Source organism: Streptococcus sp. ELY_125 (assembly GCF_058314535.1).
Genome location: NZ_JBZFUM010000013.1, coordinates 1 through 57,671, shown reverse-complemented (window position 1 = coordinate 57,671; position 57,671 = coordinate 1). Strand labels below are relative to the sequence as shown.

The following is a 57,671-nucleotide window of genomic DNA, read 5'->3' as shown; positions in this document are numbered from 1 at the left end:
AGCTTAAGCCTATGGTGCAGGAACAGCTTATCCCCTTGCTCAATAAAGATCACCAGCAGCTTTTTTCGCGTGTACTCCGATTTTTTGGTATTGGAGAGAGTCAACTGGTTACAGTCCTTGATGATTTCATCAAAAATCAAACGGACCCTACCCTAGCTCCCTATGCTAAAACAGGTGAAGTTACACTTCGTCTGTCTACCAAAGCTAAAACACAATCTGAAGCTGATCAAAAGCTAGAAGCTCTCGAAAGCCAGCTGTTGAAGGCAACCTCTTTGGAAAATCGCTCCCTTTCCAGCTACTTTTACGGCTATGGAGATGATAATTCACTCCCTGAAGTCGTTTTTGAATTGCTCAGGTCTAAGGGGAAGACAATTACAGCGGCTGAAAGCCTGACCGCGGGTCTCTTCCAATCGACCTTAGCAGAATTTTCGGGGGTCTCTAGTGTTTTCAATGGTGGTTTTATCACCTATAGTATAGAAGAAAAGGCTAGAATGTTGGACTTATCCTTATCTGAATTGCGAACCCATGGTGTTGTCAGCGCCTTTACGGCTGAGCAGATGGCACAGGGAGCTCGTCGGCAAACAGGTGCAGATATTGCTGTTTCTTTGACTGGGGTCGCAGGTCCTGACAGCCTAGAAGGCCATCCAGCGGGTACTGTTTTTATCGGCTTATCTACTCAACAAGGAATTATATCGCGTCAGTTAAAAATCAGCGGTCGCTCTCGCTCAGATGTCCGCGAGATCGCAGTTTTACACGCTTTTAATCTTGTACGAAACGCTTTATTAAATGATGGAAATTTAGTATAATAACTAATGCTAACTAGAAAAATAGGAGAAAAGAATTGGCGAAAAAAACAAAGAAATCAGAAGAAGTTACTAAAAAATTCGGTGATGAGCGCAAAAAGGCCTTAGACGATGCCTTAAAAAATATTGAAAAAGATTTTGGTAAAGGCGCGATTATGAAGCTAGGTGAGCGAGCAGAGCAAAAGGTTCAAGTAATGAGTTCTGGCAGCCTAGCCTTGGATATTGCCCTAGGAGCGGGCGGTTATCCTAAAGGCCGTATCATTGAAATCTATGGTCCTGAATCCTCAGGTAAGACAACCGTAGCTCTTCATGCTGTGGCTCAGGCTCAAAAAGAAGGTGGAATTGCCGCTTTTATCGATGCTGAGCATGCCCTTGATCCCAGCTATGCCGCGGCTCTGGGAGTTAATATCGATGAGTTGCTCTTATCCCAGCCCGATTCTGGCGAACAAGGTTTAGAGATTGCAGGTAAGCTGATTGATTCTGGGGCCGTTGATTTGGTTGTAGTAGACTCTGTCGCAGCCTTGGTACCGCGTGCAGAAATTGATGGTGATATCGGTGACAGCCACGTTGGTCTGCAAGCTCGTATGATGAGTCAGGCTATGCGCAAGCTATCGGCTTCTATCAATAAGACTAAAACCATTGCCATCTTTATCAACCAACTCCGTGAGAAAGTCGGTGTCATGTTTGGTAATCCAGAAACCACACCAGGTGGCCGTGCCCTCAAATTCTACTCTTCTGTCCGTTTAGATGTTCGCGGTAATACACAAATTAAAGGAACAGGTGAACAAAAGGACAGCAGTATTGGTAAAGAAACGAAGATTAAGGTAGTTAAAAATAAGGTTGCCCCACCATTCAAAGTTGCGGAAGTTGAAATTATGTATGGCGAAGGGATTTCTCGAACCGGCGAGTTAGTTAAGATTGCTACGGATATGGATATCATCCAGAAATCTGGCGCTTGGTACTCTTATAATGGTGAAAAGATTGGCCAAGGTTCAGAAAATGCTAAAAAATATCTGGCAGATAATCCAGAAATTTTTGAGGAAATTGACCGCCAGGTCCGCATTAAATATGGTCTGATCGATACTGACGAAGCAGAAACTGCCGCCTCCCCTCAACAGGAAGAGGCTAAAGATCAGTCAGAGGACCTATCCTTAGATCTAGATACGATTGAAATCGAAGAATAATGTTTAAGAATTAAGTAATTGGAACAAGAAGCTGGCTTTTATTGGTCAGCTTCTTTTATGTGCTATTATATCTTGAAATATGACGAACGCCTTAACAAATGCTTAAAATATTAAAAAATGAAGTTTTTTAGTTGACAATTTGAAAATAGGTCGCAAGACCTATGTTCAGTTTAGGATATCTGTGCTAGAATGTAACTATCATGTGATAGAAAGAGAGAAGTGACATGATTAAGATTTATACAATTTCTAGCTGTACTAGCTGTAAAAAAGCAAAAACTTGGTTAAATAACCACCAATTACCATACAAGGAACAAAATCTCGGAAAAGAGGGATTAACAAAAGAGGAAATTCTCAATATCTTGTCCAAGACGGAAGATGGAGTTGAGAGTATTGTCTCATCTAAAAATCGCTATGCTAGAGCGCTCGATTTTGATATCGATGAGCTAAGCCTTAGTCAGGTGGTTGATTTGATTCAAGAAAATCCACGTATTTTGAAAAGTCCGATTTTAATTGACGATAAGCGTTTGCAAGTTGGTTACAAGGAGGATGATATACGCGCCTTCTTGCCGCGTGCTATTCGTGAGGTTGAAAATAATCAGGCGCGCATGCGGGCTGTCTTGTAATAAAATATCGAAAAGGAGGGCAATCGCCCTTCTTTTTTGCCTTAAAGTACGCTATAATACTAATGTTAGTGCTTTAGATAAGGAGAAAAAATGAAAAGAAAAATTTATATGACATTAACAGCCCTAGTTTTGGTTTTAAGCTTGGCGGCCTGCTCAAACAGTCTTACTGAGAAATCATCTTCGAACTCTGATACAATTGGTAAGACAGCTAAAAAGAGCTCAGCTTCTCAGAAGGTAAAAAAAGTTTCTGGAACCAAGGCTATGCAGTTTAAAGTGTCAGATAGTGATGGACAACTAACAGTTACTGAAACTGTTGATTATGATGGGGATGAGTATAAAGCTATCAAGATCACTGTTTTACAACCTATGCCTGAAGACATCAAGCAAGCGGCTCAAGGAAGGGATATGAATGAGGTCAAGGGTGCTGTGCTTCCTGAATGGGAGAAAACTAGCACGATCCAAGAGTTAAAAAATACCAAAGGTGTAACAGTAAACTTGGATATTACAAATAATTATGAGCTAAAAGCTAATATTAATATCGATATGAAAAGTATTGATAGTGACTCTCTCGACGATGTGGGCTTCTTTCTTGATGTAACAAAAGAGAATACACCATTGGAGTACATCTTGTATTTAGCCCAGCGCGGTGCTACCAAGGTAGACCCTGCTTAAAGAGTGACTTTTCATTGAAAAGATAAGGAAAATAAGGTATAATAACAGGAAGTTGTTGGCATTCAGAAAGAAGGTGCAAGTATGGGATTTACAGATGAAACCGTTCGTTTCAATTTAGATGATGGAAATAAGCAGGAAATTAGTGATACCTTGACCGCTGTCTATCGCTCACTTAATGATAAAGGATACAATCCGATTAACCAAATCGTTGGCTACGTATTAAGTGGGGATCCTGCCTATGTGCCTCGTTATAATGACGCTCGTAATAAGATTCGCAAATATGAACGTGATGAAATTGTCGAGGAGCTCGTTCGCTTTTATCTTAAAGGAAATGGAATCGACGTTTAATGAGGATAATGGGACTAGATGTAGGCTCGAAAACGGTTGGTGTCGCGATTAGTGATCCACTTGGTTTTACAGCCCAAGGCCTTGAGATTATTCAGATAAACGAAGAGAGAGAAGAATTTGGCTTTGAACGTTTAGGTGAGTTGATTAAGGAATATAGGGTCGAGAAATTTGTTGTCGGCTTGCCTAAAAATATGAACAATACTAGCGGCCCACGTGTGGAAGCTAGCCGAAATTATGGGGAAAAAATCTCCGAGCTCTTTCAGTTGCCTGTTGATTATCAGGACGAACGACTGACGACTGTCCAAGCTGAGCGTATGTTGGTAGAGCAGGCTGATGTTAGCCGCGGTAAGCGTAAGAAAGTTATTGATAAGTTAGCCGCTCAGCTGATTTTGCAAAATTATTTAGATCGTTTATTTTAGCAAGTTATCTCTGAAGTTAAGCCATTTCAATACAAGTTCTGATTTGGGAATAGCTGGACTTTTGGAGTTATATAAAGAGGAGAGAAGAATTATGGCACACGAACACAACCATGATCATGAAGTGATTACCCTTGTTGATGAGCAAGGAAACGAGACCTTATTTGAAATTCTTTTGACTATTGACGGTCGTGAAGAATTTGGCAAAAACTATGTATTGCTGGTGCCAGCTGGCGCTCAGGAAGACGATAACGGAGAAATCGAAATTCAGGCTTACTCGTTCACGGAGAATGAGGATGGTACAGAAGGAGATTTACAGCCAATACCGGAAGACTCTAATGCTGAGTGGGACATGATAGAAGAAGTCTTTAACAGCTTTTTAGATGAAGAATAGAATGTAGAGGAGCAGGTTTCATCATTCCAGCTCTTTTTATTTGGGTCTTGCTAAACTAAACTCTAATGTAGCCTAATAAGAGATATCTTTGACTTTTTCGAATAAATAGATAGAGGATTCTATTTATGAAGAAAGAAAATTTATCACCCGAAGAACAGGAATTTTTAGAGAGCTACCTAAGACGTTCCCATCACCGCTTCAAGGAGATTCTGACCTATAGCATAATCCTTAGAAAATTGACTAAAGACTAAATTCTGATATACTAGAGAGGATAATGTAAACAGAAAAATCTAACAAACCAAGCGTATCAGCTTTATCATTTTAATGAGGAGAACGGATGGCAGATTATAGACAAGATGAAGAACTTCCAACATACAGCCGCAGGAAGAGTGAGTCCGAGGGAGTTGAGGAAAAAACACCGCATGAAGAATCATCCTTTCATAAAGTTGAGGTAGACGGCTCACACAGATTTTATATTCTTCTGTTTAGTTTGGTTTTAGCTCTGACCTCGGTGGCCAACCCTCTACTGACAGACTTTGGGAATGCTGCCCAAACCACTAACCTATATACAGGACAGATCATGAGCCAAGGACATGTTCCTTATCAAGATATTTTTGCGACAGGTGGTTTCCTTTTTTACGGAATTATTGCGCTCAGCTATCTTTTAGGATCTAGCCTGTGGTTGATGTTGGTAGAATTTTTGGCTTTTTATATGTCAGGAATTTACCTCTATAAAATTATTAGTTTCTTGACTGATAAGTCTGGGATGGGTATGACCTTTACCCTTGTCTTTTATCTACTCAATCTCGGATTCGGTTTTGGCAATCTTTACCCTATCCAATGGGCCTTCCCTTTCATCTTGAATGCTTTATGGTTTTTGACTAAGTATTTTACAGGCTATATCAATGATGAGGCCTTTGTGATTTATGGATTTTTTGGGACCCTCGCTGCCTTGTTGGAACCCCGTAGTCTCATCTTCTGGATCCTGTCTTTCGTAGCTATCGGTCTCTATAATTTTAGCCAACGTCACTTTGCCAGAGGCTTTTATCAGCTTTTGTGCATGATTTTTGGTGCTATTGTGGTTTATTATACGGTTGGCTACTTTGTCTTTAATATGGGAAATTTAGAGGATTATATCAATCAGGCCCTCACCTATAATTTTACTGTCTTTGCTATTGCTAAGGAATCCTTGCTCATTACCCTTCCCTACCAAATTTTAATAGCAGCAGCTTCTGGTCTACTCTTGGGACTGTTTGGTTTCTTTGGGCACCGCAGCCAGGAAACAAAATTCAAAATACCTAAATGGCTTATTTTTCTTACCCTAGTTTTAACTCTATTAATGGGAGTTTTTTCACAAAGTTATTACCTTTATCAACTTCTGTTACCTCTACCCTTTGGACTGATTTTGACAGCCTTGGTAATTAACGATGGTATGGAAAATGGGAAAAAAGAGGGGCGGGCTAGCCATGCTGCCCACCGGCGTAAACGCAGCCGTGAGGTCAAGGATAATTACTGGGCGGTCTTCGCTCGGAAGCATTTTCAGCTCCCCATCTTAGTCATAGTGGTAGGGATAGGTATACCAATCTTCTTAGGAATCGCCTCCCTGGGACTCAATCGCGAACGCAGTAGCATTGCTAATTATCTTAGGGAAAATACAAGTGAGGACTCTCAGATCTATGTCTGGGATCACTCGTCAAAAATTTATTTGGGGACAGCTCGCCAGTCGGTTTCACAATTTCCGCTACCGTCTGTTAATATAGCTAATGCTGCCAACAGCCAAAAACTGAGCGATGACCTGATTCAAGACAGCGCTGAGTATATTATTGTTAACAATGATGAAAAGTTACCGTCAGAAGTGTTACATAATCTTAAGGGGGCTTACGATAAGAAATCCTTAGATGATGCCAGTCATTTCACGATTTATCAAAAAAAATAATTTCAGCTATCAAAATCAATATGTTGTGGTTTAATAAAAAACTCACCACAACATATTGATTTTTTTTGGCCTTGTGCTATAATGGAGACCGAGGTGGAAAAATGATCACATTAGAAAAAAACTTCGTTATCACAAATCCAGAAATTACAGTTATCAAACGCGATGGCCGTCGAACAAAGTTTGACAGTGATAAAATTTATCAGGCCTTACTACGGGCAAGTCAAGAAGTTTCAGAGCTGTCTCCCTTGATGGAAACGAAATTAAAGGGTATTACTGATCGTATCGTAGCAGAAATCGCCGATCGTTTTACAGCCGATGTCAAAATTTATGAGATCCAAAGTATCGTTGAACATGAATTGCTCAATGCTAATGAATATGCTATTGCGCAGGAATATATTAATTACCGTACTAAACGAGATTTCGCCCGTTCACAAGCGACAGACATCAACTTCACCATTGATCGCTTGCTTAACAAAGATCAAACTGTGGTCAATGAAAATGCTAATAAAGACAGTGACGTTTTTAATACTCAGCGTGATTTGACCGCCGGTATTGTGGGGAAATCGATTGGCTTGAAAATGCTGCCACCTCATGTTGCTAACGCTCACCAAAAGGGAGATATCCATTTCCACGATTTGGATTATAGCCCCTACACGCCTATGACGAACTGCTGTCTGATTGACTTTAAGGGGATGCTGGCTAACGGCTTTAAAATTGGTAATGCTGATGTTGAAAGTCCCAAATCAATTCAGACAGCAACTGCCCAGATCTCCCAAATTATTGCCAATGTGACTTCCAGTCAATATGGCGGTTGTACAGCTGATCGGATTGATGAATTTTTAGCCCCTTACGCTGAACTTAATTATCAAAAGCACTTGGCTGATGCTAAAAAGTGGGTTGCTGAGGATAAGTGGGAAGATTATGCGCGTGCCAAAACAAAAAAGGACATCTATGATGCCATGCAGTCTTTGGAGTATGAGATTAACACACTCTTTACCTCGAATGGACAGACTCCTTTTACCTCTTTGGGTTTTGGTTTGGGAACATCGTGGTTTGAACGGGAAATTCAAAAGGCCATCTTAGAGATCCGAATTAAGGGTTTAGGAAGTGAACACCGAACAGCCATTTTCCCTAAATTAATTTTTACGCTCAAGCGTGGACTTAATTTAGAGCCTAATACTCCAAATTACGATATAAAACAGTTAGCCTTAGAATGTGCAACCAAGCGTATGTACCCAGATGTTTTATCCTATGATAAGATTATTGATTTGACGGGTTCCTTTAAAGCACCAATGGGATGTCGCTCTTTCCTTCAGGGATGGAGAAATGAAAATGGTCAGGAAGTAAACTCTGGACGGATGAATCTTGGGGTGGTAACAGTTAATTTACCACGTATCGCTATGGAATCCGATGGTGATAAGGAGAAGTTTTGGTCACTTTTTGCTGAACGCATGCAAATTGCTAAGGATGCCCTAGTCTATCGCGTTGAACGCGTAAAGGAAGCTAGTCCCGCTAATGCTCCTATCCTCTATCAATATGGGGCTTTTGGTAAGCGTCTGCCAAAAACAGGCAATGTTGATACGCTCTTTAGACATCGTCGGGCAACAGTTTCTCTAGGCTATATTGGTCTTTACGAAGTTGCTACTGTCTTCTATGGCGGTGAATGGGAAAACAATCCAGAGGCTAAGGGATTTACAAAAGATATCATCCGCCAGATGAAGAAAATGGTTGAAGCTTGGTCAGATGAATATGACTACCATTTTTCTATCTATTCAACACCATCTGAGAGCCTAACTGACCGATTCTGTCGTTTAGATACGGAGAAGTTTGGCAAGGTTAAGGACATTACGGACAAGGAGTACTACACCAACTCCTTCCACTATGATGTGCGTAAGAATCCGACACCATTTGAAAAATTAGATTTTGAAAAGGATTACCCTGAACTAGGGGCTAGTGGTGGATTTATCCACTATTGTGAATATCCTGTCTTGCAACAAAATCCTAAGGCCCTTGAGGCTGTGTGGGACTACGCATATGATAAGGTCGGTTATCTAGGAACTAATACTCCGATTGACAAATGTTATGAATGCGGATTTGAGGGAGATTTTACGCCGACTGAACGTGGCTTTATGTGTCCCAACTGTGGAAATACAGACCCTAAAACGGTTGATGTTGTCAAACGGACTTGTGGTTATCTTGGCAACCCTCAAGCACGTCCTATGGTTAATGGGCGCCATAAGGAAATTTCAGCCCGTGTTAAGCATATGAATGGTTCAACTATAAAAAATCCTGGGAAAGAATGAGATAAAATTTAGCGGAAGGAGAAAGGATGTCAGAAGAGAAAAATTTTGTGGGTGATACAGTTCTCTTTAACTTAGATGAGGACTCTAATGAGTTGGTCAATGATTTAATAACAGTATCTCAGTCTTTAAGTGAGATTGGTTATGATCCTGTTAACCAGATTGTCGGTTATATTCTCAGCGGAGACCCAGCCTATGTTCCTCGTCACAATAATGCTCGCAACCACATTCGCCGACATCATCCTGACGAAATTGTTGATGAATTGGTTCGATATTATTTGCATGAGAAGGGATTGGCTGCAAATAGTCAATAACGATTAATACAATATATTGGTTAGATAAGAGGTAGTAGGATGGGAAAGTATCAATTGGATGATAAGGGAAAGGCACAAGTTAACCGCTATCACGAAAAGCAGTCAATGTATATTCAAAATGATCAAAAAGCGCGTGTTCGAGAGCTCTTAAAACAAACTAGGATTGGAAAGAATAGATAATATAAAAAGGAGAGAGGGACTCAATCAGTAAATCGTGATAAAATCACAATTCTGATTTTCTTCACTCTCCCATTTTAAGGCTCAGATCTCTGCTTCTTTCTTGTTTAAGGGGCACTTAAAAACTAGAAATGTCCAGTTACAGAAAGCCAATCACTGCGTAAATCTAGAACAATACTAAAGAGTCTGGACTTTTGTCTCAGACTCTTTCTTACCAAACAAAAAAGGAGAAGGTTATGGAATTGCGTCGTCCGTCGTTAGGAGATAAAGCAAATATTCTGGATATGATAGAAGAATTTGAAAGAGAAGGCAGTTCGCATGATAGCAGCTTTTGGTCGGCACCGTCAGAAAACTTTGACTATGAAGACTGGCTATTACAGAATCAAGATGCGGAATTAGGCTTAAACCTACCTGAGGGGTGGGTTCCGTCGATCCAATTTGTAGCCTTTGCTGAAAATAATGGCTTAGCTCTTGGTTTTCTCAATTTACGCCTGCGTCTTAACGATTATTTACGTCAGGCAGGTGGTCATATTGGTTATTGGGTTAGACCAAGTCAGCGTAACAAGGGAATAGCAAAAACTATGTTGACAAAGGCTTTACATATCTGTCAAGTCAAAAATATACAGCAAGTTTTAGTGACCTGTCACGATAACAATCCCGCTAGCCGTGCAGTTGTGCTGGCTAATGGAGGAAAACTAGAAGATATTAGAGGCGGAATTGAACGCTATTGGATAGAAGTGGAGAAAAAAGATGAATAATCCCAAACCACAGGAGTGGAAATCAGAGGAGCTTAGCCAAGGACGTATCATTGATTATAAAGCCTTCAATTTTGTTGACGGAGAAGGCGTACGTAATTCCCTCTATGTCAGCGGTTGCATGTTTCATTGTGAGGGCTGCTATAATGCAGCTACTTGGTCTTTCAAGGCTGGTATCCCCTATACTCAAGAATTGGAAGAGCAAATAATGGCTGATTTATCTCAGCCCTATGTCCAAGGGCTGACCCTGCTGGGCGGGGAACCCTTCCTAAATACAGGTATTCTTTTACCCTTAGTTAAGCGTATTCGCCAAGAGCTGCCCCAAAAGGACATTTGGTCATGGACAGGTTACACTTGGGAAGAGCTTATGCTAGAAACACCTGATAAACTTGAATTATTACATTTGGTCGATATTTTAGTAGATGGTCGCTTTGATATCACTAAGAAAAATCTGATGCTGCAATTCAGGGGCTCTTCTAACCAGCGGATCATTGATGTCAAAAAATCTCTAGCCAAGAAAGAGGTTGTAATTTGGGATAAACTCAATGATGGGCAGGCAACCTATGAGCAAGTTAGTCGTGACAATCTCATATAGATTACCTTAGGTAAATTATATTAGCCCCGCCTGAGAGTAGTCATGTACAATTGCTTCACTATCAAATAAAGGATATAAGAGACTAATACCGTACAAGGAAACGTTAAGCATAAAACTTTATTTTGAGTTTTATGCTTTTGTTTTGTTTATTTAAATGTATTAGGTTTTACAAATATAAGATTTTGTTCATTAGAGAGATCAGATCGATAATCAAATCCATCAACCCTAAGGTTCTTAATATCCTCTAGCGCTTGAATTTGTTTTTTGATAACCTGACTTAAAAAGCGGCCGCGAGCCTTTTTAGAAATCGTTGAATGTGTTTTTAGCTGACCGTTCTGTTCCTCATGAAAAGTAACTCTAATAAAATTTTTGGCACAGCTTGGTGAAAAGACTGCCTCAAATTCATTAGAAAGCAAGGAAACAATTATCTCATCAGTCTCAGAGCAAAAATTATCAAAGATAGGTCGCCAGTAGTTTTTAAGAGATTGTGTGTCAATTTTAACTTTACACTGGAAATCCAATCGATATGGTGCAATGAGATCCAAAGCACTAATAATACCATAAAAAGCAGAAGTAATGTAGACGTGCTTTTTTGTAAAGAGTCGTTGCGCTTCTGTCAAGTTTCTGTCAATATTACGATACATAAGCCCATTGAACAGTTCTAAAGCGGGATAACCAGATGCCGTTCCTTGCTCCAGATCAGCAATACGTTGTGCTTCAATTTGAGCGGATTGAGTTTTAACACCGTAAATCTTTTCAAGCTCAGGAACACTCGCTTGAGCTAGTACCTCAAGAATAGGGAGGCTAACAGGTGGGAGTTGATGCGGGGCTGATGTGAAATTGGACTGCAGTTCTTTAGCCGGTGGAATTAAAAATTTCATAGACAAATTTCCCTTTAGTGAATAGAAAAAACAATTACGAGAGTGCCAAGCCAAGCATACCAAATGCGAAAAATAAATAGGCAAATAGAGCCAACAGCTTAAGTCCCTTAGGGATATTAGACTTAAAGCGGTTCATAGGCAACCAGAGCGCCACCAGAGCGCCCCCCCAAGCTCCGCCTAGATGACCGACGAAACTGATACTTGGATGACCAGACAGTAGATCCATAATATTGAAGACCAAATTGAGGGCTATTAAGATGAGAAACTGATTACCAATCTGCTTGAGAACAGCATTACTGCCAATATAGCTGATAGTGACAATAGCTGCAAATAGACCAAAGAGTGAAGTAGAAGCCCCTGCTGCTAGTACGTCTGGGGTGAAAAAGAGGGTTGCTATATTTCCCATGATACCTGCTAGTAGATAAAGGATAAAAAATTTGACTGTTCCCCAAAGTTCTTCGGCAATACGACCAACAAAGTATAAAGAAATACCATTGATAATGAGGTGTTCCCAACCAATGTGAACAAAAATAGGAGATACTAGGCGCCAAAGTTGTCGGTTATCATACTGAACAACTTGTCCATACATACCACCAAAGCGATAGATAGCTGCGCTTGATGTAGCCCTACCAAAATAGATAATGTTCATAGCTAGGAAAATTAAAACTGTGACAGAAAGTAAAATATAAGTGGCAGGGTATTTTTTAAAATCTTTTAGCATAGGTTAATACCTTTCTAACAGGAATATCATGTTTATCGGGCAAAAAGTTTGCCTCTTGACAAGGGTAAATAGTACTAATAGTTGCTCCTTGAAAATCCTTCAAATAGCGATCATAGAAACCGGCACCGTAGCCAATACGGTAGCCTTGAGGATTAAAGGCTACCCCTGGGACATGGATAAGATCGATATGCTCTTTATCAATAGCTTCTCCATTAATGGGTTCAAGTAGCCCAAAATGTGTCTTTTTAAGGCTGTTAGGGTTGTATTCCGTAAAGATCATACGACTATTAGGGTAGGTTTTGGGGATTAAAACGGTTTTACGGTCTTCTTGTGCCCGACTAATCAGAAAACGAGTATCGTATTCAAAGTCAAAGGGCAAGTAGGTCGCAATGATTTGTGCTTTTTGGTACTCTTGTGTTTTAATTAATTTTCGGTACAAAAAAGAGTCTATTTCTGCTTTTTTAACACGGTCCTGCTGCCTAAGAGAGAGAAGGACGCTACGGCGCAATTCAGATTTTAACATACTAGTATCTTACCATTTTTTGGCTAAACCAGCCTTAGGGAATACTCATTTGAACAAAATAATACTAAAGACCTGCCGAAGAATGCAGGTCTTTACCTTTTTACTGAACATGTGCACGATAGAACAAAAATTTAGAGATAGTATTAACAGCAAAAGCCAGAACTTCTTCCTTGGGATTCATCTTAGGACTGTGGAGCGGAGCTGCCGAATCGATACCCAACCAGAACATAGCACCTGGAATTTTATGCAAGAGGTAACCGAAGTCTTCTCCAGTCATAGCTGGCAAGATATCAATAAGATTGGCCTCTGTTTTCTGGTCAAAGAAACGCATTAAATCTTTAGCAAGTTCGGGGTCATTTTCGACTGGTAGATAGCCTCCCTGAATCAATTCGACTTCCACTTTTAAGTTAAAAGCTGCAGCTACTCCTTGAGCAATTTCTTTCAGCCGCTTTTGGGTTAAAAGATTCATCTCCTGAGTCAAGGTACGAATAGTACCATGGAGTTTAGCCTCTTCTGCAATGACATTGTTGGTAGTTCCAGCATGCATGGATCCAAAGGTTACAACAGCCCCTTCAATAGGATCTACATTACGACTGACAATAGTCTGAACTTGAGTGATAAAGTGAGCAGCAGCAACCAAGGCATCATTAGCTTCATGGGGGAATGCAGCATGACCGCCGGTTCCCTTGAAGGTTACTAAGGTTTCACAGGTCCCCGCAAATAAAGTGCTAGTATTCGTAGCGATATCACCGACTTTCAAATCAGGTCGGACATGAAGACCATAAAATTCATCGGGCTTCCAATCGCCAAAAGCATCCTCGTCATACATCAGTTTACCACCAGCAAAATTTTCTTCTGCAGGCTGGAATAGGAAGAGAACATTGTGCTTAGGCTGTACCTGCACAAGCGCATCAAGTAGACCAAGTGCGGTCGTCATATGAATGTCATGGCCGCAAGCATGCATCCGTCCTTTGTGTTTGCTAGCAAAATCGAGACCAGTATCTTCCTGAACAGGCAAACCATCGATATCTGTCCGCCAGCCGACCGTTTTTTCAGGGCTACACCCCTGCAGAAAAACCAAAACACCAGTCCGCCAAGTTCGCTGGGAAACAAAGTCTTTACCTGCGCTGATTTCAGCAATACGAGCCAAGAGATAGGCTTGTGTTTCATACTCGTCCAGACCAATTTCAGGAATTTGGTGGAGGTCACGGCGAATTTTAATGAGGTCTAAAGTCATTTATCTTTTTCTCCTAATAAAATAGAGTGAGACAATGAGTGGCTTTCCAGCTGATTACCCCGTCTCACTCTGATATAAAGCTGATTGAAATTAGAGATTACGCAAGGCGTCTTCTAGGGCAGTCTTTTGCTGTGTCTTCTCATCAATTTTTTTGATGACACGAGCAGGAACACCAGCAACAACAACATTCTCTGGAACATCTTGAGTCACAATAGCACCAGCTGCAATAACAGAACCATTACCAACTTGAACTCCCTCGATAACGACTGCATTGGCACCGACAAGTACATTGTCGCCTATACGAACAGGCTCAGCACTGGCAGGCTCAATCACACCAGCTAGAACTGCACCAGCTCCAATATGGCTGTTTTTACCAACGGTAGCACGACCACCTAGAATAGCTCCCATATCAATCATCGTACCAGCTCCGATTTCAGCGCCAATGTTAATGACAGCCCCCATCATGACAACAGCGTTATCCTCAATAGTAACTTGATCACGGATAATAGCCCCGGGTTCAATACGAGCATTGACATGGCGTTTATCCAACAGAGGGACTGCAGAATTACGGCCATCTTGTTCAACGACATAATCTTTGTTTTCAGTCAGATTGACAAGTAAAGGCTCAATAGCCTGCCAATCGCCAAAGAGCACATTTCCTAATTTGGTTACTTGGGCAGGAATAGTCCCAGACAAATCTCCCTCAAAAGTCACCTTAACATTAGTCTTTTTTTCAGCATTACCAATGTAGGCAATAATTTCTTGTGCGCTCATCTTTTGTGCAGTCATAAGTGTCTCCATTCCTTTCTTATTTAGCCCTTATTATACCAAAAATTCAGAAAATCGCGAGAGAACTTTCAGAAAAAAGATAGTAAAAAAGAGTGGGATCAACCAAAAATTGAAAATTTTGGTTGATCCCACGTCCTAGTTTTTAGATGATGAACTGAAGCGATCCCTTCCCAGACTTTGGATGTTGGGGATAAAACTAAATTGACCGACCTAGCCAGCTTAGTTTTATCCCAACAACTGCGTTAAGAGTTTATTCCAAAACAAAGAGACTGGACGAGCACCCAGCCTTAGGTTAACGCCAATAAGCGTAGTCAGGATCTGGGGTCATATAAGACAGCTTATTACTTCCCTTAGCAAAGAGGAGAATGATATTCTTATCACTATACTCATAAATATAATAATGACTCAGATCATCGAGAGAATAATCAGTTGCAGCAGCGTAGAATGCCCTTGCCTCTTCACGCGAAATTTTATCTGACTTAAATAAACTGACAATGCGTTCTTGTTCCTCTTTTTGTAATATTAAAGACATATCAGATCTATTTGTAATGGTTCGATTAGGTTCGCCTAAAATATCCTTGACATTGTCATTAGTATACCCCTTATACTCTGGAGTAGAGGCTGAAAAGCCTGATTCATAAGACTCATAGTAAATCTCACTACCGTCAGTGGCATAAATCTTATCTGTCTTAGCAGAGCCCGCATCTTCTGGTAAATCCTCTGGATGACGCTTGCTGCTAAAATTTTTCTTGCCACCGATTTTTCCGTCATTTATACTTTGAGCAGAATTGGAGGTTGATACTGACTTGTCAGTGTTGGTCTGTCTCTTAGAACTACAGGCTGCTAAAACAGCACAGGCTGCTAAGAGGCACAGCAGTAAAAATAATCTTTTTCTTCCCATCATAAACTCCTAGCAAATAAAAAGACCTATTAAACATAGGCTTTTACTCCTTAAGTTTATCCTCCCTGTAGGGCTCGAACCTACGACCCACGGATTAAGAGTCCGCTGCTCTACCAACTGAGCTAAGGAAGGAGAAGAGCTGTATTGGTACCGGTGGTCCACGTTTTGTATTGAACCCGCAAGATAAAGCAGGTGGGCAACTCGCTTTTACTTAGCTGCTTCCGCGTGAAACGGCTTGCATACTGTAAAAAGACTTATGTTTCCCAAAATACAAAGATTTAGTCGGTCAACACAGTGATGTGGACTCGTATACCACAGCAGTTTTATGATCTTATAATACCATTTTTGAAAATTTTTTCAAGAGGTAAACACGAGTTTTTATGAAATTTAGGCGGTTTACTCAGAAAGTTTATCAATTCTTTCCTTATTTGCCCTAAGAGCCCGTTCATATTTGCCCGTCTCATTGGCTTGAAAATAATTAACACCCAAAAGTTTATCAGGTAAATACTGCTGCTTAACCCATTTTTCCGGGTAAGCATGGGGATAAAGATAGTCTTGAGCATTACCTAATTCTTTACTACCAGCATAATGTCCATCACGTAAATGACGGGGAATCGGAAGATTGCCAGATTTCCGTAAATCAGCTAAGGCGGCATCCATAGCCGTGTAAGCTGAGTTGGACTTGGGCGAGAGTGCTAGGTCAATGACAATATTGGCAATTAAGATACGGGCTTCAGGGAAACCGATTTTTTGAGCAGCGTCTAAGGCTGTGACAGTATGAACCTGAGCCTCAGGATTAGCCAGACCGATATCCTCATAAGCAATGACAATCAATCGCCGAGCCAGACTGGGGAGATCGCCCGCTTCAACCAAACGAGCTGCATAGTGGAGGCTGGCATCGACGTCAGAACCACGGATAGACTTCTGTAGGGCTGATAAGGTATCATAGTGGCCGTCTCCATCTTTGTCCATGGTAATATAAGATCGCTGCAGACTATTTTCAACTGTATCTAGAGTGATGTGGCGCTTTCCCACCTCATCGGGCTGAGTAGACATGACAGCCAGTTCCAAAGAATTAAAAGCGGAACGTAGATCCCCGTTAGTCGCTGTAGCGATAAAATTTCTGGCGTCATCATCCAGCAGAATCTCAAAGTCAAAGCCTCGCTCTTTATCAGAAATAGCCCAGTCTATAGCTTCTTTGATATCCTTATTAGACAAGGGTTCTAGCTCAAAAATCTGTACCCTGCTGCGAATGGCTGGTGTCACTGAGAAAAAGGGATTCTCCGTAGTTGCCCCAATCATAGTAATATTCCCATTTTCTAACAGAGGCAAAAGAAAATCCTGTTTGGTCTTGTCTAGGCGGTGAATCTCATCCAACATGAGCACAAGCCCACCAGAAAATTTAGCCTCCTCAGCGATTTCCTGCAGGCGCTTTTTAGTATCAGTAGTTGCGTTAAAAGTACGAAAAGCATATTGACTGGTTCCTGCAATGGCGCTGGCAATCGAGGTTTTGCCGATCCCAGGCGGACCATAGAGAATCATGGACGACAACATGTTGGCTTCGACCATCCGGCGGATGATCTTACCTTCACCAACTAAGTGGTTCTGACCGATAATCTGATCAATATTCGTCGGACGCATACGAAGTGCAAGATTTTCTGGCATGACTCCCTCCTTGACCTTACTAACTTTATTGTAACATAAAAGCACTTAGAACAACTTCATATAAAAACGCTATGTAAAGATGCAAACGATAGACGTTTTTCTTCTCTGTAAAATGATATAATAGGAAAAAATGCAAAAAGGGAGCAGCTGATGGCTAAGTATGGATTTTTATCAGTTTTAGAGGAGGAGTTGGAAAAGCGCTTTGATTTTGACTTTGCCATGGACTGGGATAAGAAGAATCATGCGATCGAAGTAACTTTTGTGCTTGAGGCACAGAATACGGCTGGTGTTACAACAGTTGATGACAAGGGAGAAGAAAGCAGCGAAGACATCGTCTTTGAAGACTATGTTCTCTTTTACAATCCAGCTAAATCACAGTTTGATGCGCAAGATTACTTGGTGAGCATTCCCTATGAGCCTAAAAAGGGCTTATCACGTGAGTTTGTTGCCTATTTTGCAGACTTCCTCAATGATACTGCAACAGACGGACTTAGTAGTCTCATGGATTTTTTAGCCGATGAAGATGCAGAGGAATTTGCTATTGCCTGGGATGATATAGCTTTTGAAAAAGGCAGAGCAGAGTTAAAAGAAAAGGAATTTTATCCTTATCCGAGATACTAATAGATAGAAAAAAGGAGTAGTATTTTAGCTTATGAATAACTGGCAAGAACTAACCATAACAGTCAAACGTGAAGCAGAAGAAGCAGCTTCCAATATTTTGGTTGAATCAGGCAGCCAAGGAGTAGCGATTGATGACAGTGCAGACTATCTCGGTCCGATCGGTAAGTATGGTGAACTATTTCCGGAGGTTGAGCAGGTTGAAACTGTCAAAATTACGGCCTATTATCCCGAAACTGTCAATATGGCAGACATCGAAAAAGAGGTCAGTCAGCGTTTGGCAGAGCTTGCTGACTTTGGTCTAGAGACAGGTCAGGTAGAGCTCTTCACTCAGGAACTAGCTGAAGAGGACTGGGCAGAGAACTGGAAACAGTACTACGAACCAGCTCGTATCACCCGTGACTTAACCATTGTCCCTAGCTGGACAGACTATAATGCTCGTGCTGATGAAAAAATCATCAAGCTGGATCCAGGGATGGCCTTTGGAACAGGAACCCACCCAACAACTAAGATGAGCCTTTACGCCTTAGAACAAGTTCTGCGGGGAGGTGAAACAGTGTTAGATGTGGGAACGGGTTCTGGTGTCCTTTCTATTGCCAGCTCACTCCTTGGTGCTAAAGAGATTTACGCCTATGATTTGGACGATGTAGCGGTGCGCGTGGCTCAGGAGAATATTAATCTCAATCCAGGGACTGAAAATATTCGTGTAAGAGAAGGTGATTTGTTGCGAGGCGTTGAAAAACGAGCGAATGTCGTAGTAGCCAATATCTTGGCGGATATCCTGGTCCACCTAACTGATGATGCCTACCGCCTGCTAGAGGATGAAGGCTATCTCATCATGTCTGGTATTATTACGGATAAATTAGAGGTAGTTTTGGAAGCGGCCTACAGCGCAGGCTTTTTCCTAGAAACTCAGATAATCCAAGGTGAGTGGAATGCTTTGGTATTCAAGAAAACAAATGCAATCTCAGGTGTAATTGGAGGCTAGATGCAGCAGTATTTTATAAAAGGATCAGCGATAAATCCTGTTACTATCACAGATAAGGGGACCATCAAGCACATGTTTCAGGTAATGCGTTTGGCGGATGGTGACGAGCTTGTCTTGGTTTTTGAAGATGGTGTGAAACACTTGGCTAGGGTAGTGGATAGCTCTATTCATCAGCTCGAGTTGGTAGAAGAACTCGCGGACAATGTAGAATTACCCATCCATGTAACGATAGCCTCTGGTTTTCCCAAAGGGGATAAACTGGATCTCGTGACACAAAAGGCTACAGAACTTGGAGCTAACTGCATCTGGGCTTACCCTGCTGACTGGTCAGTTGTTAAATGGGATGGTAGGAAATTAGCCAAAAAAGAGGAAAAATTAAATAAGATTGCCCTAGGAGCTGCCGAGCAATCTAAACGCAATCGTGTACCAGAAGTCAAATTGTTTGAAAAAAAGGCTGATTTTCTAGATCAATTCGCAGCTTTTGATAAGATCTTCATCGCTTATGAAGAAACAGCTAAACAAGGAAAACTGTCAGCTTTAGCGCGAGAGCTGTCTAATCTTGAAGCAGGTATGAATTTGCTCTTTATCTTTGGTCCTGAAGGCGGCATTTCTCCTTCAGAAATTGCAGCCTTTGAAGAACTAGGTGGAATCAAGATTGGACTTGGTCCTCGTATCATGCGGACTGAAACTGCCCCGCTATACGCTTTGAGTGCAGTCAGTTATGCCTTAGAGATGGAGAGATAAGAAAAAGTTGAGACTATTAATGGCTTACCTATTTGTGGTAAGCTTTATTTATCATTTAAAAAGGACCGACTATAAAAGTAGATAAGGGAATGGCTGAAAAAGTTCAAAATCCTGCGTTCAACCCATGAATTGTTTAAATTCTCTTCTCTTTATAGAGTAGAACTCTGAACAACTGGCAGTTCGAAATTTTATATAGGCCAAAATTGAAATTTGGCAACTTTTCTTCCTATATAAAAAGTGTTAAAATTAAGGCAACTAGTTCAAGTTTTAGTAAGGGGAAAGTGTATGGCAGAGAAACCTAATTTATCAGGTGGAGAAGTTGTCAACTTAGTCCAAAATTATATGAACCCAGATGATGTTGCCTTTGTACAGAAGGCCTTAAATTATGCGACAGAGGCTCATAAGGAGCAGCGCAGACAATCTGGAGAACCCTATATCATTCACCCAATTCAAGTTGCAGGAATATTAGCAGGACTAAAATTGGATTCTGTAACCGTTGCTTGTGGTTTTCTGCACGATGTTGTTGAAGATACAGATGCCAGCCTTGATGATTTAGAAAAAGAATTTGGCCTAAATGTTCGTCAGATTGTAGATGGGGTCACAAAACTTGGTAAGGTTGAATATAAATCTCATGCAGAACAATTAGCTGAAAACCACCGCAAAATGCTGATGGCAATGTCCAAAGATATACGGGTTATATTGGTAAAGTTGGCCGATAGGTTGCACAATATGCGGACCCTAAAACATTTGCGGCCAGATAAACAAAAACGTATATCCCGTGAAACCATGGAGATTTATGCTCCGCTGGCGCATCGTTTAGGGATCAGCGCTATCAAATGGGAATTAGAAGATTTAGCCTTTAGGTATCTTAATGAAGCAGAGTTCTATAAAATTTCCCACATGATGAAAGAAAAGCGTCGTGAACGTGAAACTCTGGTAGATGAGATTGTCAACAAGATTAAGGATTACACCAGTGAGCAGGGTCTAGAGGGCAAAATTTACGGTCGCCCTAAACATATCTATTCTATTTACCGTAAAATGCGCGATAAGAAAAAACGGTTTGACCAGATTTATGATCTAATTGCTATTCGCTGTATCATGGATACACCGAGTGATGTTTATGCCATGCTGGGATATATTCATGAACTTTGGCGCCCTATGCCTGGGCGTTTCAAGGATTATATCGCCAATCCAAAATCTAATGGCTATCAATCTATCCATACAACCGTTTACGGTCCCAAAGGTCCGATTGAAATTCAAATTCGCACCCAAGAAATGCATGAAGTGGCGGAATATGGGGTTGCTGCTCACTGGGCCTATAAAAAGGGAATTAAAGGCAAGGTTGATACGAAAGAATCTGCTATTGGCATGAACTGGATTCAAGACTTGGTTGAATTGCAAGCCGGTTCCAATGGTGATGCTCAAGAATTTGTAGACTCTGTTAAAGAAGATATCTTCTCTGAGCGGATTTATGTCTTTACCCCATCTGGTGATGTACAGGAATTACCTAGGGATTCAGGACCAATTGATTTTGCTTATGCTATCCACACTCAGGTTGGAGAAAGAGCTGTCGGTGCTAAGGTTAATGGACGGATGGTGCCGCTGACAGCCAAGCTTAAAACAGGTGATGTTGTTGAAATTGTCACCAACACTAATTCATTCGGTCCTAGCCGTGACTGGATTAAATTAGTCAAAACGACCAAAGCCCGTAATAAAATTCGTCAGTTTTTTAAAAATCAAGATAAGGAAATGTCCATCAGTAAGGGACGTGAACTATTAGTTGATTATTTTCAAGAACAAGGGTATGTGGCCAATAAGTACCTAGATAAGAAGCACATTGAAGAGATTTTACCGCGTTTAAGTGTTCGTAGCGAAGAGGCCCTTTATGCCGCGATTGGCTTTGGAGAAATGAACCCTGCTGCTGTTTTCAATCGTTTGACCGAAAAGGAACGCCGTGAGGAAGAACGTGCCAAAGCTAAGGCCGAGGCGGATGAGTTAATAAATGGCGGTGAGGTTAAGCATGAAAACAAGGACGTGCTCAAGGTTAAAAGCGAAAATGGGGTCATTATCCAAGGGTCATCAGGTCTTTTGATGAGAATTGCCAAATGCTGTAATCCTGTTCCGGGTGATGAAATAGAAGGCTATATTACGAAGGGACGAGGGGTTGCTATTCATCGGGCGGACTGTCATAATATCAAGAGCCAAGAAGGTTATGAGCAACGCCTAATTGAGGTCGAGTGGGATGAAAGCAGTAAGGTCGGTCGGGACTATTTGGCAGAAATTGATATTTATGGCCTCAATCGTTCCGGTCTGCTTAATGACGTTCTTCAGATAGTCTCAAACCAAACTAAAAGTATTTCTACAGTCAATGCCCAACCAACTAAAGATATGAAATTTGCCAATATCCATATTAGCTTCCAAATTCCTAATCTGACAGCCCTGACAACGGTGGTTGATAAGATTAAAATTGTGCCAGATGTTTATTCCGTAAAACGAACAAATGGCTAATGTTACCTCAATAGGCTTGGAAGGTACAGCCCTAAAAGAAACAGAAAAAAGGTCAGCTAAGTATTATGAAAATTGTTATCCAGCGAGTAAGAAAAGCACAAGTTGTTATTGCCGATAAAACTGTATCTGCTATTGATCAGGGATTGCTATTGCTAGTTGGTATTGGGCCAGAAGATGGTCAGGAAGATTTAGATTATGCTGCTCATAAAATTGTGAATATGCGTATTTTTTCAGACACTGATGGCAAAATGAACTTATCCATTCAGGATATCAAGGGGCAGATTCTTTCAGTATCGCAGTTTACCTTATTTGCAAATACGAAAAAGGGAAATCGACCGGCTTTTACTGAAGCTGCACACCCACAAACTGCCCAAAAACTTTACCAAGATTTTAACCAAATATTGTCGCAAACTCTTCCGGTTGTTACGGGTAAGTTTGGTGCAGACATGAAAGTTAGTTTAATCAATGACGGACCTGTTACGATAATTTTAGATACAAAAAATCGTTAGGATATGTGGCACTAAGAAAAGATTTGATGATATCGATTATTTGATCATCGAAATATTTTAATCAACAAAATGATTCAGAATTGTAACAAAAAAGAAATAATCGCAAATGCCTAAGTTTTATGGAAATGTAAAAAAGCAGAGGTCAAAAGGACTCTGCTTATTTTTTTGTTTTAAATAAGCAAAAGAAATTGTGCGGTTTTGGGGTTTTTATGTAAATGTTTTTTGTAAGAATATGGGTTGTATTTTCATAAATTTTCAATAGAATATAAGCTGCGAGTTTTTCTGAAAGGGAATATCCCCAATGAAAAGCTGCTTAAATTTTATTAGAAGGAGAATATGGTTGTGAAAAATAAAATGCTAACTCTCCCCAGCATGTTATTTCTACTTGCCTTCGGGATGGTACTCTGCCTATCAGTTCAAACTGCTTATGCTGAAGATACTGTAAACAATCTTCCGTCAGTTGCTGAAGAGACCTCCTCCACCTCTGTAGATGTATCAACGAATTCGACTGTTGGTGCAGAACAGACGCAAGCTCTGGCCCCGCCAGTGAAAGAACCTCCTGCTGATGTGCGTCTTGAAGCTAATCCTCAGCAAGTTTCTATCACTACTGAGGCCAGTACAGAATTACAAAATTCTGCAGAGCAGACCCCTCCGGAGACAGCTGAAACAGCTGCCCCAGCTTCTAGCTATCTAGTTCAAGCTCAAGATAGTCAAAATAGGGTGTCAGGTTCTAACATCGTCCGTGCTTCCAGCGCTCAAGTTGTTAATACCCGCTCCATTGTAGCTTCTAGGTCGGGCAATGCTATTACGGACTTATCAAGTGATAAGGCCAGCTATAGACCAGGCCAAGATGTCAATCTGTCTGTTGATTTCACAAACACAACAGACACAACTCAAGATATTACAGTCTATGCTGATGTTTACTATCTCGAAAACAAGATTGGATCTTACAAGTTTACCAAGAACCTCGCTGCCGGTGATAGCTATGCTATGCAGGCTGGCGATTTAAAAATTCCAGCTTCTCAATTTGAAAATGATCGTGGTTACCTTGTAAAAATCAAGGTGGCCGATAGCCAGAACAATACGCTCGGTGAAATCAACCGTGCTATTGCTTATGAAACTGACTGGACCAAATTCCCACGCTATGGCGTTGTAGGTGGTTCACAAGACAGCGAAAATGGTGTCCTAGCACAGGATGCTGAGAGATACCGTGCTGCTTTGGAAAAAATGAAGAATATGAATATTAACTCGTATTTCTTCTATGATGTTTATAAATCAGCTACGGATCCCTTTCCAAGTGATGATCAAGTATTTGAACAGACGTGGACGAGCTGGGCTCCCCACCCTAAAATTGATACTAAAGTTATAAAAGATATTGTCAACCAACTTCATGATGGTGGAGCAGTCGCTATGCTCTATAATATGATTTTGGCTGAAAATGCAAATGAAGCTCCTGTCCTTGATAATGCAGAAGTAGAGTATGCTTATAATGCTAACGATACGGAGTTTTCTGGTAGAAAAGGCGAAGTGATGTCTTATGCACCAGCTTCCCAGCGTTACTACAATCCAAAGAGTAGCAGATGGCAAGAACTGATTGCTCAGCGTATGGGCGAAGCTATGAAAAATGGTGGCTTCGACGGCTGGCAAGGTGATACCATCGGTGATAACCAAATCTACGACTATTCTAACAAAGACAGTGCTGACGACAGCAAGAAATTCTGGATGACAGAAGGTTACGCAGAGTTCCTTCGTGCCATCAAGGAAAAATTACCCAACTACTACTTAACTGTTAATGATGTTAACGGTGAGCAAATCCAACGTCTAAAAGATGGCAATCAAGACGTTATCTACAATGAAATTTGGCCTTTTGGTGGCGGTTCAGCTTACCTAGATGGCCGTAGCCAAACAGAATACGGCGACCTTAAAGCTCGTATAGATCAAGTTCGAAGCGAGACAGGAAAATCTCTAATCGTCGGCGCCTACATGACAGGTGACGAAAAAGAGGGTGCTAGAAACGATGCAGAAGCAGGCAGGCCCCTGCAGACAGATGCCGTACTTCTGACAACAGCCTCTATTGCGGCTGCAGGTGGCTACCATATGTCTTTGGCCGCTTTGGCTAATTCTCAAAATGATGATGGTCAAGGTATTGGGGTTCTCCAAAATGCTTATTACCCTAATCAAGCCTTGAAAACCTCAAGTGAATTAACTCGCAAAAACAATGATTATCAGCAGTTCATCACAGCTTATGAAAATATCCTGCGTGATGGTATTGAAAACGATAATGCAATCGTAAATACCTATAACTCGGATAACAATCTTCTTTCAACAGACATTAAAGGCCTAAATGGTCATCAAGTATGGACTTACGGTAAAAAGGGTAATAACTTTAGAACCGTGCAAATGATCAACCTAATGGGAATTAATTCTGACTGGAAGAATGAAGATGGTACTGCAGCTAAAAAGACACCAGATGAACAAACCAATCTGACTGTTAGATATAATCTAGGTGATGTATCTATGGAAGAAGCACAACGTATGGCCAATCAAACTTATCTTGTTTCTCCAGACGATTGGTCTAAATCTAATATGCAAAAGGTTTCTGCTTCTGTAGAAACTGACGAAAACGGTGAACCCGTTCTCGTCATCAATGTCCCTAAATTAACACTTTGGAATGTCATTTACATCTCAAGTGCGCAACAAACTCCAGCTCAGCCAGATCTTTCAGAAGAAACGAACCCGGCAGAGCCTGAAACAGAAGTCGCTCCGCAAACTGATGAATCAGCTCCAATTGAGGCTGACCAGTCCCCATCTGGTGAAGCTGAAGTTAGCCCTGTAGAGCCAGCTGCAGAACCTGAACAGTCAGTTCCAAGTGAACCATCACGACCAGAAAACAGTGAGGCACTGTCAGAATCAGGAACTCCAGCCACTCCAGAAATCCCAGTGCTAAATGAACCATCTCAGCCTGAGCTTCCTGCAGCTTCAGAGCAGCCAGTAGATCCGACTGAATCGGCCCCTACTCCAGAATCAGGAACTCCAGTTGGGCCAGATGCTTCAACACAGCCTTCAGCACCTGAAAATAGAGATGAAAATGGCTCAATGCTTAACCCTACGATTCCAAATGAATCAGAGGAAGCACAAACAGATGAGGCTGTCCCTGCGGCTTCAGAATCAGAAAATACTCCGCAAGCTGAGCAGCCAGTTCTAGGTGAACTAGCGCAACCTGATGGTTCTGCAGCTTCAGAGCAGCCAGTGGATCCGACTGAGTCGGCCCCTGTCGCCCCTGAAGCCCAGCCTGAATCAGGAACTCCGGTGCCCCCTTCTGAATCTGAACCATCAGAACAGCCAGAAAATTCAGAGGAGACTGGGCTTGTACCAGAGCAGCCAGAATCAGAACGAGCTCCGCAGGACGTTAGGGAGTCAACAGATCCAGTTCAAAATGTAACTGAGCAATCTGCTACAGGAGATCCAGCCCAGCTAACTAATCAGTCTGAGCCAGAAGCAAAGGCTGAACAGCTTGTAACTCCTGCTAATAATAGTGCAGAAGTACAGCCAGATAGACCTCCACTTCAACCAGCTAATCAGGCAGTAATAGCACCTGACTCAGCAGCAGATAAGATGATTGCTCCTGCTGATCCAGCCAGTGGGTCAGATAGAAACAGTGATAGGGCTTTCGTAGATCCGTCAGAAAGACCTAGTCAGTCCGATGACATAAAGAACAGCCCCAATACACCAATGCTTCCCAAGGGGCCTGCAGCTCTTGGAGAACTTGGACAACCAGTTTCCCCCAAAAATCCGGAGATGAAGTCTTCTTCGACTGGTAGGGCTAAGACTGCCGACCCTGGAACTCAAGAAAGTGCAGCATCATCGAAACAGCTGCCAACAACTGGCGATAGGACCTTGGCTCTCATCCTAGCTGTCGGTGTGGTTACTCTTGGTGTGACCGGCCTACTCATGAAACGCAAAAGAAACTAATTCTTTAGAGGATAAGCTTATCGAGTCATTACTCTCTTGCTTGTCCTCTCCTAGTCATGGGAAAGTTTCAGATCTTTGAGCGCAAGACAATCCAGAAATAATATAACTTTTAGAAAACAGTCCAATGAAGAATTGTTTCTTGGACAAAAGGAAAGGAGGGTTTATGCCTATCTACAAACGAACAGCTGCTGTCCTTATGGGCTTAGCAGTAATTGGTATGGCTTGGCAGGCAACGACAACCAGTGCTGATGAAGTTGCTGAGAGTTCAGCACCAGTCTCAGATGTAACTGTCTCTCAGCCAGATGCTCGGGCGACAGCTGGCCAAGTTGTTAGTGAGCCAGCGAGCCCTCAAACAGAAAATGTACAGCCGCAAGCATCTGCTACGGCTAACACTGTTAGCAATGTAGCAGATAGCTCAGGCTATGGAGCACAAGTTCCCTATACGACTTACGAAGCAGAAAATGCTAGTCTAGCCAATGGCGCCAAGGAAGAGTATTCAACAGACACAGACTCAACTGCTGTTGAAGCTTCCTATCAAAAGTATGTAGAACTTCCAGAGCAGGGCTCATCAGTGTCGTTCCAAGTACAAAATCCAGCTAATGCTATTAATGTACGCTACACTATTCCTGATGGAGCATCTGGTCAGCTAGATGTCCAAGTCAACGGTAACAGTGTTGCCAATCTTGATCTATCGTCTAAATCAGCTTGGCAGTATATGGATGGCGATATTCCTAGTGATTCGCCCTCAGCCAATTCACGAGCACGTTTCCGCTTTGATGAAGTGCACACCCTTTTAAATGGTGTACAGATTAATGCAGGGGATACGCTATCTCTTGTGAAAAATAGGGCCGATAATGTTGCTTATGGTATTGATTTTATCGAGTTGGAACAAGTAGGCGATCCAATTGCTCAGGGTTCCAACGCCATTAATATCACCTCCAAAGGTGCCGTAGCTAATGACGGCCTTGACGACAGCCAAGCCCTCATCGATGCCCTTAATGAAGCGAAGTCAACTGGAAGGGATGTTTATATCCCAGAAGGCCAATTTGACCTGGCTAGAAAAATTGGTGTTGATGCTTCAAACATCAAGATTTCCGGTGCCGGTATGTGGCATACCAAACTCCATTTCACCAGCGATCAACCCTCTGGTGGTGGCTTCGACTTTAACCATAACGTGAACAAGGTTGAATTGAGCGATCTTTATATGGATTCAAATTTAACATCGCGTTACAATGAACAAGCCCAGTACAAAGCGATTGCCGGCTCCCTTGGTTCGGATTCTTCTATCCATGATGTCTGGTTAGAACACTTTGAATGTGGCTTGTGGATCGGCGACTACGATACATCAGGCGGTTTTAAATATACTGATGGTTTAGTAGTTAAAAACGCTCGTATCCGCAATAACCTCGCTGACGGTGTGAATTTCGCACAAGGTACAAGAAATTCATCTGTTATTAACTCAAGTATTCGTGGTAATGGTGATGACAGCTTGGCTACCTGGTCCAGCAATCACAGCGGTACGGATGCTCCTGCTACTGAAAACAACAAGTTTCTCAACAATACTATTGAATTGGGATGGCGTGCCGGAGGTGTTGGAATCTTCGGCGGTAAGGGCCATGAAGTTGCCAACAATATTATTAAAGATAACTTTGCAGGAGCAGGTGTACGCCTAAACACCGTTTTTCCTGGCCATAATTTTGACAGCAATGATACAGGGATCAATATCCATGATAACTACCTTTTAAATACAGGTACGACAAGTGATTTGTATGGCATTTCACGCGGTGCTATTGATCTTGAAGCTCAAAACGGTAGCATTAAGAATGTTTCTGTTGCAGATAACAAAATCTTAAATTCATTCTCAGAAGCCTTTAAAGCTAACTTCCAACTGACTGAGGCAGGCAGCGGAGAGGATGTCCGCTTTGCAAACAATACAGTAGCTAATACTGAATTGCCGCAGCCAGATCACTCAGTAGTACCAATGCCAAGTAATCCAACTCCAGAGGAACAGCCGGAGCCAGAAACACCGGCGCAGCCATCTGAACCAAACGATCAAGCAGACCCCCCTGCTAATCCCGAGCAGTCGATTGACCCATCAGCTCCTTCAAATGGGAACCAAGGTGAGGTTCCATCTGCACCGGGGTCTGAACAACCAGACGCTGGTGGACAAGCTGATGAAGCGGCTCCAAGCCAACCATCGCAACCAGAAAATGATGAAGGAACAACACCGGATTCATCAGAAACAGGAGCAACACCAACGCCAGAGGTACCAGCTCCAGTCGATCCTGCCCCAGAAGTGCAACCTGAATCAGGAGTTCCTGAGCAGCCATCTGAACCATCAGAACAACCGGAAAATTCAGAAGGAACAGTGCCAGTAAATCCTGAGGTAACACCGCAACCAGATCTCGCTGTCCCTTCGGAACAAGCTCCAGAAAAGGAAATACTGGCACAGCCAGACGCTCCGATACTGGATCAGCCATCAGGTTCTGAAAATAGCAGCGAAGAGAGCGGCACAGCTCCTGCACCTGCCATTCCAACCCCCCAGATCGATGAGTCTACCCCTGCAGTGCCAGAAATAGAAGGAACTCCGCAAGCTGAGCAAGCAGCTCCAAGTGAGCCCGCCCAGCCGAATGCTCAACTCTATCCTGAGCAGCTGGATGACCCAAGTAGCTCAACCCCAGATACGGAGGAACAGCCGGAGCCAGAAACACCCGCGCAGCCATCTGAACCAAACGATCAAGCAGACACCCCTGCTAATCCCGAGCAGTCGATTGACCCATCAGCTCCCTCAAATGGGAACCAAGGTGAGGTTCCATCTGCGCCGGGGGCTGATCAACTAAACGCTGGTGGACAAGCTGATGAAGCGGCTCCAAGCCAACCATCGCAACCGGAAAATGATGAAAAAGCAACACCGGATTCATCAGAAACAGGAACAACACCAACGCCAGAGGTACCAGCTCCAAGCGATCCTGCCCCAGAAATGCAACCTGAATCAGGAGTCCCTGAGCAGCCATCTGAACCATCAGGACAACCGGAAAATTCAGAAGGAACAGCGCCAGTAGATCCTGAGGTAACTCCAGAGTCTGAAAAAACGCCGCAAGCAGAGACTCCGACACCAAATGAGCAGTCCCAGCCGTCTGGTCAGACCAATACCCCTGCTGGAGCCGATCAAGCACTTGATCCGACAAGAGACTCAGTAACCCCAGAACAATCTGCAGAACCGACCGACCAAGCTAACGGCAACGGTCAAGCACAGGTTCTGCCTGACCAAGAAGGCTCAGACTCTTTTGAGGTACCAGGAACAGATCAACCTCAAGCTGGTAGTCAAGCAGAAGATCCTTCACAAGGTGAATCAGTCCCTGCACCAAATATCAATGCAGTCACCCCTGATAGTCAGACAGAAGTTGCAAATCCACCAGCATCGGATGTAGTGACTCCAGCCCAGCCTACTGCTCCAGCAAATTCGGATGCCCCTGTCCAAGCCCCCGCAGGTGACAACAGTCCCCTATCTGATCCTGTGCAAGGACGAGATCCGGCAGTTAATGCTGGTGCTGCTGACCCAGAAGATTCAAATAAGCCTTCTCAAAGCTCAGTGACACCAGTCGAAGCAGGGCAGCCAACATCACCGCAAACCCCCAATATGAGCAGTTCACCTTCAACGGCGGAAAGCAGTGATAAAGACACCCCTTCTAATGCTGACGGGCAGCCAAATGAGTTACCGCAAACCGGTGATAATACTAAGGCTATCAGTGTCTTCTTTGTTCTTGGATTTGCTGTTATTGCTGGTTTAGCCTTTCTTGCTAAACAGGAAGCGCAAATCTAAAGCAATGTTGCAATAAAGTAACAAAATTCTGATATTACATTATGCCTAAGGGTTCTAACAAGGCTAACCAGATAGGATGGTTAGCTTTGTTTCTTGTTTTGAAAAGTAGTGTGATACACGCACTAGCCACTAGGACGGTCTGGTTTTTCTCCATGATTCTTACAATCAGTATAAAAATTTTGAAGGGGATTTAAATTGTGTGACTATAGAGGCTTTTAGAAGCAGGTAAGTTTTTGCCAAACAATTGAAATAAAAATGTAACAATTATGTAACTGAAATATTGTTGAAAAATTTTTTAAAAATTAGGATACTATACACAAGTATAATTAGAAAGGAAGGGTTTATTTATGGCTGGACAAATTAAATTGACGCCGGATGAGTTGCGCACATCAGCTCAGAAGTATACGCAAGGTTCACAAAGTGTCCAAGATGTTTTGACATCTCTGACCAATGAACAAGCTGTTATCTCAGAAAACTGGGATGGTACTGCTTTTGATGCCTTTGAAACGCAATTCAACGAATTGTCCCCTAAAGTTAGCCAGTTTGCGGAATTGCTTGAATCTATCAATACGCAGCTGAATGGTGTTGCTAGCACTCTTGAAGAGACTGACAGTAACATGGCTTCGCAAATTGGACGCTAATAGAGGGTTTAAAGGGAGCAGGAAGGGCCAGTCCCTCCCTGCTTTTATTATGTAAGCCAGCAGTTTTCAGTAATCTTAACTGCTGGCTCACATAATAAATAAAAAATTAGAAGGAATGACTGTCGTGAAAAAAAGAGTGCCAAAAGCTCTGAAGCTTGTTGGAAATATAGTCCTTATTGTTGCCTTATTTTTTGGAATTTTAGGATTGAATATCTGGCTGCAGCGGGTTCATAGAGAAAAGGCGGTAGCTGAAGCTAATCGCCTAAATATCGCCGTTATTAATGAAGACAGAGATGTAACGGATAAAAAGGAAACCTATCACCTGGGTGATGATTATATCAAAACGCTGGAGCGAGATGACAGCCAAAATTGGACAGTAACGACACGCTCAACAGCAGAATCAGGCTTGAAATCCGGCCGCTACCAATTAGCGGTTTATATCCCTAGTAATTTCTCGTCCAAGGTTCTGGATATTAACAATGTTTTAGTTGATAAAGCAACCGTAACCTATAAAATCAATGCCAAGGGAAGCCAGCAGGTAGAAGCCAAGGCTAAGCAAGCTGGTGATAAAATTGTTTCTGACCTCAACAGCAGACTGGTCAACATGTATATGGCTTCTGTTCTGGGCAATCTTTACACGGCCCAGCAAAACGCCCAGGCGGTTTCTGAACTGCAGCACAAGACAGTCGGTACCTACCAAGCAACCCTCTATCAGCCGGTTATTAATTTTGAAAACGTCTTTCCGAGTCTGACGGGTCTCTCTAACAGCAGCCTGCAGTCTTCTCTGAGTCTTTCAAAAGCTTTGTCAGAAGCGGCTCAAAAGGCGGAACAAGATGGGGTTGATACCTCAGATATGATGCCGACTTTGGCAAGCTTGATCGCTGACTACAGCCAAGGAGAGATATCAGCTAAGGACTACACTCAAGGTACAATGCAGATGGATTCCAAAGCATTATCCGACCAGCTGTCTGCCATGACTAAGGCCTTGGAAAAATTAGAAGGGGATCAGGCTAGTGTCTCCAGTCTCCTTGGGACAGTACCGCCTGAAGGAGCCGATGGCGCTGCACCAGAAGCACAAGATAACTCTGATCAGGCTAACAATAACGATGATGAGAAGAATCAGCCAGAAGGAGATGGTCGTCGAACTATCGATGATAGCCAAGGGGAAGCTGGTGACAGTGCTGATAAAGAAACACAGACTTATCAAGAATCTTTAGAACAAGCTTCCACTCAACTGGATAAACTAGAAACGCAATTAAAATCGGTCAAGGAAAAAAATGATAATAGCGGTCAGACCAAACCCGTTGAAGATGTGGTCAGGGAAGAACTAGAAAAATACTATGGGAAAGCTCTTGATCAGGTGACAGTTAAGGATCTTTTAGCAAAAGATTCTAGCTTAAATCAGAGTTTAGAGACCTACCAAGCCCGTTTAACTAGTCTCAAGGACTTGGTTTCTCAGTCGGTGAGCGATCTGCCAGCCGATCAGGTGGCCGATGTGGCTGGTGATCTGAAAGGAGTCACAGATACTGATTACAGCAGTCAAATTACCCAATATACTGATGCCGCATCAGCATCTAACTATGGTTACAATGCAGGAGATGGGGCTGGCCTCAAATCTAATCTAGCGAGTGCTGCTCAGGCAGTCCGTGACTACGATACCGAAGATGTTAAGGCCTCAACAGAGGTCAAGACCGAGACCCAGGCTAGCTTGAGCTGGGATAAGGATAAGGTGACTATTGAGTCTTGGTATGTAACCAAGGACGGTGCTCCGACTGATCCTGTTAGTCCAGACACCCCAATCACGGTTGATCTCAGCCAGAATAACACCTTCCACTACAATATCAAGGCTGATAGCGAAGCCCAAGGCAGCGGGGTAGTGAGTATCAAATTAGGCGGTGTTTCTGTGAGTCAAACAGAAGGCAAGACTATTGATGCTAAGGACTATGCTCAAAAGGTTGAAACTTACGCCCAAGCCGCTCAGGCCGTAGTAGCAGCCTATAATCATACAGGTAGTCTGCTCAAGGCCTACTATCCAAATGGTGCTGACCAGTCAGGGGCTGACGATTTTCTAAATCAGAGTGCTGAAGACCTCTTAGTCAATTTGCTAACACCTGCGATTTCAAATGCCCTCAATACGTACTCGTCTGATGTAGAAGTTGATCAAGCATTGAAGACCCTGAAAGAAAGTCGCCAGACTCTAAAGGACAAGTTAGGAACAATCATCTCCACCAATAATCAGGTAAAGACAGATATTAGTGAAACCGCAGGCCTCCTAGAGGAGCTTCAAAAAGGCGGTGCTGGTAAGGTTGATGAGAAGGCAGCCAAGGAGCGTTCAGATAAGTCGTCCGATCTATCGAAAAAGCTGGCTAAACTGATCTCACAATCCCAAGCCCTCAAATCCTCTGCCCAATCCAATGCTAAGGCAGCTTCCTCTGTCTCCAAGACCTTTGATTCCTTCAATAAGGCAGCGCAAAAAGCCCAAGATGACGGCAAGAAGCTGTCTGCGGATGCCAAGGTGCTGATGACGAAGTTTAATCAAGAGTTATCCGAGACTAATGATTTTGTCAAATCTTTTAAGGATGTCTTAGATAATGCTTACGATAACGGGGTTCCTAATGAAGCCCTCTTGGAATTCCTATCCAGCCCGGTTGTCTCGCGCTCAAGCTCCTACAAATCGCGTGTGACGACTGCGAAGCCTTTTACTTGGATCTTACTGCTGGCTGTTATTAGTTTATTTAGTGCTTATCTCTTTGCCACGCAGGATCTTATTGGACGTGTGAAGAATCAGTTTGCTAAAGGGCTATTTGCGGATACAGATCCGCTCAATGTCGGTACCTTGAGCGCCTTAGCTCTAATTGAAGGGATGGCTCTGGGGATTGCCTCAGCTAGATCTATGGCTCTAGACCGGGATTTGGTGCCTTCTTGGATTCTAATCTTTGTGCTCTTTAGCTTGGTGCTGCTGCACGGTCAGTATTTTGTCCTCAAGCACCTGCGCTCACTGGGAATGGGCTTAGTGCTCTACAACTTAGTCAGCTTTGTATACTTCTCCAATGCTCTTGGTGCCAGCGTTGGTTTGACTGGCTGGATGCGTCAGCTCAAACGCTGGAACTTCCTATCGCTGATGGAGAAGACCTTGGCGGCCTATGTTGACCATATCACAGCTGACGGCAAATTGATTGTCCTCCTGCTTTTAGCCGTTGTGGCAGTCATTACCTTGAATATGCTGGTACGCTTCCCATGGGAGGGGCGGCCTCAAGAGGTGTCAGAGAAAGCCTAGCAAAAAAATAGAAATTAAGAACGTAAAGACATAAGGAGATTGTGATGCTTGCTTTAGTGAAAATGCGGTTGTTAGTTCAAATGGTATTAAAGCAGCGCCGCTTCAAAAGATATTTAGCAGTGGCTCTTATTTTGGGCTGTTTCCTCTTTTCACTGAGAGTTTCAGGAATAACGGTAAGAGATAACCGTTTGCAGTTTCAGACCAACCGGGTGGCGCAGGATCAAAATGAAACCTTAGGGCAGCAGTCCAAACAGGTCAGGAAGCTCTTCAATCCAGAGGAAACACAGAAGCTGGATGCGCGCAAAGACGGCAAGGCAGCCCTTTCTGGTCAGCAGCGCCAGCTCTTTCAAACAACAAAGGCTGTGAGAACCAGTCGCAAGCAGAGTCAGACACCGCTCTTTCAGGCTAGTGTTACTCATACGCTGGATATTAGGGCCGGACAAGATGAAGACCGCTGGAACATGACAGCGGTCCTATTGTATAGTGGGGTCATGTTAGTGACCCTAGGAGCGGCAGGAACCATAAGCTGGTTAGTGGCCCGCCGTGCTAGACAAGAAGAGGAACAAATACATGCAGGCGATTAACGTGACAGTTGATTTAGGCAAGCGACAAGTGAATCTCAGAATTCCTCGTCGCCTAACGGTTAGACAACTATATGAAGAATTAAGACAGATTTACCAATTGCCCAAAATGATCACCTCCCCTCAGCTTTTGGTGGTCAATAAAGGTTTAGTTTTATCGGAAACCGCTTATCTGTCCGATTATCCGATTACCACAGGAGATTATTTGCGTTTAGAGGAGCTTTAAAGCATGGAAGAGCAATTTCACTTTTTAGGACAAGAATTTACACTTATTAAAGAACAGAGTACTTGGCAGTTGACGCTCAAGCGCTCTATGATTAATCTGGCTGACCCAGAACAGCTGGATCTTTTAGCGCCCCCAGCTCCCCAGCTGCTGCCGCAAACTTATCAGGTTGATGAGGAAGTGGTGACCCTGACTTACGCAGTACCAACCTTAGGACGTACCTTTGGAGAGATCCAAACATTACCCATGTCAGAGCAGCTGCGTTTTTCGCTCAATATTCTTGAGCTCAGTCAGGTGACCAGCTATCCTTTCGGCTTGATTCTCCATCCTGCCAATCTCTTTATTACCAAAGATTTAACCCTAAAATTAGCTTATCGCAGTCTTCTAGGAGTTATGGTGCCGGTGAGTTTCATACCCGAGGATTTTTTGAGGCAGGCTAAGGCCCTTATCGTCAGCCTCTTTACCAGGGAAGAGTTCTCCAGCCTTTACGATGGCAGCTTGGAAGTACTCAAACTGCCAGCCTTTTTGGAGCCTGTCCGCGCTGCTCAGACCTTAGCAGATTTAGAAGCTTATCTGCATACCCTTTATCAGGAGAAGGTCGCTGAAGAAGCCAAAACACAAAGCTTGGTCTCTAAGCGCCGCTTCGCTGTTTATAAGTACACAACGATATGGCTGGCAGCTCTTGCCGTCCTGCTCAGTGTCCCTCTAGTCTATCTGGTTTTTTTCCAAAGTCCTTTTCAGGCTAAGATGCTGCAAGCCGATAAGTCTTTTCTCAAGGAAGACTATACCGGCTTAATTGATGATATGGAGCGGGTTAAGCTGGACAAGATTCCTTACACACAGAAATACGAACTGGCCTATGCCTACATCCAAGGGCTGGACTTTAACGCTGACCAGCGTGAGGTCGTCATGAATAATATCACTCTCAAATCAGATGAACTCTACTTGGACTATTGGATTCAGATCGGTCGTGGCGACCACGGTGATGCTGTCGATACGGCTAAACGTTTGGATGATGTGGATTTAATCCTCTATGCCCTAGCTGAGCAGATTACGGCAACCCGTAAGGACAGCCATCTGTCTGGTAAGAAACGCGATGAAAAGCTCTCTCGCCTGCAGTCTGAGTACGACCAGTACTGGGAAGACCGTAAAGATGCCCTATCTGGAAAGGATGATGATGGTACCGCTACCACGTCAGCTAGCTCTGGCTCTGCATCAGAGAAGTAGATTTAGACAAAAATAACTAGTAAGGGAAGGCGGGCTAAAGGTTTGTCCCCTTCTACCCTATGAAGAGAAAAGGAAAGCTAAAAAGACCATGGATATCATTGTACTTCGTGATACCTACCGTCAAGTCTTGACGGTCCCTAAAAAAGGCGCCCTGCGTCTCAATGATCACCTCAGCATCTCGCAGACCGATGATGGTCTGATCTATCAAACTAAAGAAAAAGAAGCTCCCCTCGGCACCGCCGTTCGCATAGGGGATTTTGTTGTTTATCCCAAGCCTGATAATCAGTGTCGTTACAGCATCGATGGCCTGTCCCGTGTAGTTGTCGGAACCCTAGCTGGGAGCGATCTCCTGTCGGGGAGTCAGGCCATTAGCCTGCTGCTAACCAAGGTTAAGGATGGCAGTTGGCAGCTTCAGAATCTCGGAGCGCCCATCTACCTCAATAACCATCTTACCTCCCAAAATCAAAAGCTTCCTTTCGGAGCAGAATTGGCCTTTGGCAACAGCCTACTTAAGGTTTTTCCTAAGGAAATCTGGGTATCAGGTGCTGTTAAAAATGTAACTTTACTTGAGGTAGCTGTTTCAGCTTACCGGTACTATGAAGACTATCCGGACTACCACCGCTCGCCGCGTTTGGTCTACCGCTCCAATGAAGATAGGATGACGGTCAATGCACCGCCGCAAGTGCCCAATAAACCACGTAATGAACTGCTCAGAATGTTGGTTCCGCCTCTAGTCATGATCGGGGTGGTCATCCTGATTTCAGTCTTTCAACCACGGGGGCTTTACATACTCATGGCAGTAGCCATGAGTATCACAACTGCTATTTTCTCTGTTCAGAACTATTTTCGTAACAAGCGGGAATATAAGCAGAGCTTGGTCGATCGGATTTCGGCCTACCATGCCTACCTCTCAGACAAGTCTATCCAACTGACGAAGTTAGCACAGGAACAGCGTTTCGGCCAGTTTTATCACTATCCTGCTCTGGTTCAACTCGACCAGTTAGCTCAAGAGTACTCTCACCGTATTTATGAAAAGACCCCCAAAGACTTCGATTTTCTCTATTACCGCTTAGGGCTAGGAGAAGTGCCGACCAGCTACAGATTAGAGTACTCCCAGCAGGAGCGCTCAGGTGTTAAAGATCCTCTGGAAGTGGAAGGCTTTGCCCTCTATGAGTCTCATAAAAAGCTAGATGATATGCCAGTTCTAGCCAATCTCAAGAACGGTCCAGTCGGTTATGTCGGTGAGAGGCGCTTGGTTTTAGAACAACTCCAGCTCCTTATTCACCAGTTGGCTATCTTTCACTCTTACCATGATCTGCAGTTTATCACCATCATGCCTGAGGCCGAAAAAGACCAGTGGCAGTGGCTGAACTGGCTGCCTCATGCAACCCTGCAGGATGTTAATGTCCGAGGCTTCGTCTATAATGACCGTACCCGTGATCAAATCCTCAACCGACTGATGGAGACCTTAAGACAGCGTCAGCTCAAGCAGAAGGAAGCTGGGGCCAACCAAGAGCTGATCCATCTGCCCCACTATGTGGTGTTGGTGACAGATGATACCCTGATTACGGACCATGTTATCATGGAATTCTTCGCCGGAGATCCGACCGCCTTGGGCTGTAGCCTGATCTTCGTGCAAGATATCATGCGTTCCCTGCCTGAGAATGTTAAGACAGTTATCCGCTTAAAAGACCAAGCTACTGGTGAACTTGTCATGGAAGAAGGCGAACTCAAAAATCATGAGTTCGCTCTGGACCATTTCCCAGAAGGTTATGATAAGGAACAAATAAGCCGCCGGCTGGCGCCTCTAAACCACCTCAAGACACTTAAGTCGGCCATCCCAGACGCTGTCACTTTCCTTGATATGTATAGGGTGGATAGAGCGGAGGAACTGGGAATTTTCGAACGCTGGCAGTCGCACTCACCCCACCAGTCTATGGCTGTTCCTTTGGGATTACGTGGGGCAGAGGATTACGTTAAGCTAGATTTGCATGAGCGGGCGCATGGGCCGCACGGTCTGATTGCCGGGACGACTGGTTCTGGTAAGTCGGAGCTGATCCAGTCTTATATTCTATCCCTGGCAGTCAATTTTCACCCCCACGATGTGGCCTTTCTCTTGATTGACTATAAGGGTGGGGGCATGGCCAATCTCTTTAAAGACCTGCCCCATGTCCTAGGGACTATTACCAACTTGGATGGGAATCAGTCCATGCGGGCTCTAGCGTCAATCAAGGCTGAGAATGAGCGCCGTCAGAGGCTCTTTGCTGAGGCTGATGTCAACCATATCCATGCCTATCAGAAGAAGTATAAGCAAGGAGAAGTCTCCGAACCCCTGCCCCATTTGGTCATCATCAGTGATGAGTTTGCGGAGTTAAAGAATGAGCAGCCCGAATTTATTACACAGCTGGTGTCAACCGCTCGGATTGGGCGTTCTCTTGGGGTTAATCTCATCCTTGCGACCCAAAAACCAGCTGGGGTTGTTAATGACCAAATTAGATCCAATTCTAACTTTCGTATTTCCCTTAAAGTGGCGGACAAGGCCGACTCACAGGAAATGTTACACACGCCGGATGCGGCTACTATCACTCAGGCGGGACGGGCTTATTTGCAAGTCGGGAATAATGAAGTCTATGAACTTTTCCAAAGTGCTTGGTCAGGGGCGGATTACCAGCCCGATAAGGAAGAACAGGGCATAGAAGATCATACGATTTTTGCCATCAATGAGTTAGGGCAGTACGAGGCTCTCAATCAGGACCTCTCAGGTCTCGATGAAGCAACTGATATCCGTGAAGTCCCAACAGAGCTGGATATCGTGGTTAAGCATATCCAGAAGGTGACTCAGGAAAAGAAGATCGCCCAGTTGGCTCAACCTTGGCTGCCACCTTTGAACACTGAGATTTTTGTGCAAGATCTACGCCAAGAAAATTTTCAAGAACTCTGGCAAAAAGAAGATCGTCTAGAAGCGATTATTGGTGTTGTAGACATCCCAAGTAAGCAAAGACAGTCGACATTAAGTCATAATTTTGAAGATGATGGTAACCTTGTGATTTATTCAGGCCCCACAATGGGCAAATCAACGATTTTACAAACTATTGTGATGGATTTGGCACGACAAAACAAGCCGGATTTACTTCATATCAATCTCTTTGATTTTGGAACCAATGGTCTTTTACCTCTAAGAAACCTCCCGCATGTGGCAGATTTCTTTACAGTTGATGATACTGAAAAATTAAATAAATTTATCAAACGAATTCAAAAAGAAATTACTCATCGGAAACGCATTTTTAGCCGCTACGCAGTTGCTAACATCAGCCTCTACAGAAAATTAAGTGGAAAAAATTTACCGCAGATTCTGCTTGTCATTGATAATTATGATGGCTTAAAGGAATCATCAATGGGGCAAATTTTGGAAGAAGTATTCCAATCTATCTCTCGCGAGGGTTCTAGCTTAGGAATCTCATTGATCCTTACCGCAGGCCGCCAAGGGATTTTACGACCAGCCTTCCAAGCTAGCCTGAAGACCCGTCTGGTCTTAAAAATGGCAGATGACAATGAGGCCAAACAACTGACAGGGCGTCACGAACATATTATGGAAGATATTGCAGGACGTGGAATTGCCCAACTGGAGCAACCAGAAGTGTTCCAAGCTGCCCTGCCAGCCTATGGTCAGGCAGATTTTGACCGTATACAGATGCTCCAAGAGGAAGCAGAAACCATGACTGAGCTGTGGACGGGGGATTTACCAGCCTCTATCCCACTGGTACCTGAGCACATTAGTTTCGAGGACTTTACAGCAAAGAGCAGTGTGCAAGTAGACTTACAGGCAGGACGTTTCCCGCTTGGCTTGGATTTTGAAGAGGTAGAAAGCTTTGCATTATCACTTGAGAAAATGCAGGTTCTAACTTACATGACGGATAATAGCGATGCATTGAGAACATTAACTCAACATTTGCTTAAAACTGCCTTGCAACCTTCTTTTGCCGCATCAACCTACTTAGTTGACATTAAGCAAGAATATACTGAATTCGAAGGTAAAGTAACAAGTTATATTTCAGATGATAGTCATATCACGCTTATGGCACAAGTTATTATGGATGAAATGACGGAACGAGAAGGTACCCCCTACCAAAAACTTGAGAATTGTTTTATTTTTATAACCGATGTGGAAGGTTTCTTTGGCTTAACAAATATCAATCCTCAGGATTGGGCTGATATTTATGAACGAGCACGGCAATATAAAATTTATCTAATACTTGGAGGAAGCTACCAGTTTATCGGGATTAATTATGATGCAAGAGCTAAAACCATCCGTCTCAAATCCCCTTGGACGCTATTTGCGATGAAAATCTCCGAACAGGGATTTCTGGATAAAGTTATTGATTCCAAAGAACCGTTCCCTGATCTTGACGAAGTTTATATTCACTCACGGCAGTCTTATAAAAAGTTAAAAATCTCTTCACGTTTGGGAGAAAATTTAGATGGTCACTAATCTAACTAATGGTGTCACCTTTAAAAAGAATACCTAAACGATCGTTAGCCCTTCCTATTATCCCTTTTCATATAAATTGATTGATTTTTATACCGCCTAGGAGGTAAGTATGGTCTTAAAGAAACGATTAATAGTCGTCATCATAATATTAGGAGGATTAATTATGGCAGGCTTGTCGGGCTTATCTGCATGCGGTTTGAATAAAGACAGTCGGGAATGGATTGAACAAAATCGCGTTTCGGATATTTACAAAGTCTATCCGACCAAGGATCCAAAGGATTTATTTAAGGTATTCCCGGATGGGTTTGGCATAAGGCAGTCCTATACTGGCAAAGATGGTGTGACCTATGAATTAAATGTAGAAGGTGATCCTAATACTAAAGAAATCAAAGGGGATTTGGTCAGAGATCCCATTGATGACGCACAAAAAGTCAGTGATGTAAGAGTAGAAGACAGTCACCTAGTTTTTTCAGATCCGTCTGTTAAACAGTATTGGCCGACAGATGAGTTTCTCTTTCAGCATTTAGCGATTAATCAAGCCTATCTGGACAAGTTGAAATCGACAGATCATGGCTATAATAGCCAAAGCGGCAGTTTTAACATAGCGTATCAATTATCTGACTCAGCTATTAATAAATTTTTGAATCTCAAGGATGAGGAAATTAATAAATTTGAAATTTCAGGTAGTGGTAAGGACTACTATGAAAGAAGCCTATATTTTAAATTTACAAATGAAATAGAATTTTTTGAAACTATTGATAAATATAGCAAATAGAGTAGGAGAAGATAAAGTCATGGCTAAGCAAGTTAATGAAGCACAAGATACAGCGTATGCCTCTAAAATCACCTATGATGTCGAAACTTACGCGGTAAAAAATAACATTGATCTATCTACAAAAAGTGGTCAGATTGAGATTCAACAATATTTGAGACGTAGTAAAAGGATCCCCTCCAACCTTGAGTATGTTGACAGCTTTTACGATAAGTCAACGGGTACCAGCGGAACCGCCTTTAAAGACACGAATACCGGAGAAGTTATCGTCGCCTATACAGGCACCAATCCTGATGGTGATACCCTCACCGATGTCAAAACTGATATTATCGATATAGGTGTTGGTACAGGCGGTCATTATGATTCAGCTTATCAGTTCTACGATAAGATGGCAGACAAATACGGAGCCTCTAATCTGACCCTAACCGGTCACTCCCTAGGCGGTAATGTCGCCCAGCGTGTCGCCCTGGAAAAGAATGCTCAAACCACTGTCGTCTATAACGCCGCTCCCCTTTACATTCCAACAGCGACTGCGGTTCTGAAACAGAATCCTGCCTTAGCGTTACTTGTCGACCTGTCTACTACAGGCAATATCAATGATATCAAGCAGGATCAAAAAAAGTTCACGGGCAAGGTGACCCGTATCAGAACCCAAGGCGATCCGCTCAATGCGATTGTCAATCGAGCGGGAGCTGTTTATCTGGGGGAAGAGATTGTCTTAAATGCTTCTGGCGGCCATAGTATGGGCGCCATTGTAGCAGATCCGGACCAAATGGAGCAGGTTCAAGCCATTGTTTCAGAGCAGGCGTCTCTTAAGAGGGTTCAGGCAACATTGAAGAGTGTAGACGGCCAGATGAAGGCAGTCGAAACGATGAAAAAGACCTATTCCTCCGGTGGTTTGACAGGGTCAGAGAAAATCTTTTTGGATGCCGAGCAGGCAGCAGCGGTTATCCAGGGTTTAACAAGCGTTTCACAGGAGGCAGTCACTCAGGCGCAAGCCCAAGCGACCAAGGCGAAAGAGAAAGCTAAGGCAGTCTACGATAAATTGAACGATGTTCCCTTTGGCATGATTTTGAGCCCTGATGAGGTCAAGGAAGCTTATGCGGAGGCGGGCTGTACTTACGATAGTATTGTTGGTAATGTTGAGCGGCATTGTTCCAAAACCACGCAAAAGTTTCAAGATTTGGCAGATGATTTCAGTGAGCTGGAAGGTCAGATTGCGAACGCGATTACAACCATGGTACAAACAGACAGTGAGATAGCAGGGATGATCAATGAAGGATAAATGGGCTGAAAAATGGGATGAAATTAATGACAAGCACTGGCAGGAACGTCTTGTTCTTGAAAAAATGGAAACAGACTATTATGCTAAAAAACAGATCTTTGAGCAGAAGTTCAATCAGTTAAAAGAACTGCAGCAATCCCTTCAAGAAGGAATAGAAAATAATTATGAAGGCTCAATGGCCATGCTCCACCAATATGGAGACAATCCAAACTTTGAAGAAGCTAGACAAAAATTAGCTAATTTAACGGAGCAGGCTAATCGGTTAAACCATAATCAGTTTATTTCTCATCGCAGAAAACTAGAGGAAGAAAAAGATGAGTTCGAGCAAGATTACCGTAAGCGTCACAGTGCCCAAGAAAATAAGATAGCTGATCTTCATCAAGAGCTCGTTAAAATCGATTTGGCAGAAAAAGAAGAAAAGAAAGGGTGATGTTAATGGGCAATGCCTGGGATAATTTTAAAGAGTCGGTCGCGGATAGCTATGATTATGTAGTTGATCAAGTTTCAAAAGATCCAAATGTTCAAAGTAAGGTAGCAGCACTTAAATCTTTAAATAGGGAGTCTATAAAGCATATTCATGCCCCGATTAGAAAAGGAGAGCGAGATGATGCTAAGAATTTTTTTGATGAATATGTTAAACTTATTGCAAGTGAGACTAAGTCAAACTTAGAGCAGATTGCAGGCAAACTAGATAATGATATAAAAGGAAAATTATCGAAATCTATCCAACAAACTATGAAAAGCAAGGCTTCTGGCTATGATGCCTTTAGTGACTAAATAAAACAGCATTTTTGGAGGAATAAATAATATGGCAGGTACAATTCAAAGTTCATCAGCAGTTGCAGGACAGCACGCTCAAGCAATTACTAGTGGTGTTAACAGTATTTCAACAGATTCCCAGGTTACAAAAGATAGTACGAGTACAATCGGAGGGAATGCGACAGCCTCAGGCTATATTGATAATGAATCATCATACGCTTCGCAGGTAGAGGGAGCCATAAATGGTTTTTATTCGAACCTGAACAGTGTAGCTTCTGAGTTTGAGTCGGCGGATGCCCAAACAGCTAATAGTATTAATAGTTCGAGCTCTGGAACTAGCGGTGTACATGGAAAAGATAGAAATGCTGCAGGACAGCAGCATTAATGCTTAGGATATAATGAAAATGGATAATAAACGAATACGCACAGTAAGTGATGTAAACAAAGAAGAGCTAGCTGTTAATCGCCAACTAGATGATTTATATAGCAGGAAGAGAAAGTTTGAAATTTATGAGAATGAGATGACAGCCCATAACAATAATGCTCTCATGCATCTTAGACAAATTCTAGACTATTATGTTACAAACTCCTCCGAACAATTAGCCTACGAGGATATGCTGATGATAGCGGAGACTTCAAATAAAAAGATGCACGCCTCATTTGAACTAAAAAGGGAAAAATTTCAAGCTGAAGAAAGAAAATTGAATATTCGTTTGGATAAGCTCTATTATGAACGTCAACGTATTAATTTTAAAGAGGAAGAAACTAAGTTAAAAGAAAAAAGAAAAGGAAATTAATATGGTAAAAATGGATTTAGGCAGCTCAGACAGCCAGAGCAGCAGTGTCTCAACAGTAACCAGCGGGCGAATAACGGCCTACGAAACGACCATGGGAGCCCTAAGTGCCTTTGCCGGCGAAAGCAGCTTAACAGGCCAAGCCTATGATAGTGCTAAAACTTATGCAAACTCAGTTTTGGTGCCTTTATTAAAAGCGGCAATTCTCTATGAAGAAGGTTTAGATGAAGCTGTTAGCAAGTTACCAAGTGAATACCGCAATACCGAAGATTTAGGAAATGAAAGTTTGGATACGGATATCCTGCAGGCCCAGTTAGACTCCTTAACCTCAATGGAGACGAGCTATCAGTCAGCTGTAGACACCGCCAATAGCAATGGCGAAGATGCTTCAGATGCTCAAACCAATTTAGATAACACGCGTGCCCAAAAAGATAAGGTTCAGCGTCAGATCAATGCCCTGAATAAATACAGTGGTGATTCAACAGGCTTCTTTAGTGATTTATCTACGAGTGACAGTACGGTATCCAGTGCTTTTTCAGCGATTAATGGGTTGCCTGCATTTAGTGGGACCTTCACTATTCCTGGAAAGAAGGATATGGAGTGGACTAAAGCCATTAATTCGCAGTGGGATGAGCGAGAGGCTTACCAATTGGTTGCCAGAAAAGTTAGTAATGGTGAAGAACTGACGGATAGTGATATTAAAGCCTTAATTACCTATGCACAGAACCATCCAAATACGCAACTTTCCACTCCAATGATGAATGCTATCAACACCTATTATACAAACCATGGTGTTAACGTTCCAACAAAAGAAAGTAATAAGGATTCAGGGCCTTCCATTGCTAATACTATTTTACAATATATGAGTAATATTGGTGATCTGGTAAAAGGAGCTGGTGGCTGGGTTGTATCTAGCGGAACGGACAAGCTAGCTAAGATTATTAGTAAAATCACTGTGGCCTCTCAAGGGGGGGGCTGGTGGTTTTGTGATACTTGACACAGGCAAAAGGTTATATAGGAATGGTTATCAGAAAGGGCTTGCAACGGTAAGCAAAGGGAGTGCAATCAGTAAATTTGGTAGAGTTTTAAGTAATCCTTATGTCCAACTTGCTGCCTTTGGTGTAGGTGTTTGGAACGATGTTGCTAATAAGGGGAAAACAGTCGGTCAAGGCATTACTCATACAGGAGCAAGTACAGCAGTCGGTTTAGGAACTAGCGCCTTGACTACAGCAGTGATAACTGGTATTGCAGGTGGACCAGTTGGCTGGGCTGCTTTGGCAGGAGCTGCTGTGGGATACGGAGCAGTTCAATTGTTCGAGTGGGGTTATGATCATAATTTCTTAGGAATGCAAGATGGCTTAGACGCTGCTGGAGAATGGATTGATAAGGGGGCTGGAAAGGCAAAAGACTGGGTTGAGGATAATGCAGGAAAAGCAAAAGACTGGGTTGAAGATAAAGCGGATAAGGTAGGCGACGCTATATCAAGCGGCATAAGTGCCATTAATCCATTTGATTAATGAGAGGAATTCACAATGCAGAAAGCCGAAATCGAATTTTTGAGAAAAAGGAATTTACGATACCGTATTTTAAAATCTACGAATCAATATTACCTTTTAGATGCAGATACTCCCCTTCTCATTGTTTACTTTTTTCCAGTTCTTATTTACTTTGTTCCTCACCGTTGTTATCCTATAACGCAAACAGAGTATCAACAACTATCTAACTCTCCCGAAATGAGTGAGCATATTCGTGAAGTTTTCAGCCGCTATGGTTTTCGCTATAGCTTAGGTTCGGGATTGTTAGCCATGCTGCTTGGAATTGGTTTTAATGTTAATCAATATCTATATTTTTCTGCAGGAATGTTCAATTATATATTAGCTATTTTTATAGGCTTTATGGTTATAGGCTTACGTATTTGGATGACACAAGCTTATAAGTTGCCAGATAGTTACTACAAAAGAAGCTATCAAAAAATTTGGATTTTTCCCCGTTTTGTAAAACGTCTTCTGCTGTTTGCTTTTTCCTATTTGGTTATTTTAGCTGTTTGTACAGCTATTATCTACGCCTTTTTGACTGCTCAAGTTGATAACTATATTGTCCATATCAATTTGTTAACTCTTCCACCCCTATGTTTATGCGCTGGTAATTTTGTATTTCTTGCTCCCAACAAATACTGGATCAAGCTTCAAAATTAATCGTATGTAAATTTTAAAAATCAGGAGAATAAGATATGCTTAGTATTGGTTCGATTGTACAATTACATGATGGTACACAAAAATTAATGATTTTAAATAGAGCTCCTCTTATAAATGATGGTGAGAGGATTGTTAGATATGATTACAGTGCTTGTAAGTACCCTGTAGGTTTGAATCCTCAAAAGGTTTTCTATTTTAATGAGAAAAATATTAAGAAAGTCGTTTTTGAAGGATATCATGATGAAAGCGAAGATAAATTTGACGAGCTCTATCAGCAATGGTTAGAAGAAGAAGGTTCTCAAATTCCTCAAGGGGAAGTTATAGGACCCTTGGAAGGAGATTAGGTAATATGGTAAAAATGGATTTAGGCAGCTCAGACAGCCAGAGCAGCAGTGTCTCAACAGTAACCAGCGGGCGAATAACGGCCTACGAAACGACCATGGGAGCCCTAAGTGCCTTTGCCGGCGAAAGCAGCTTAACAGGCCAAGCCTATGATAGTGCTAAAACTTATGCAAACTCAGTTTTGGTGCCTTTATTAAAAGCGGCAATTCTCTATGAAGAAGGTTTAGATGAAGCTGTTAGCAAGTTACCAAGTGAATACCGCAATACCGAAGATTTAGGAAATGAAAGTTTGGATACGGATATCCTGCAGGCCCAGTTAGACTCCTTAACCTCAATGGAGACGAGCTATCAGTCAGCTGTAGACACCGCCAATAGCAATGGCGAAGATGCTTCAGATGCTCAAACCAATTTAGACAACACCCGAATCCAAAAAGACAAGGTTCAGCGCCAGATCAATGCCCTGAATAAATACAGTGGTGATTCAACAGGCTTCTTTAGTGATTTATCTACGAGTGACAGTACGGTATCCAGTGCCTTTTCAGCCATTAATGGGTTACCTGCATTTAGTGGGACTTTCACGATTCCTGGAAAGAAGGATATGGAGTGGACCAAAGACATTAATTCTCAGTGGGATGAGCGGGAAGCTAAGCTTGCGGAGACTGATATTGATCATTCAGCTCAAGAACTAGCTAAAGAGGCAGGTATTTCCTACGATAAAGCGTTAGATTGGCTTCTCTCTGGTAAGAAGCCAAATGGTGTAGCTAAAAAAGCTGTGACACTTTATAATAAATATGTTACTTATAAAGGTGAGACGCGCTTTATCAACGGTCGTAATATTACCGTTGATTCTAAAGGACGTGTCCGAATGGGTTCAAAGCAGATTAACCTCTACAACAGAGACACCGGCCGTGTTTATGCCAATAGGACTGCAAAGACATTTAATGATGTCACAGGTGAGGAAGATATTAGAAAGACCAATATCGGCAGAGGTGTCAAGGCTACTGGCTGGAAGAATGCCTTAGGCGATGCTGCGGATTCAGCTAAGGGGAGCTTTAAGTCTTCACTGAAAGTATGGGATGACTTCAATTGGAAAGATGTTTCTAAGCTGACAAAATTCGGAAAAGCGGCCAAAGGCCTTGGTGCTATCGGAACGGTTTTGAGTGTTGGAGACAATATTAAAGAGAATTTCTTCGATGATAAGAGCTCTTCCGTAGGAGAAAAAATTAGAAACTTTGCGGTTGATCAAGGCGTTGATACTGTCTCAGGTGCCGGTGCTGCCGCTGCTGGTGCTGCAATTGGAACCATGGTTGGCGGTCCCCTTGGCACTGTTGTCGGAGCTGCAGCTGGTATGGGAATTTCATGGGCTGCAAATTTCAAATTTAAGGAACTTGGTGATAAATCAGTAACAGATCTTGCCAAGGACGGTCTGAAAGGTGCCACAAATGCCATTGGCGGTGGTTTAAAAACAGTAGCGGGGTGGTTTAGCTGATGTCAAAGATAAAACAGAAAACAGTGTCTCCAAGAGAACGTTACCACGGACCATTAATCACCAATGGTGCCAGTCTTGGCTATCTCAAAATCTATCCTTGGATTAACCTACCCTTTTCTATTTTCTTCTTTTATTTGGGAATTGTGGGAGAAAACACTACTCATTTTGGTATTATCAAAGGCGTCTTTTTGGCCGGCATTATCATTAATGTCGTGAGTCTTCTTTTTTCCTTTTCCCATACTCTTGTTAATCGGTTTAAGTCTTTCGCCTATATCTTGGTTGCTTTGATGACTTGGTCGACGCTGATGTGGCTGGACTTTATTGGCTTGATGATGTTTGTATCATCTGGTGATTCGGGTAGCATTGAAAATTTATATGTCTCTCCCCTAACTTTATTTTATGTTATTCCTATCTTGCTTCTCTTTCTCGTTTTCTGCGGTGTTTATGCTTGGTATTACCTGCCCAAAAACCAAGGCAAAGTTTGGGCTTTTAACCAAGGGGGGGCTAAAGATAGAAAGAGTGCCTTCACCAATAATTTTTTGATTACCTTTGGGGCAGTGATGTTTGTCCCAACTTTGTTGACAGGCTATCTTCAAAATGCCTTTGGTCTTTTCTTAGGAGTTTTGATGACGTTTGCCTTTCCGGCAGTTATTGTAGATGCCGTTTATGCAGCGATTTACATTAGAAAGCACCCAGAGGAGGACTCGCTTTAGCTGGTAGGTGGTGTAGTGCTGCTGGTATGGGGATTTCATGGGTTGCAGATAATTGGAAGATTGGCGGTAATTCAGTAACAGGATGGGCTAAAAAAGGGCTCAAAGGTTTATTTGGAGGATAATATGAAAAATGAACGCTATCATGGCCCGCTTATCGAAAATCCGGTTAGTCTAGCTTATATTAAATTATTTCCTTGGATTGCTCTATTTCTTTCAGGATTTATGCTAGTAGGTTCACTATTTAATGACAAAATAGGAGTTTTTATCGTAATTTTTTCACTTTGCACTTTCATTAGCTTAATTAGTATCTTACTATCCTTTATTAAAAAGTTTATCTATCGTTTTCAAAGTTTCACTTATCTATTAATTGCACTGATTGTTCTTAGTTTACTCCTTGATTTAAATTTTATTGGTCTGATGATGTGTGTCAATGGAGGTGAAGTTTTCTCGAGGATTTATTCTTTCGCTTCAGCCATTTATGTTATTGCCATGCTTGTTATTTTTATTATAGCTTGTAGTTTTTACGCTTGGCACTACTTGCCTAAAAATCAAGGAAAAGTATGGAAAATCAATCAATGGGAAACCTACGGTGTGAAAGGTAAAGGTAAAAAGAGTCAATTTATGACCAACTTTGGGGTTGCTTTTGTGGCTGTATTATTTGTCCCAGCCCTATTAACCGGCTATGCAGAAAATGTCTTTGGGATTTTCTTAGGTATTTTGATGACATCAACATTCTCTGCAGTATTCGTGGATGCCCTCTATGCGTCAGTCTATGTCAGGAAGCATCCAGAGGAGGACTCACTTTAGCTGGCAGGTTACCAGTGTAGTGCTGCGACTGGGATGGGAATTTCATGGGCTATGGGACAAAAAATTGGCTTCCTAGGAAATAAGTCAGTAACAGATCTTGCCAAGGACGGTCTGAAAGGTGCCACAAATGCCATTGGCGGTGGCTTAAAAACAGTAGCGGGGTGGTTTAGCTAATGGTAAAGATAAAACGCCAGAAAACAACAGTTCCTAATGAACGCTATCATGGCCCTTTGATTCAAGATGGTGTGAGTTTAGGTTACCTTAAAATCTATCCTTGGATTAACTTACCTTTTTCTCTTCTATTTTTCTTCGGATGGGGACAAGGTGATACTTTAGGTTTCATTAAAGGCCCCTTCTTAGTTTGTATTATTATCAATGTGGTAAGTATTCTCTTTTCCTTTTTCCATACTCTTGTTAATCGCTTTAAGTCTTTCGCCTATATCTTGGTTGCTTTGATGACTTGGACGACGCTGATGTGGCTGGACTTTATTGGTTTGATGATGTTTGTATCAGATTCAGCTGGTAGTACTATTGATGCGAAGAGAATTTATGGTTCACCTCTAACTTTAATTTATGTTATCCCTATCTTGCTTCTCTTTCTCGTTTTCTGCGGTGTTTATGCTTGGTATTACCTGCCCAAAAACCAAGGCAAAGTTTGGGCTTTTAACCAAGGGGGGGCTAAAGATAGAAAGAGTGCCTTCACCAATAATTTTTTGATTACCTTTGGGGCAGTGATGTTTGTTCCAGCACTGTTGACAGGCTATGTAGAGAATGTCTTTGGGCTATTTTTAGGAATTTTGATGACTTCGACTCTATCTGCGGTTATAGTTGATGCCGTTTATGCAGCGATTTACATTAGAAAGCACCCAGAGGAGGACTCACTTTAGCTGGTGGGTTATCAGTGTAATGCTGTGGCTGGTATGGGAGTTTCATGGGCTGCCAATCAAAAATGGTTTGGAGGGGATTCAATAACAGGATGGGCTAAAAAAGGTCTAGAAGGATTATTTGGTGGGTAATATGAAAAATGAAAGATATCACGGCCCCCTGATTCAGGACGGTACACATTTTGGATATATTAGATTATTTCCTTGGATTACTCTTTTTATATCGTCTTTGTTATTATGGGGAAATAGCTTCATTGACAAAGTTGGAGTCTTCAAAGTTATATTCCTAATCTGTGTTTCAATTAGTCTATTTTGTATTTTGTGGTCATTTAGCCAGCACCTATTTTACCATTTTCAAACATTCACTTACATATTGATTGCATTGATTGTTCTGGTTATCATTATTGATTTTAGTTTTATTGGTTTGTTTATGGGTGTAGGAAATGGTGGAATATATTCATTGATTTCAGCCATTTATAATATCATCATGTTACTCCTCTTTTTAACTTCTTGCGGCGTCTATTCTTGGTACTATCTTCCACAGAATCAGGGCAAAGTCTGGAAATGGAACCAATGGGAGACTTATGATATCAAAACAAAGAATAAGAAAGGAGATTGGCGACGTAATTTTGGTATCGCTTTTGGTGCGGTTATGTTCCTCTCATCATTATTAACAGATACTCTTGAAAATGTTTTTGGCGGCTTTCTGGGAGTTTTGATAACGGGAACACTCTCAGCTCAGCTGTTTTTGTAGATGCTTTGTACGCAGCTCTCTATGTAAGAAAAAATCCCGAGGAACTTTGAATGTTGAGAAATTTTGAAATTTATATGCTATTAAAAAAGTTAGGAGAACGCAATGGATATTAGACCCAAAGCATTAAGCATTATACAGATGGTGGGCTATAAGGAAGAAGGCCTAGTAGATATCTTGACTGATCAACTTTGTTGGGATATCTATGTTTTAGGTCGGGATTTTATTGAAGGAATGATGGATACAGTATATTCAGATGGTCCTGTTTATTTCAAGAGCTATCCGTTTTCTGACTCAGAATCTATAGATATTTTTACTACTTTTGGTAATAAAATAACGCCAACAAATAAGGAGACTGGACCGCTTTTATTTGCGGAGAAAATTTTGGTAGATAGTGAAGATTTTGCGACCTTTTCATCTAATAATTTGTCAGAGTATTATGATGCGTTAGCTGCGAAATATTCTGGAAAGTCTTTAGATAAATTGGCGGTTTACCATGTACTGTACCATCCTAATAAAGAGAATGTTGCAGTAGATGCTTACAGCAGCTGGGAGGAAAACTGATGGATTATATTGTAGCTCAAGGTGTAACTAATGAGGATGTGTTTGAAGCTCGTAATGTTATCAGAAAGCGTAAGACATTTCATGTCAGTCACATGCAAGAGGAAATGGATGCTTTTATGACAGCGATTGAAACTGCTGGAGGTCATCCTGCAGGTCCGATTGTTTATAGTCTTAACAATATTCCCTACGATGGTAATATGGACATTGAATTTTTTCTGCCCTTAGAGGAGGAAAATATTCAAATTGAAAATATGACATTCTCGTCTTACTTTGAAATCAATAATGTTATAATGGCCTCAGTAGATCACGATTACGAAGATTTAACGAAAGAGGCCTATGCAAGACTGCTATGGACTTTAGAACAAAACAATCAGAAACAGAACACCCCCTTTTATCATGTCTTGATACCAGAGGGAACTGGACGAGTTACGGTATTACTGGGGTATGCTTACTAACATGTAGCAGTTTAAAATCGAGGAGTATATAAATCAAGATCAATCAAACCCAAAATGTCAAAGTCAGCTTTAGCTGGACGACCTTTTTCTTCAGCCTTTTTGTGCACTTTTTAGAGCAGATATGGGACTTGTTGAAGAAAAAGAAAGCGGTTTTTATGATCAATACTATATCTTAGAAGATAACAATGTAAAAAAACAGAAGGAAGCTCATGGTGAAAAATAATCTCAATAATATTCATTTCTTTTGTGATACGCATTGTTTCCTTATTTCTTTACTTTCGTAATCGAGTTTATTGGAAATATGATAATCATTGGATGCTAGGAAAAAACAGAACCGAAATTGAAAGACGATACGGCAAGTTTGACCCATCCATACTGGGTCATAACAAAGAAGTTTATGTGATAAAAGATAATCCTTTGTCTCTAATATACGATAATGATAAAGCTTACTTTGTTATGGCCTTTGACAATAAAGGTAAGTGCGTTAAAGTCTACCAATATACGCCACCAGAGTTGTAAGTGCGTATTTGATAATGATACTATCGAAGACTGCGTGCTTGAGGATATTGGGATTTATCCTCAAAAAACGCAGGCGGACTCAATTCTGTTTCTTCAGCACGACATTATTGTTCAAGTAGTTTTTGAAGGCTATAAAGATGAAGAAGAAACACGGTTTATGGAAGTTTATCACGATTGGGAAGCTCACCTTGATATCTCTCGTAAAATAATTAATTCCTATGTCTTGTTTGAAATAGAGAAGGAGATTAGATAATATGGTAAAAATGGATTTAGGCAGCTCAGATAGCCAGAGCAGCAGTGTCTCAACAGTAACCAGCGGGCGAATAACGGCCTACGAAACGACCATGGGAGCCCTAAGTGCCTTTGCCGGCGAAAGCAGCTTAACAGGCCAAGCCTATGACAGTGCTAAAACTTATGCGAACTCAGTTTTGGTGCCTTTATTAAAAGCGGCAATTCTCTATGAAGAAGGATTAGATGAAGCTGTTAGCAAGTTACCAAGTGAATACCGCAATACCGAAGATTTAGGAAATGAAAGTTTGGATACGGATATCCTGCAGGCCCAGTTAGACTCCTTAACCTCAATGGAGACGAGCTATCAGTCAGCTGTAGACACCGCCAATAGCAATGGCGAAGATGCCTCAGATGCTCAAAGAAATTTAGATAACACCCGAACCCAAAAAGACAAGGTTCAGCGTCAGATCAATGCCCTGAATAAATACAGCGGTGATTCAAGCGGTTTCTTTAGTGATTTATCTACGAGTGACAGTACGGTCTCCAGTGCTTTTTCAGCCATTAATGGGCTCCCTGTCTTCAGCGGGACTTTCACGATCCCTGAAAAGAAGGATATGGAGTGGACCAAGACGATTAATTCTCAGTGGGAGAAAAAAGAGTTCTATGATTCCTTGCCGGAAGAGGTTCGTAATGCCATTACCACAAATGATATTGAGATGACTGATGATGGATTTTTCGTTATAAATAAACCTATTTCTGAAATATTGAAATCAATAGGGAAAACAGAAGTTATTATTGATGGTAGTACTGTCTCTGTTGATGAAGTTTATGATGATCACTTTATTTATGGGGTTAAGGGAGAAAATGGTTATTCCTACAGTGTTTTAAAAATGCGTGAGCTTGGGGACTCTCAAGGTGGGCACGGTGTATCAATTCCCTTCATTGCTACTGACATTAATAATTTATTTAAATTTTCAGATGACAGTAACACGATCAAAGATTCCGATCGCTTCTTTAATGAATTTCAGAGAATTGTCAACGATACGGGGCAAAAAGCTGATAGCACAATATTAGAATATTTCAGAAATACAGATAGTGATGGCAGCTATTTAGTAGCAGATTTATTTACCGATAAGGTTATTAAAGAAAATGGATCTAATACGATAAATTCTCAACCGTTGGACGATATTTTGGATAAAATAGAAAATATAGATAATCGTTTAGGCAAGATAACTGGTCCTGTAACTGAGCAGGCATTGCTCAACGAACGAGAAAAATTACGGCGAATTCCAATATATTTAGAAGAGTTAAATGAGAAAGCCGGGTATGATATCTATAATCCAGAAACAGGTGATATTACGGTAAAAGATCCTGACAACCTTACCCATTATGAACGACAGGCTATTTTAGCCGTTTCAACTGGAAATGTTAACTATAATTCTTTTGCTGCAGAGGTAGAATTTCATGCTGACGCTGTTGATAATTGGAAAAAATATATACCAGGTTTTAATTGGCAAGAAAGAGCCCTTAGAGCAGATATGGGACTTGGTGAAGAAGATGAAAGCGGTGTTTATGACCGATACTATATCTTAGAAGATGACAGTGTAAAAAAACAGAAGGAAGCTCATGGTGAAAAATAAAAAAATAGTCTCAATAATGCTAATTTCTTTTGTTATATGCATTGTTTCCTTATTTCTTTACTTTCGTAATCGAGTTTATTGGAAATATGATAATCATTGGATGCTCGGAAAAAATAGAACCGAAATTGAAAGACGATACGGCAAGTTTGATTCATCCATGCTGGGTCATAACAAAGAAGTTTATGTGATAAAAGATAATCCTTTGTCTCTAATATATGATAATGATAAAGCTTACTTTGTTATGGCCTTTGACAATAAAGGTAAATGTGTTAAAGTCTATCAATATACGCCACCAGGGCTATAAGTACGGATTTTTATGGGTATTAGTGCAGTAATGGATCATAAATTTAAGTTCTTAGGAGGCGACTCTGTCACAGGAGCAGCTAAGAAGGGGCTAAAAGGTTTAGCAAAGAGGTTTGGACTATGATAAATAATGAAGAAGTATATGAAGAACGATATTATGGGCCATTAATTCAAACTCCCGTAAGCTTAGGGTATAGTTTGGGATTTCCATTTATTGGCCTACCAATATCAATATTTTTGTATTTTGCTGGTGGTTTTGAAGATAAAATTGGGATTATTAAAATTATATTTTTATCCTGTATCATTATCAATATAGTAAGTTTGATATTAGGTATGCTTAAAGCATTTGGTTTGACTGTTATTAATGTAATTACATATTTTTGGATTTCATTAGTCTTTTTATCTATACTCATCGGATTAGACTTCATAGGATTGTTAATGCTTGTGTCTAATGGAAGTCCCTCTAATGCTAATACCATTTATTCAAACCCCTTATCTATTGTATATGTAATTATTATGATGGTTATATTTATAAGTGCATTATTGTCGTATTCTTGGTACTATCTTCCTAAAAACCAAGGGAAAGTTTGGACATTTAATCAGTGGGGAAGTAAGCATACTCGAAAAACTCAGTGGAAAACAAATTTTGTCATTACATTTGGATTGGCTCTTTTAGCTCCAGCGATTTTAACTGGGCATATCGCAAACATTTTTGGTCTTCTTATAGGTATCGTGCTGACTTTAACATTGCCAGCGCTTGTTGTAGATGCTCTGTATGCAGCCTATTATGTGCATAAATATCCTGACTATGAAGAATAACTAAGGGAGGTTAAAATGGCGATTAACTTACAGGAAAAATACTTAAGCATGAATAATGTTGTTGGTTTTTTAACAACAAAACCAACTGATGTACAACCCGAGGAGGTTTGTAAACAAGTGTATGATGTGGGAGATGAGTTTGCCAAAAATCTTTTGGGACAGGTATACTCTGACGGTCCCATTTATTTTAAAACAATCCTATTTTCTGATAATGATGAACTTAATGATATGCTTATCTTTACAACTATTGGAAATGAAGTATACAGTAAAGTTTCAGAACTCAAGAGCTTAGTATTCGAGCAAAATGTATTATTAAATAGCCCTGACTTCTCCACGCTGATTCCAACTGAATTACAGGAATACTATGACGAAATTTATTCAAAATATAGAGGTGGTGCTAACTACTTAGCAGTCTACCATGTTCTCTATACCGTGGAAGATAAAATTTTTGTAGATGTCTATAGTGAGGTGGACTAATGAAGTATAGATTAGGTGATAATGTCAGTGTGGTAGAAACATTAGGAGCTAGGAATGTTATCCGAATGCGTGAAGCATTCCCCTATAATAAAATGACTGAAAAAATTGATGGCTTTATAACTGAAGTTGAGCAAGCCGGCGGACATATTAATGGACCAATTGTCTATAGTCTTAATAATATGCCAAATAATGAAGGGATAGTGGACATTGAGTTTTTCCTTCCCTTGGAAGAAGACTATCTTTATCTTAAAGATACGATATTTTCATCTTACTTTGAGGTAAAAAATCTCATTGCAACAGCGGTCAGCCATGATTATGAAAATCTAACTAAGATTGCTTATGCAGAGCTTCTCTGGACTCTGGATGCTAATGAGCGCGAAATAAATACACCTTTTTACCATATTTTACCAACTGATGGCTCAACTAAAGTCACAGTACTGTTGGGGTATGCTTATTAGCAGGGTATAGCAACTATGGTATGGTCCAAAATCGAAAAATTACAAAGAATCGCTGACAAAATGAGATTAAAGAATTGGTTTTATGATGCTGTCGATGCCGTCTCCAAGGCCGATAAGGCAGCGGTTGTTTTTTCTCCTGAAATAGCTATACCGGCTTTAGCTTTCGGATAGGAAGGATAATGCAAAATGAATCATATCAGTAGGATAAAGAGAAAATATTTCTGGGTATCACTAGCGATCATTGTTGGATATTATTTCTTTTCGATGATTGGTTTTATGCTGTACTCTGCTAAAATTATTTCCACTCCGCAAATTTCGGGTGCAATTATATTTATAATTTTACTCATTGTTATACGTGTGACTAGGCTTAACTATTTAAAATCTATCAACAACGTATTGCTGGAACATATTGCATTGGCTGATTATCGGGCTTATTTAGAGACAAAAGCCTTTATAACCCAATTTGTAAAATTAAGCTAGACAGAAAAAAGCCATTTATGATAGGCTCAGATAAACACCACATTTGTCTGAGAGGAACTACCATAAATGACCTACACCCATCTTACCACAAACGAACTTG

General features: G+C 41.7%; 57 protein-coding genes, 1 tRNA gene and 1 other RNA gene (1 of these 59 running past the window's edge). 50 read left to right on the top strand and 9 right to left on the bottom strand.

All coding sequences use genetic code 11. The features are described from left to right. The 13 genes from AC4HAL_RS06665 to nrdG all read left to right on the top strand — a co-directional run. On the top strand, window positions 1–806 hold the 3' portion of the coding sequence (locus AC4HAL_RS06665) for a competence/damage-inducible protein A (protein WP_491093532.1). The gene continues 466 nt to the left of window position 1, outside the view; the window shows 806 of its 1,272 coding nt (coding positions 467–1,272); the start codon falls outside the window, past its left edge; its stop codon occupies window positions 804–806. A 35-nt stretch (window positions 807–841) separates the two neighbouring features. Continuing rightward, window positions 842–1,987 (top strand): recombinase RecA, encoded by a 1,146-nt coding sequence (recA, locus tag AC4HAL_RS06660; protein ID WP_447452589.1) that lies wholly within the window; start codon window positions 842–844, stop codon window positions 1,985–1,987. 224 nt (window positions 1,988–2,211) lie between these two features. After that, entirely contained in the window at window positions 2,212–2,610 is a 399-nt protein-coding gene (spx, locus tag AC4HAL_RS06655; RefSeq protein ID WP_447452588.1) for a transcriptional regulator Spx, read from the top strand. A 90-nt stretch (window positions 2,611–2,700) separates the two neighbouring features. Continuing rightward, entirely contained in the window at window positions 2,701–3,282 is a 582-nt protein-coding gene (locus AC4HAL_RS06650; protein WP_491093531.1) for an SP0191 family lipoprotein, read from the top strand. Between the two features lie 81 nt (window positions 3,283–3,363). Further along, window positions 3,364–3,630, top strand: a complete 267-nt coding sequence (locus AC4HAL_RS06645; protein WP_447452586.1) for an IreB family regulatory phosphoprotein — start codon at window positions 3,364–3,366, stop codon at window positions 3,628–3,630. Next, window positions 3,630–4,049 carry a Holliday junction resolvase RuvX gene (ruvX, locus tag AC4HAL_RS06640; RefSeq protein WP_447452585.1) on the top strand — a complete coding sequence of 140 codons (420 nt, stop codon included), beginning with the start codon at window positions 3,630–3,632 and terminating at the stop codon, window positions 4,047–4,049. The genes AC4HAL_RS06645 and ruvX overlap by 1 nt, the downstream gene beginning before the upstream one ends. 91 nt (window positions 4,050–4,140) lie before the next feature. Next, on the top strand, window positions 4,141–4,440 hold the full coding sequence (locus AC4HAL_RS06635; RefSeq protein ID WP_447452584.1) for a DUF1292 domain-containing protein: 300 nt from the start codon (window positions 4,141–4,143) through the stop codon (window positions 4,438–4,440). A 337-nt stretch (window positions 4,441–4,777) separates the two neighbouring features. After that, entirely contained in the window at window positions 4,778–6,376 is a 1,599-nt protein-coding gene (locus AC4HAL_RS06630) for a DUF2079 domain-containing protein (protein WP_491093530.1), read from the top strand. Window positions 6,377–6,477: 101 nt separating this feature from the next. Further along, on the top strand, window positions 6,478–8,679 hold the full coding sequence (gene nrdD, locus AC4HAL_RS06625; RefSeq protein ID WP_491093529.1) for an anaerobic ribonucleoside-triphosphate reductase: 2,202 nt from the start codon (window positions 6,478–6,480) through the stop codon (window positions 8,677–8,679). Window positions 8,680–8,705: 26 nt separating this feature from the next. Continuing rightward, a complete protein-coding gene (locus AC4HAL_RS06620) occupies window positions 8,706–8,990 on the top strand; it encodes an IreB family regulatory phosphoprotein (protein WP_447452580.1) in 285 nt (94 codons plus the stop codon). A gap of 39 nt (window positions 8,991–9,029) precedes the next feature. Further along, window positions 9,030–9,170, top strand: a complete 141-nt coding sequence (locus AC4HAL_RS06615) for a hypothetical protein (protein WP_491093528.1) — start codon at window positions 9,030–9,032, stop codon at window positions 9,168–9,170. Between the two features lie 233 nt (window positions 9,171–9,403). Then, window positions 9,404–9,925: a GNAT family N-acetyltransferase gene (locus tag AC4HAL_RS06610; RefSeq protein ID WP_491093527.1), complete on the top strand. Its 522-nt coding sequence runs from the start codon at window positions 9,404–9,406 to the stop codon at window positions 9,923–9,925. Beyond that, window positions 9,918–10,517: an anaerobic ribonucleoside-triphosphate reductase activating protein gene (gene nrdG / locus AC4HAL_RS06605; RefSeq protein WP_491093526.1), complete on the top strand. Its 600-nt coding sequence runs from the start codon at window positions 9,918–9,920 to the stop codon at window positions 10,515–10,517. Before AC4HAL_RS06610 ends, nrdG begins: the two co-directional genes overlap by 8 nt. 146 nt (window positions 10,518–10,663) lie before the next feature. Here nrdG and yaaA read toward each other — a convergent pair whose 3' ends face one another. The 9 genes from yaaA to AC4HAL_RS06560 all read right to left on the bottom strand — a co-directional run bounded on the left by yaaA (window position 10,664) and on the right by AC4HAL_RS06560 (window position 17,234). Next, window positions 10,664–11,398: a peroxide stress protein YaaA gene (gene yaaA / locus AC4HAL_RS06600; protein WP_491093525.1), complete on the bottom strand. Its 735-nt coding sequence runs from the start codon at window positions 11,396–11,398 to the stop codon at window positions 10,664–10,666. 34 nt (window positions 11,399–11,432) lie between these two features. After that, on the bottom strand, window positions 11,433–12,119 hold the full coding sequence (locus AC4HAL_RS06595; RefSeq protein ID WP_491093524.1) for a rhomboid family intramembrane serine protease: 687 nt from the start codon (window positions 12,117–12,119) through the stop codon (window positions 11,433–11,435). Further along, window positions 12,103–12,642: a 5-formyltetrahydrofolate cyclo-ligase gene (locus AC4HAL_RS06590; RefSeq protein WP_491093523.1), complete on the bottom strand. Its 540-nt coding sequence runs from the start codon at window positions 12,640–12,642 to the stop codon at window positions 12,103–12,105. The genes AC4HAL_RS06595 and AC4HAL_RS06590 overlap by 17 nt, the downstream gene beginning before the upstream one ends. 100 nt (window positions 12,643–12,742) lie before the next feature. Beyond that, the gene (locus AC4HAL_RS06585; RefSeq protein WP_491093522.1) at window positions 12,743–13,879 is read right to left on the bottom strand and encodes an N-acetyldiaminopimelate deacetylase; all 1,137 of its coding nucleotides are present in this window, start codon (window positions 13,877–13,879) and stop codon (window positions 12,743–12,745) included. A gap of 90 nt (window positions 13,880–13,969) precedes the next feature. Next, entirely contained in the window at window positions 13,970–14,668 is a 699-nt protein-coding gene (dapD, locus tag AC4HAL_RS06580) for a 2,3,4,5-tetrahydropyridine-2,6-dicarboxylate N-acetyltransferase (protein WP_491093521.1), read from the bottom strand. Window positions 14,669–14,960: 292 nt separating this feature from the next. After that, the gene (locus tag AC4HAL_RS06575; protein ID WP_491093520.1) at window positions 14,961–15,569 is read right to left on the bottom strand and encodes a DUF4947 domain-containing protein; all 609 of its coding nucleotides are present in this window, start codon (window positions 15,567–15,569) and stop codon (window positions 14,961–14,963) included. A 59-nt stretch (window positions 15,570–15,628) separates the two neighbouring features. After that, a tRNA-Lys gene (locus tag AC4HAL_RS06570) sits at window positions 15,629–15,701 on the bottom strand. Next, a non-coding RNA gene (gene ssrS, locus AC4HAL_RS06565) (6S RNA) lies at window positions 15,702–15,893 on the bottom strand. Window positions 15,894–15,965: 72 nt separating this feature from the next. After that, on the bottom strand, window positions 15,966–17,234 hold the full coding sequence (locus AC4HAL_RS06560; protein WP_491093519.1) for a replication-associated recombination protein A: 1,269 nt from the start codon (window positions 17,232–17,234) through the stop codon (window positions 15,966–15,968). Window positions 17,235–17,384: 150 nt separating this feature from the next. Between AC4HAL_RS06560 and AC4HAL_RS06555 the strand changes: the two genes are divergently transcribed. From AC4HAL_RS06555 to AC4HAL_RS06375, 37 genes are all read left to right on the top strand, one after another. Continuing rightward, complete coding sequence (locus AC4HAL_RS06555; RefSeq protein WP_491093518.1) at window positions 17,385–17,855, top strand: DUF3013 family protein; 471 nt, start codon at window positions 17,385–17,387, stop codon at window positions 17,853–17,855. Between the two features lie 31 nt (window positions 17,856–17,886). Then, a complete protein-coding gene (gene prmA / locus AC4HAL_RS06550) occupies window positions 17,887–18,840 on the top strand; it encodes a 50S ribosomal protein L11 methyltransferase (protein ID WP_491093517.1) in 954 nt (317 codons plus the stop codon). Next, window positions 18,841–19,584, top strand: coding sequence for a 16S rRNA (uracil(1498)-N(3))-methyltransferase (locus AC4HAL_RS06545; RefSeq protein WP_491093516.1), 744 nt, complete (start codon window positions 18,841–18,843; stop codon window positions 19,582–19,584). It begins immediately after the preceding gene. Window positions 19,585–19,869: 285 nt separating this feature from the next. Beyond that, window positions 19,870–22,092 carry a RelA/SpoT family protein gene (locus AC4HAL_RS06540; protein WP_491093515.1) on the top strand — a complete coding sequence of 741 codons (2,223 nt, stop codon included), beginning with the start codon at window positions 19,870–19,872 and terminating at the stop codon, window positions 22,090–22,092. A 65-nt stretch (window positions 22,093–22,157) separates the two neighbouring features. Beyond that, window positions 22,158–22,601, top strand: coding sequence for a D-aminoacyl-tRNA deacylase (gene dtd / locus AC4HAL_RS06535; RefSeq protein ID WP_491093514.1), 444 nt, complete (start codon window positions 22,158–22,160; stop codon window positions 22,599–22,601). 354 nt (window positions 22,602–22,955) lie between these two features. Continuing rightward, window positions 22,956–26,573: a glycoside hydrolase family 66 protein gene (locus tag AC4HAL_RS06530; RefSeq protein WP_491093534.1), complete on the top strand. Its 3,618-nt coding sequence runs from the start codon at window positions 22,956–22,958 to the stop codon at window positions 26,571–26,573. 163 nt (window positions 26,574–26,736) lie between these two features. Continuing rightward, window positions 26,737–30,396 carry a right-handed parallel beta-helix repeat-containing protein gene (locus tag AC4HAL_RS06525; RefSeq protein WP_491093513.1) on the top strand — a complete coding sequence of 1,220 codons (3,660 nt, stop codon included), beginning with the start codon at window positions 26,737–26,739 and terminating at the stop codon, window positions 30,394–30,396. Between the two features lie 347 nt (window positions 30,397–30,743). Beyond that, window positions 30,744–31,037 (top strand): WXG100 family type VII secretion target, encoded by a 294-nt coding sequence (locus AC4HAL_RS06520; protein WP_491093512.1) that lies wholly within the window; start codon window positions 30,744–30,746, stop codon window positions 31,035–31,037. A gap of 115 nt (window positions 31,038–31,152) precedes the next feature. Continuing rightward, window positions 31,153–34,314, top strand: coding sequence for a type VII secretion protein EsaA (gene esaA, locus AC4HAL_RS06515; protein ID WP_491093511.1), 3,162 nt, complete (start codon window positions 31,153–31,155; stop codon window positions 34,312–34,314). 44 nt (window positions 34,315–34,358) lie between these two features. Beyond that, the gene (locus AC4HAL_RS06510) at window positions 34,359–34,898 is read left to right on the top strand and encodes a type VII secretion protein EssA (RefSeq protein WP_491093510.1); all 540 of its coding nucleotides are present in this window, start codon (window positions 34,359–34,361) and stop codon (window positions 34,896–34,898) included. Continuing rightward, window positions 34,885–35,121 carry an EsaB/YukD family protein gene (locus AC4HAL_RS06505; RefSeq protein WP_491093509.1) on the top strand — a complete coding sequence of 79 codons (237 nt, stop codon included), beginning with the start codon at window positions 34,885–34,887 and terminating at the stop codon, window positions 35,119–35,121. The genes AC4HAL_RS06510 and AC4HAL_RS06505 overlap by 14 nt, the downstream gene beginning before the upstream one ends. A 3-nt stretch (window positions 35,122–35,124) precedes the next feature. Continuing rightward, window positions 35,125–36,345 (top strand): type VII secretion protein EssB, encoded by a 1,221-nt coding sequence (essB, locus tag AC4HAL_RS06500; RefSeq protein WP_491093508.1) that lies wholly within the window; start codon window positions 35,125–35,127, stop codon window positions 36,343–36,345. Window positions 36,346–36,433: 88 nt separating this feature from the next. Next, a complete protein-coding gene (gene essC / locus AC4HAL_RS06495) occupies window positions 36,434–40,834 on the top strand; it encodes a type VII secretion protein EssC (RefSeq protein ID WP_491093507.1) in 4,401 nt (1,466 codons plus the stop codon). Between the two features lie 109 nt (window positions 40,835–40,943). Then, the gene (locus AC4HAL_RS06490) at window positions 40,944–41,609 is read left to right on the top strand and encodes a hypothetical protein (protein WP_491093506.1); all 666 of its coding nucleotides are present in this window, start codon (window positions 40,944–40,946) and stop codon (window positions 41,607–41,609) included. A 19-nt stretch (window positions 41,610–41,628) separates the two neighbouring features. Next, the gene (locus AC4HAL_RS06485) at window positions 41,629–42,891 is read left to right on the top strand and encodes a Tle-like phospholipase domain-containing protein (protein WP_491093505.1); all 1,263 of its coding nucleotides are present in this window, start codon (window positions 41,629–41,631) and stop codon (window positions 42,889–42,891) included. Then, window positions 42,881–43,321, top strand: coding sequence for a hypothetical protein (locus tag AC4HAL_RS06480; RefSeq protein WP_491093504.1), 441 nt, complete (start codon window positions 42,881–42,883; stop codon window positions 43,319–43,321). The genes AC4HAL_RS06485 and AC4HAL_RS06480 overlap by 11 nt, the downstream gene beginning before the upstream one ends. Further along, window positions 43,321–43,668 (top strand): hypothetical protein, encoded by a 348-nt coding sequence (locus tag AC4HAL_RS06475; protein WP_491093503.1) that lies wholly within the window; start codon window positions 43,321–43,323, stop codon window positions 43,666–43,668. The genes AC4HAL_RS06480 and AC4HAL_RS06475 overlap by 1 nt, the downstream gene beginning before the upstream one ends. A gap of 31 nt (window positions 43,669–43,699) precedes the next feature. Further along, window positions 43,700–44,035 carry a TIGR04197 family type VII secretion effector gene (locus AC4HAL_RS06470; protein WP_491093502.1) on the top strand — a complete coding sequence of 112 codons (336 nt, stop codon included), beginning with the start codon at window positions 43,700–43,702 and terminating at the stop codon, window positions 44,033–44,035. 19 nt (window positions 44,036–44,054) lie between these two features. Continuing rightward, window positions 44,055–44,447: a hypothetical protein gene (locus AC4HAL_RS06465; protein ID WP_491093501.1), complete on the top strand. Its 393-nt coding sequence runs from the start codon at window positions 44,055–44,057 to the stop codon at window positions 44,445–44,447. Window position 44,448: 1 nt separating this feature from the next. After that, window positions 44,449–45,441, top strand: a complete 993-nt coding sequence (locus AC4HAL_RS06460) for a hypothetical protein (protein ID WP_491093500.1) — start codon at window positions 44,449–44,451, stop codon at window positions 45,439–45,441. Then, window positions 45,431–45,961 carry a hypothetical protein gene (locus AC4HAL_RS06455; protein WP_491093499.1) on the top strand — a complete coding sequence of 177 codons (531 nt, stop codon included), beginning with the start codon at window positions 45,431–45,433 and terminating at the stop codon, window positions 45,959–45,961. The genes AC4HAL_RS06460 and AC4HAL_RS06455 overlap by 11 nt, the downstream gene beginning before the upstream one ends. Before the next feature lie 15 nt (window positions 45,962–45,976). Continuing rightward, a complete protein-coding gene (locus AC4HAL_RS06450) occupies window positions 45,977–46,639 on the top strand; it encodes a DUF443 family protein (RefSeq protein WP_447452539.1) in 663 nt (220 codons plus the stop codon). Window positions 46,640–46,674: 35 nt separating this feature from the next. Continuing rightward, window positions 46,675–46,983 carry a DUF4176 domain-containing protein gene (locus AC4HAL_RS06445; protein ID WP_447452538.1) on the top strand — a complete coding sequence of 103 codons (309 nt, stop codon included), beginning with the start codon at window positions 46,675–46,677 and terminating at the stop codon, window positions 46,981–46,983. A gap of 5 nt (window positions 46,984–46,988) precedes the next feature. Next, window positions 46,989–48,470: a hypothetical protein gene (locus AC4HAL_RS06440; RefSeq protein ID WP_491093498.1), complete on the top strand. Its 1,482-nt coding sequence runs from the start codon at window positions 46,989–46,991 to the stop codon at window positions 48,468–48,470. Beyond that, window positions 48,470–49,183: a hypothetical protein gene (locus AC4HAL_RS06435; RefSeq protein ID WP_491093497.1), complete on the top strand. Its 714-nt coding sequence runs from the start codon at window positions 48,470–48,472 to the stop codon at window positions 49,181–49,183. The genes AC4HAL_RS06440 and AC4HAL_RS06435 overlap by 1 nt, the downstream gene beginning before the upstream one ends. A gap of 123 nt (window positions 49,184–49,306) precedes the next feature. After that, window positions 49,307–49,990, top strand: coding sequence for a hypothetical protein (locus tag AC4HAL_RS06430; RefSeq protein WP_491093496.1), 684 nt, complete (start codon window positions 49,307–49,309; stop codon window positions 49,988–49,990). Between the two features lie 51 nt (window positions 49,991–50,041). Beyond that, entirely contained in the window at window positions 50,042–50,164 is a 123-nt protein-coding gene (locus AC4HAL_RS06425) for a hypothetical protein (RefSeq protein ID WP_491093495.1), read from the top strand. Further along, entirely contained in the window at window positions 50,164–50,877 is a 714-nt protein-coding gene (locus AC4HAL_RS06420) for a hypothetical protein (protein WP_491093494.1), read from the top strand. Before AC4HAL_RS06425 ends, AC4HAL_RS06420 begins: the two co-directional genes overlap by 1 nt. Before the next feature lie 130 nt (window positions 50,878–51,007). Continuing rightward, a complete protein-coding gene (locus AC4HAL_RS06415) occupies window positions 51,008–51,628 on the top strand; it encodes a hypothetical protein (RefSeq protein ID WP_491093493.1) in 621 nt (206 codons plus the stop codon). Window positions 51,629–51,730: 102 nt separating this feature from the next. Then, window positions 51,731–52,189, top strand: a complete 459-nt coding sequence (locus AC4HAL_RS06410; RefSeq protein ID WP_491093492.1) for a hypothetical protein — start codon at window positions 51,731–51,733, stop codon at window positions 52,187–52,189. After that, window positions 52,189–52,644, top strand: coding sequence for a DUF5085 family protein (locus AC4HAL_RS06405; protein WP_491093491.1), 456 nt, complete (start codon window positions 52,189–52,191; stop codon window positions 52,642–52,644). Before AC4HAL_RS06410 ends, AC4HAL_RS06405 begins: the two co-directional genes overlap by 1 nt. 553 nt (window positions 52,645–53,197) lie before the next feature. Then, window positions 53,198–53,416 carry a DUF4176 domain-containing protein gene (locus AC4HAL_RS06400; protein ID WP_491093490.1) on the top strand — a complete coding sequence of 73 codons (219 nt, stop codon included), beginning with the start codon at window positions 53,198–53,200 and terminating at the stop codon, window positions 53,414–53,416. A gap of 1 nt (window position 53,417) precedes the next feature. Continuing rightward, the gene (locus AC4HAL_RS06395; protein WP_491093489.1) at window positions 53,418–55,034 is read left to right on the top strand and encodes a hypothetical protein; all 1,617 of its coding nucleotides are present in this window, start codon (window positions 53,418–53,420) and stop codon (window positions 55,032–55,034) included. Beyond that, a complete protein-coding gene (locus AC4HAL_RS06390) occupies window positions 55,021–55,338 on the top strand; it encodes a hypothetical protein (protein WP_491093488.1) in 318 nt (105 codons plus the stop codon). The genes AC4HAL_RS06395 and AC4HAL_RS06390 overlap by 14 nt, the downstream gene beginning before the upstream one ends. Window positions 55,339–55,457: 119 nt before the next feature. After that, the gene (locus AC4HAL_RS06385; RefSeq protein WP_491093487.1) at window positions 55,458–56,156 is read left to right on the top strand and encodes a hypothetical protein; all 699 of its coding nucleotides are present in this window, start codon (window positions 55,458–55,460) and stop codon (window positions 56,154–56,156) included. 15 nt (window positions 56,157–56,171) lie between these two features. Then, the gene (locus tag AC4HAL_RS06380; protein ID WP_491093486.1) at window positions 56,172–56,633 is read left to right on the top strand and encodes a hypothetical protein; all 462 of its coding nucleotides are present in this window, start codon (window positions 56,172–56,174) and stop codon (window positions 56,631–56,633) included. Beyond that, complete coding sequence (locus tag AC4HAL_RS06375; RefSeq protein WP_491093485.1) at window positions 56,633–57,091, top strand: DUF5085 family protein; 459 nt, start codon at window positions 56,633–56,635, stop codon at window positions 57,089–57,091. The genes AC4HAL_RS06380 and AC4HAL_RS06375 overlap by 1 nt, the downstream gene beginning before the upstream one ends. The last annotated feature ends 580 nt before the right edge of the window (window positions 57,092–57,671 follow it).

What these genes read in the sequence shown, in the direction of transcription:
- spx (WP_447452588.1), top strand. Translation starts at nt 2,212, where the DNA reads ATGATTAAGATTTATACAATTTCTAGCTGTACTAGCTGTAAAAAAGCA.
- AC4HAL_RS06650 (WP_491093531.1), top strand. Translation starts at nt 2,701, where the DNA reads ATGAAAAGAAAAATTTATATGACATTAACAGCCCTAGTTTTGGTTTTA.
- AC4HAL_RS06645 (WP_447452586.1), top strand. Translation starts at nt 3,364, where the DNA reads ATGGGATTTACAGATGAAACCGTTCGTTTCAATTTAGATGATGGAAAT.
- ruvX (WP_447452585.1), top strand. Translation starts at nt 3,630, where the DNA reads ATGAGGATAATGGGACTAGATGTAGGCTCGAAAACGGTTGGTGTCGCG.
- AC4HAL_RS06635 (WP_447452584.1), top strand. Translation starts at nt 4,141, where the DNA reads ATGGCACACGAACACAACCATGATCATGAAGTGATTACCCTTGTTGAT.
- AC4HAL_RS06630 (WP_491093530.1), top strand. Translation starts at nt 4,778, where the DNA reads ATGGCAGATTATAGACAAGATGAAGAACTTCCAACATACAGCCGCAGG.
- nrdD (WP_491093529.1), top strand. Translation starts at nt 6,478, where the DNA reads ATGATCACATTAGAAAAAAACTTCGTTATCACAAATCCAGAAATTACA.
- AC4HAL_RS06620 (WP_447452580.1), top strand. Translation starts at nt 8,706, where the DNA reads ATGTCAGAAGAGAAAAATTTTGTGGGTGATACAGTTCTCTTTAACTTA.
- AC4HAL_RS06615 (WP_491093528.1), top strand. Translation starts at nt 9,030, where the DNA reads ATGGGAAAGTATCAATTGGATGATAAGGGAAAGGCACAAGTTAACCGC.
- AC4HAL_RS06610 (WP_491093527.1), top strand. Translation starts at nt 9,404, where the DNA reads ATGGAATTGCGTCGTCCGTCGTTAGGAGATAAAGCAAATATTCTGGAT.
- nrdG (WP_491093526.1), top strand. Translation starts at nt 9,918, where the DNA reads ATGAATAATCCCAAACCACAGGAGTGGAAATCAGAGGAGCTTAGCCAA.
- yaaA (WP_491093525.1), bottom strand. Translation starts at nt 11,398, where the DNA reads ATGAAATTTTTAATTCCACCGGCTAAAGAACTGCAGTCCAATTTCACA.
- AC4HAL_RS06595 (WP_491093524.1), bottom strand. Translation starts at nt 12,119, where the DNA reads ATGCTAAAAGATTTTAAAAAATACCCTGCCACTTATATTTTACTTTCT.
- AC4HAL_RS06590 (WP_491093523.1), bottom strand. Translation starts at nt 12,642, where the DNA reads ATGTTAAAATCTGAATTGCGCCGTAGCGTCCTTCTCTCTCTTAGGCAG.
- AC4HAL_RS06585 (WP_491093522.1), bottom strand. Translation starts at nt 13,879, where the DNA reads ATGACTTTAGACCTCATTAAAATTCGCCGTGACCTCCACCAAATTCCT.
- dapD (WP_491093521.1), bottom strand. Translation starts at nt 14,668, where the DNA reads ATGACTGCACAAAAGATGAGCGCACAAGAAATTATTGCCTACATTGGT.
- AC4HAL_RS06575 (WP_491093520.1), bottom strand. Translation starts at nt 15,569, where the DNA reads ATGGGAAGAAAAAGATTATTTTTACTGCTGTGCCTCTTAGCAGCCTGT.
- AC4HAL_RS06560 (WP_491093519.1), bottom strand. Translation starts at nt 17,234, where the DNA reads ATGCCAGAAAATCTTGCACTTCGTATGCGTCCGACGAATATTGATCAG.
- AC4HAL_RS06555 (WP_491093518.1), top strand. Translation starts at nt 17,385, where the DNA reads ATGGCTAAGTATGGATTTTTATCAGTTTTAGAGGAGGAGTTGGAAAAG.
- prmA (WP_491093517.1), top strand. Translation starts at nt 17,887, where the DNA reads ATGAATAACTGGCAAGAACTAACCATAACAGTCAAACGTGAAGCAGAA.
- AC4HAL_RS06545 (WP_491093516.1), top strand. Translation starts at nt 18,841, where the DNA reads ATGCAGCAGTATTTTATAAAAGGATCAGCGATAAATCCTGTTACTATC.
- AC4HAL_RS06540 (WP_491093515.1), top strand. Translation starts at nt 19,870, where the DNA reads ATGGCAGAGAAACCTAATTTATCAGGTGGAGAAGTTGTCAACTTAGTC.
- dtd (WP_491093514.1), top strand. Translation starts at nt 22,158, where the DNA reads ATGAAAATTGTTATCCAGCGAGTAAGAAAAGCACAAGTTGTTATTGCC.
- AC4HAL_RS06530 (WP_491093534.1), top strand. Translation starts at nt 22,956, where the DNA reads ATGCTAACTCTCCCCAGCATGTTATTTCTACTTGCCTTCGGGATGGTA.
- AC4HAL_RS06525 (WP_491093513.1), top strand. Translation starts at nt 26,737, where the DNA reads ATGCCTATCTACAAACGAACAGCTGCTGTCCTTATGGGCTTAGCAGTA.
- AC4HAL_RS06520 (WP_491093512.1), top strand. Translation starts at nt 30,744, where the DNA reads ATGGCTGGACAAATTAAATTGACGCCGGATGAGTTGCGCACATCAGCT.
- esaA (WP_491093511.1), top strand. Translation starts at nt 31,153, where the DNA reads ATGACTGTCGTGAAAAAAAGAGTGCCAAAAGCTCTGAAGCTTGTTGGA.
- AC4HAL_RS06510 (WP_491093510.1), top strand. Translation starts at nt 34,359, where the DNA reads ATGCTTGCTTTAGTGAAAATGCGGTTGTTAGTTCAAATGGTATTAAAG.
- AC4HAL_RS06505 (WP_491093509.1), top strand. Translation starts at nt 34,885, where the DNA reads ATGCAGGCGATTAACGTGACAGTTGATTTAGGCAAGCGACAAGTGAAT.
- essB (WP_491093508.1), top strand. Translation starts at nt 35,125, where the DNA reads ATGGAAGAGCAATTTCACTTTTTAGGACAAGAATTTACACTTATTAAA.
- essC (WP_491093507.1), top strand. Translation starts at nt 36,434, where the DNA reads ATGGATATCATTGTACTTCGTGATACCTACCGTCAAGTCTTGACGGTC.
- AC4HAL_RS06490 (WP_491093506.1), top strand. Translation starts at nt 40,944, where the DNA reads ATGGTCTTAAAGAAACGATTAATAGTCGTCATCATAATATTAGGAGGA.
- AC4HAL_RS06485 (WP_491093505.1), top strand. Translation starts at nt 41,629, where the DNA reads ATGGCTAAGCAAGTTAATGAAGCACAAGATACAGCGTATGCCTCTAAA.
- AC4HAL_RS06480 (WP_491093504.1), top strand. Translation starts at nt 42,881, where the DNA reads ATGAAGGATAAATGGGCTGAAAAATGGGATGAAATTAATGACAAGCAC.
- AC4HAL_RS06475 (WP_491093503.1), top strand. Translation starts at nt 43,321, where the DNA reads ATGTTAATGGGCAATGCCTGGGATAATTTTAAAGAGTCGGTCGCGGAT.
- AC4HAL_RS06470 (WP_491093502.1), top strand. Translation starts at nt 43,700, where the DNA reads ATGGCAGGTACAATTCAAAGTTCATCAGCAGTTGCAGGACAGCACGCT.
- AC4HAL_RS06465 (WP_491093501.1), top strand. Translation starts at nt 44,055, where the DNA reads ATGGATAATAAACGAATACGCACAGTAAGTGATGTAAACAAAGAAGAG.
- AC4HAL_RS06460 (WP_491093500.1), top strand. Translation starts at nt 44,449, where the DNA reads ATGGTAAAAATGGATTTAGGCAGCTCAGACAGCCAGAGCAGCAGTGTC.
- AC4HAL_RS06450 (WP_447452539.1), top strand. Translation starts at nt 45,977, where the DNA reads ATGCAGAAAGCCGAAATCGAATTTTTGAGAAAAAGGAATTTACGATAC.
- AC4HAL_RS06445 (WP_447452538.1), top strand. Translation starts at nt 46,675, where the DNA reads ATGCTTAGTATTGGTTCGATTGTACAATTACATGATGGTACACAAAAA.
- AC4HAL_RS06440 (WP_491093498.1), top strand. Translation starts at nt 46,989, where the DNA reads ATGGTAAAAATGGATTTAGGCAGCTCAGACAGCCAGAGCAGCAGTGTC.
- AC4HAL_RS06435 (WP_491093497.1), top strand. Translation starts at nt 48,470, where the DNA reads ATGTCAAAGATAAAACAGAAAACAGTGTCTCCAAGAGAACGTTACCAC.
- AC4HAL_RS06430 (WP_491093496.1), top strand. Translation starts at nt 49,307, where the DNA reads ATGAAAAATGAACGCTATCATGGCCCGCTTATCGAAAATCCGGTTAGT.
- AC4HAL_RS06425 (WP_491093495.1), top strand. Translation starts at nt 50,042, where the DNA reads ATGGGACAAAAAATTGGCTTCCTAGGAAATAAGTCAGTAACAGATCTT.
- AC4HAL_RS06420 (WP_491093494.1), top strand. Translation starts at nt 50,164, where the DNA reads ATGGTAAAGATAAAACGCCAGAAAACAACAGTTCCTAATGAACGCTAT.
- AC4HAL_RS06415 (WP_491093493.1), top strand. Translation starts at nt 51,008, where the DNA reads ATGAAAAATGAAAGATATCACGGCCCCCTGATTCAGGACGGTACACAT.
- AC4HAL_RS06410 (WP_491093492.1), top strand. Translation starts at nt 51,731, where the DNA reads ATGGATATTAGACCCAAAGCATTAAGCATTATACAGATGGTGGGCTAT.
- AC4HAL_RS06405 (WP_491093491.1), top strand. Translation starts at nt 52,189, where the DNA reads ATGGATTATATTGTAGCTCAAGGTGTAACTAATGAGGATGTGTTTGAA.
- AC4HAL_RS06395 (WP_491093489.1), top strand. Translation starts at nt 53,418, where the DNA reads ATGGTAAAAATGGATTTAGGCAGCTCAGATAGCCAGAGCAGCAGTGTC.
- AC4HAL_RS06390 (WP_491093488.1), top strand. Translation starts at nt 55,021, where the DNA reads ATGGTGAAAAATAAAAAAATAGTCTCAATAATGCTAATTTCTTTTGTT.
- AC4HAL_RS06385 (WP_491093487.1), top strand. Translation starts at nt 55,458, where the DNA reads ATGATAAATAATGAAGAAGTATATGAAGAACGATATTATGGGCCATTA.
- AC4HAL_RS06380 (WP_491093486.1), top strand. Translation starts at nt 56,172, where the DNA reads ATGGCGATTAACTTACAGGAAAAATACTTAAGCATGAATAATGTTGTT.
- AC4HAL_RS06375 (WP_491093485.1), top strand. Translation starts at nt 56,633, where the DNA reads ATGAAGTATAGATTAGGTGATAATGTCAGTGTGGTAGAAACATTAGGA.